Origin of the sequence: Paenibacillus lycopersici, assembly GCF_010119935.1 — a bacterium.
Taxonomy (GTDB): domain Bacteria; phylum Bacillota; class Bacilli; order Paenibacillales; family Paenibacillaceae; genus Paenibacillus_Z; species Paenibacillus_Z lycopersici.
The window spans coordinates 1,643,529-1,701,199 of the sequence record NZ_CP048209.1 but is presented as its reverse complement, the minus strand read 5'-3'; the positions used below and the strand labels follow the sequence as shown (position 1 = coordinate 1,701,199).

53 protein-coding genes and 1 pseudogene (2 of these 54 cut by a window edge) are annotated in these 57,671 nt (G+C 58.6%); 20 read left to right on the top strand and 34 right to left on the bottom strand.

Translation table 11 applies throughout. From position 1 onward, the window contains the following. On the bottom strand, positions 1 to 288 hold the 5' portion of the coding sequence (locus GXP70_RS30255) for an ABC transporter permease subunit (RefSeq protein ID WP_404822351.1). It extends 45 nt beyond the left edge of the window; only the first 288 of its 333 coding nucleotides appear in the window; the start codon lies at positions 286 to 288; its stop codon lies off the left edge, out of view. A gap of 763 nt (positions 289 to 1,051) precedes the next feature. Between GXP70_RS30255 and GXP70_RS07290 the strand changes: the two genes are divergently transcribed. After that, complete coding sequence (locus GXP70_RS07290; protein ID WP_162355841.1) at positions 1,052 to 1,975, top strand: AraC family transcriptional regulator; 924 nt, start codon at positions 1,052 to 1,054, stop codon at positions 1,973 to 1,975. 339 nt (positions 1,976 to 2,314) lie between these two features. On the opposite strand, the gene GXP70_RS07285 is transcribed toward GXP70_RS07290, so the two are convergent. The 11 genes from GXP70_RS07285 to GXP70_RS07240 all read right to left on the bottom strand — a co-directional run bounded on the left by GXP70_RS07285 (position 2,315) and on the right by GXP70_RS07240 (position 11,693). Continuing rightward, on the bottom strand, positions 2,315 to 2,938 hold the full coding sequence (locus GXP70_RS07285) for a bifunctional 4-hydroxy-2-oxoglutarate aldolase/2-dehydro-3-deoxy-phosphogluconate aldolase (RefSeq protein ID WP_404822350.1): 624 nt from the start codon (positions 2,936 to 2,938) through the stop codon (positions 2,315 to 2,317). Between the two features lie 117 nt (positions 2,939 to 3,055). Further along, entirely contained in the window at positions 3,056 to 4,489 is a 1,434-nt protein-coding gene (mutY, locus tag GXP70_RS07280; RefSeq protein WP_162355839.1) for an A/G-specific adenine glycosylase, read from the bottom strand. After that, positions 4,486 to 5,346, bottom strand: coding sequence for a helix-turn-helix transcriptional regulator (locus tag GXP70_RS07275; protein ID WP_162355838.1), 861 nt, complete (start codon positions 5,344 to 5,346; stop codon positions 4,486 to 4,488). The genes mutY and GXP70_RS07275 overlap by 4 nt, the downstream gene beginning before the upstream one ends. 432 nt (positions 5,347 to 5,778) lie before the next feature. Further along, entirely contained in the window at positions 5,779 to 6,012 is a 234-nt protein-coding gene (locus GXP70_RS07270; protein WP_162355837.1) for a hypothetical protein, read from the bottom strand. An 80-nt stretch (positions 6,013 to 6,092) separates the two neighbouring features. Continuing rightward, positions 6,093 to 6,488, bottom strand: coding sequence for a holo-ACP synthase (gene acpS / locus GXP70_RS07265; protein ID WP_162355836.1), 396 nt, complete (start codon positions 6,486 to 6,488; stop codon positions 6,093 to 6,095). A 17-nt stretch (positions 6,489 to 6,505) separates the two neighbouring features. Next, a complete protein-coding gene (locus GXP70_RS07260) occupies positions 6,506 to 7,630 on the bottom strand; it encodes an SGNH/GDSL hydrolase family protein (RefSeq protein WP_162355835.1) in 1,125 nt (374 codons plus the stop codon). Between the two features lie 473 nt (positions 7,631 to 8,103). Next, positions 8,104 to 8,913 (bottom strand): ammonia-dependent NAD(+) synthetase, encoded by an 810-nt coding sequence (gene nadE / locus GXP70_RS07255; RefSeq protein ID WP_162355834.1) that lies wholly within the window; start codon positions 8,911 to 8,913, stop codon positions 8,104 to 8,106. A 16-nt stretch (positions 8,914 to 8,929) separates the two neighbouring features. After that, on the bottom strand, positions 8,930 to 9,361 hold the full coding sequence (locus tag GXP70_RS07250) for a BrxA/BrxB family bacilliredoxin (RefSeq protein WP_162355833.1): 432 nt from the start codon (positions 9,359 to 9,361) through the stop codon (positions 8,930 to 8,932). Positions 9,362 to 9,494: 133 nt separating this feature from the next. Continuing rightward, positions 9,495 to 9,887, bottom strand: a complete 393-nt coding sequence (locus GXP70_RS07245; RefSeq protein WP_162355832.1) for a DUF3905 domain-containing protein — start codon at positions 9,885 to 9,887, stop codon at positions 9,495 to 9,497. 15 nt (positions 9,888 to 9,902) lie between these two features. Then, a complete protein-coding gene (locus tag GXP70_RS30040) occupies positions 9,903 to 10,037 on the bottom strand; it encodes a hypothetical protein (RefSeq protein WP_263864104.1) in 135 nt (44 codons plus the stop codon). A gap of 93 nt (positions 10,038 to 10,130) precedes the next feature. Then, the gene (locus tag GXP70_RS07240; RefSeq protein WP_162355831.1) at positions 10,131 to 11,693 is read right to left on the bottom strand and encodes an ATP-binding protein; all 1,563 of its coding nucleotides are present in this window, start codon (positions 11,691 to 11,693) and stop codon (positions 10,131 to 10,133) included. A gap of 398 nt (positions 11,694 to 12,091) precedes the next feature. On the opposite strand from GXP70_RS07240, the gene GXP70_RS07235 reads away from it, so the two are divergent. Beyond that, positions 12,092 to 13,351, top strand: a complete 1,260-nt coding sequence (locus tag GXP70_RS07235; RefSeq protein ID WP_162355830.1) for a BaiN/RdsA family NAD(P)/FAD-dependent oxidoreductase — start codon at positions 12,092 to 12,094, stop codon at positions 13,349 to 13,351. A gap of 195 nt (positions 13,352 to 13,546) precedes the next feature. On the opposite strand, the gene GXP70_RS07230 is transcribed toward GXP70_RS07235, so the two are convergent. The 3 genes from GXP70_RS07230 to GXP70_RS07220 are packed head-to-tail and all read right to left on the bottom strand — an operon-like array spanning position 13,547 to position 14,685. Beyond that, positions 13,547 to 13,729 carry a hypothetical protein gene (locus tag GXP70_RS07230; protein ID WP_162355829.1) on the bottom strand — a complete coding sequence of 61 codons (183 nt, stop codon included), beginning with the start codon at positions 13,727 to 13,729 and terminating at the stop codon, positions 13,547 to 13,549. Positions 13,730 to 13,748: 19 nt separating this feature from the next. Next, the gene (locus GXP70_RS07225; RefSeq protein ID WP_162355828.1) at positions 13,749 to 14,273 is read right to left on the bottom strand and encodes a hypothetical protein; all 525 of its coding nucleotides are present in this window, start codon (positions 14,271 to 14,273) and stop codon (positions 13,749 to 13,751) included. Beyond that, on the bottom strand, positions 14,263 to 14,685 hold the full coding sequence (locus GXP70_RS07220) for a MerR family transcriptional regulator (RefSeq protein WP_162355827.1): 423 nt from the start codon (positions 14,683 to 14,685) through the stop codon (positions 14,263 to 14,265). Before GXP70_RS07220 ends, GXP70_RS07225 begins: the two co-directional genes overlap by 11 nt. 181 nt (positions 14,686 to 14,866) lie before the next feature. Between GXP70_RS07220 and GXP70_RS29750 the strand changes: the two are divergent. Next, positions 14,867 to 15,025, top strand: a pseudogene (locus GXP70_RS29750) (NUDIX hydrolase); the annotation flags it as partial. Between the two features lie 82 nt (positions 15,026 to 15,107). Here the strand turns inward: GXP70_RS29750 and GXP70_RS07215 are convergent. Then, a complete protein-coding gene (locus GXP70_RS07215; protein WP_162355826.1) occupies positions 15,108 to 15,509 on the bottom strand; it encodes a hypothetical protein in 402 nt (133 codons plus the stop codon). A gap of 171 nt (positions 15,510 to 15,680) precedes the next feature. Here GXP70_RS07215 and GXP70_RS07210 point away from each other — a divergent pair, with 171 nt between their 5' ends. Next, positions 15,681 to 16,643, top strand: a complete 963-nt coding sequence (locus GXP70_RS07210) for a helix-turn-helix domain-containing protein (protein WP_162355825.1) — start codon at positions 15,681 to 15,683, stop codon at positions 16,641 to 16,643. A 393-nt stretch (positions 16,644 to 17,036) separates the two neighbouring features. Here GXP70_RS07210 and xylB read toward each other — a convergent pair whose 3' ends face one another. Then, positions 17,037 to 18,539: a xylulokinase gene (xylB, locus tag GXP70_RS07205; RefSeq protein WP_162355824.1), complete on the bottom strand. Its 1,503-nt coding sequence runs from the start codon at positions 18,537 to 18,539 to the stop codon at positions 17,037 to 17,039. A gap of 13 nt (positions 18,540 to 18,552) precedes the next feature. After that, positions 18,553 to 19,866 carry a xylose isomerase gene (gene xylA, locus GXP70_RS07200; RefSeq protein ID WP_162355823.1) on the bottom strand — a complete coding sequence of 438 codons (1,314 nt, stop codon included), beginning with the start codon at positions 19,864 to 19,866 and terminating at the stop codon, positions 18,553 to 18,555. A gap of 253 nt (positions 19,867 to 20,119) precedes the next feature. Here xylA and GXP70_RS07195 point away from each other — a divergent pair, with 253 nt between their 5' ends. After that, entirely contained in the window at positions 20,120 to 21,283 is a 1,164-nt protein-coding gene (locus GXP70_RS07195; protein ID WP_225442702.1) for an ROK family transcriptional regulator, read from the top strand. A gap of 866 nt (positions 21,284 to 22,149) precedes the next feature. On the opposite strand, the gene GXP70_RS07190 is transcribed toward GXP70_RS07195, so the two are convergent. Together GXP70_RS07190 and GXP70_RS07185 are read right to left on the bottom strand one after the other, a co-directional pair. Continuing rightward, positions 22,150 to 22,893: an SDR family NAD(P)-dependent oxidoreductase gene (locus GXP70_RS07190; protein ID WP_162360343.1), complete on the bottom strand. Its 744-nt coding sequence runs from the start codon at positions 22,891 to 22,893 to the stop codon at positions 22,150 to 22,152. 857 nt (positions 22,894 to 23,750) lie between these two features. Further along, positions 23,751 to 24,788 (bottom strand): alcohol dehydrogenase catalytic domain-containing protein, encoded by a 1,038-nt coding sequence (locus tag GXP70_RS07185; RefSeq protein ID WP_162355822.1) that lies wholly within the window; start codon positions 24,786 to 24,788, stop codon positions 23,751 to 23,753. Between the two features lie 274 nt (positions 24,789 to 25,062). Between GXP70_RS07185 and GXP70_RS07180 the strand changes: the two genes are divergently transcribed. The 8 genes from GXP70_RS07180 to GXP70_RS07145 all read left to right on the top strand — a co-directional run bounded on the left by GXP70_RS07180 (position 25,063) and on the right by GXP70_RS07145 (position 35,352). Next, entirely contained in the window at positions 25,063 to 26,892 is a 1,830-nt protein-coding gene (locus GXP70_RS07180; RefSeq protein ID WP_162355821.1) for a sensor histidine kinase, read from the top strand. Beyond that, complete coding sequence (locus tag GXP70_RS07175) at positions 26,867 to 28,471, top strand: response regulator (protein ID WP_162355820.1); 1,605 nt, start codon at positions 26,867 to 26,869, stop codon at positions 28,469 to 28,471. Before GXP70_RS07180 ends, GXP70_RS07175 begins: the two co-directional genes overlap by 26 nt. Before the next feature lie 137 nt (positions 28,472 to 28,608). Beyond that, a complete protein-coding gene (locus tag GXP70_RS07170; RefSeq protein ID WP_162355819.1) occupies positions 28,609 to 30,162 on the top strand; it encodes an ABC transporter substrate-binding protein in 1,554 nt (517 codons plus the stop codon). A gap of 78 nt (positions 30,163 to 30,240) precedes the next feature. Then, a complete protein-coding gene (locus tag GXP70_RS07165; RefSeq protein ID WP_225442701.1) occupies positions 30,241 to 31,122 on the top strand; it encodes a carbohydrate ABC transporter permease in 882 nt (293 codons plus the stop codon). 19 nt (positions 31,123 to 31,141) lie between these two features. Further along, the gene (locus GXP70_RS07160) at positions 31,142 to 31,969 is read left to right on the top strand and encodes a carbohydrate ABC transporter permease (protein ID WP_162355818.1); all 828 of its coding nucleotides are present in this window, start codon (positions 31,142 to 31,144) and stop codon (positions 31,967 to 31,969) included. 165 nt (positions 31,970 to 32,134) lie between these two features. Beyond that, positions 32,135 to 33,955, top strand: coding sequence for a PAS domain S-box protein (locus GXP70_RS07155; RefSeq protein WP_162355817.1), 1,821 nt, complete (start codon positions 32,135 to 32,137; stop codon positions 33,953 to 33,955). Positions 33,956 to 34,212: 257 nt separating this feature from the next. After that, on the top strand, positions 34,213 to 34,782 hold the full coding sequence (locus GXP70_RS07150) for a VanZ family protein (protein ID WP_162355816.1): 570 nt from the start codon (positions 34,213 to 34,215) through the stop codon (positions 34,780 to 34,782). 6 nt (positions 34,783 to 34,788) lie between these two features. Continuing rightward, complete coding sequence (locus tag GXP70_RS07145) at positions 34,789 to 35,352, top strand: RNA polymerase sigma factor (protein WP_162355815.1); 564 nt, start codon at positions 34,789 to 34,791, stop codon at positions 35,350 to 35,352. 96 nt (positions 35,353 to 35,448) lie between these two features. On the opposite strand, the gene hxlB is transcribed toward GXP70_RS07145, so the two are convergent. Further along, positions 35,449 to 36,006, bottom strand: coding sequence for a 6-phospho-3-hexuloisomerase (hxlB, locus tag GXP70_RS07140; RefSeq protein ID WP_162355814.1), 558 nt, complete (start codon positions 36,004 to 36,006; stop codon positions 35,449 to 35,451). Positions 36,007 to 36,011: 5 nt separating this feature from the next. Continuing rightward, entirely contained in the window at positions 36,012 to 36,644 is a 633-nt protein-coding gene (gene hxlA, locus GXP70_RS07135; protein WP_162355813.1) for a 3-hexulose-6-phosphate synthase, read from the bottom strand. A 153-nt stretch (positions 36,645 to 36,797) separates the two neighbouring features. On the opposite strand from hxlA, the gene GXP70_RS07130 reads away from it, so the two are divergent. After that, positions 36,798 to 37,166, top strand: coding sequence for a transcriptional activator HxlR (locus GXP70_RS07130; protein ID WP_162355812.1), 369 nt, complete (start codon positions 36,798 to 36,800; stop codon positions 37,164 to 37,166). A 185-nt stretch (positions 37,167 to 37,351) separates the two neighbouring features. Continuing rightward, positions 37,352 to 38,995 (top strand): exosporium glycoprotein BclB-related protein, encoded by a 1,644-nt coding sequence (locus tag GXP70_RS30035; protein ID WP_162355811.1) that lies wholly within the window; start codon positions 37,352 to 37,354, stop codon positions 38,993 to 38,995. Positions 38,996 to 39,089: 94 nt separating this feature from the next. Here GXP70_RS30035 and GXP70_RS07120 read toward each other — a convergent pair whose 3' ends face one another. Then, positions 39,090 to 40,955 (bottom strand): RICIN domain-containing protein, encoded by a 1,866-nt coding sequence (locus GXP70_RS07120; RefSeq protein WP_162355810.1) that lies wholly within the window; start codon positions 40,953 to 40,955, stop codon positions 39,090 to 39,092. Positions 40,956 to 41,393: 438 nt separating this feature from the next. On the opposite strand from GXP70_RS07120, the gene GXP70_RS07115 reads away from it, so the two are divergent. From GXP70_RS07115 to GXP70_RS07105, 3 genes are all read left to right on the top strand, one after another. Beyond that, complete coding sequence (locus GXP70_RS07115; protein WP_404822319.1) at positions 41,394 to 41,651, top strand: hypothetical protein; 258 nt, start codon at positions 41,394 to 41,396, stop codon at positions 41,649 to 41,651. A 275-nt stretch (positions 41,652 to 41,926) separates the two neighbouring features. Further along, positions 41,927 to 43,513, top strand: coding sequence for a MutS-related protein (locus GXP70_RS07110; RefSeq protein ID WP_162355809.1), 1,587 nt, complete (start codon positions 41,927 to 41,929; stop codon positions 43,511 to 43,513). After that, positions 43,506 to 45,008, top strand: a complete 1,503-nt coding sequence (locus GXP70_RS07105; protein WP_162355808.1) for a MutS-related protein — start codon at positions 43,506 to 43,508, stop codon at positions 45,006 to 45,008. Before GXP70_RS07110 ends, GXP70_RS07105 begins: the two co-directional genes overlap by 8 nt. A 157-nt stretch (positions 45,009 to 45,165) precedes the next feature. Here the strand turns inward: GXP70_RS07105 and GXP70_RS07100 are convergent, their stop codons facing one another. From GXP70_RS07100 to GXP70_RS07065, 8 genes are all read right to left on the bottom strand, one after another. After that, a complete protein-coding gene (locus tag GXP70_RS07100) occupies positions 45,166 to 45,750 on the bottom strand; it encodes a YdeI/OmpD-associated family protein (RefSeq protein ID WP_162355807.1) in 585 nt (194 codons plus the stop codon). A 108-nt stretch (positions 45,751 to 45,858) separates the two neighbouring features. Then, complete coding sequence (locus tag GXP70_RS07095) at positions 45,859 to 47,181, bottom strand: ABC transporter substrate-binding protein (RefSeq protein ID WP_162355806.1); 1,323 nt, start codon at positions 47,179 to 47,181, stop codon at positions 45,859 to 45,861. A gap of 35 nt (positions 47,182 to 47,216) precedes the next feature. Then, the gene (locus tag GXP70_RS07090; protein ID WP_162355805.1) at positions 47,217 to 48,773 is read right to left on the bottom strand and encodes an ABC transporter substrate-binding protein; all 1,557 of its coding nucleotides are present in this window, start codon (positions 48,771 to 48,773) and stop codon (positions 47,217 to 47,219) included. Then, on the bottom strand, positions 48,770 to 49,345 hold the full coding sequence (locus GXP70_RS07085; RefSeq protein ID WP_318652415.1) for an RNA polymerase sigma factor: 576 nt from the start codon (positions 49,343 to 49,345) through the stop codon (positions 48,770 to 48,772). The genes GXP70_RS07090 and GXP70_RS07085 overlap by 4 nt, the downstream gene beginning before the upstream one ends. A gap of 244 nt (positions 49,346 to 49,589) precedes the next feature. Further along, complete coding sequence (locus GXP70_RS07080; protein ID WP_162355803.1) at positions 49,590 to 50,561, bottom strand: TauD/TfdA dioxygenase family protein; 972 nt, start codon at positions 50,559 to 50,561, stop codon at positions 49,590 to 49,592. An 86-nt stretch (positions 50,562 to 50,647) separates the two neighbouring features. Next, positions 50,648 to 51,448, bottom strand: coding sequence for an SDR family oxidoreductase (locus tag GXP70_RS07075; RefSeq protein WP_162355802.1), 801 nt, complete (start codon positions 51,446 to 51,448; stop codon positions 50,648 to 50,650). A 340-nt stretch (positions 51,449 to 51,788) separates the two neighbouring features. Next, entirely contained in the window at positions 51,789 to 52,322 is a 534-nt protein-coding gene (locus tag GXP70_RS07070; protein WP_162355801.1) for a GIY-YIG nuclease family protein, read from the bottom strand. A 36-nt stretch (positions 52,323 to 52,358) separates the two neighbouring features. Next, on the bottom strand, positions 52,359 to 53,120 hold the full coding sequence (locus GXP70_RS07065) for a DUF2087 domain-containing protein (RefSeq protein WP_162355800.1): 762 nt from the start codon (positions 53,118 to 53,120) through the stop codon (positions 52,359 to 52,361). Positions 53,121 to 53,265: 145 nt separating this feature from the next. Here GXP70_RS07065 and GXP70_RS07060 point away from each other — a divergent pair, with 145 nt between their 5' ends. Further along, positions 53,266 to 53,757 (top strand): hypothetical protein, encoded by a 492-nt coding sequence (locus GXP70_RS07060; protein ID WP_162355799.1) that lies wholly within the window; start codon positions 53,266 to 53,268, stop codon positions 53,755 to 53,757. 82 nt (positions 53,758 to 53,839) lie between these two features. Here GXP70_RS07060 and GXP70_RS07055 read toward each other — a convergent pair whose 3' ends face one another. From GXP70_RS07055 to GXP70_RS07045, 3 genes are all read right to left on the bottom strand, one after another. Continuing rightward, positions 53,840 to 54,025, bottom strand: coding sequence for a hypothetical protein (locus GXP70_RS07055; RefSeq protein ID WP_162355798.1), 186 nt, complete (start codon positions 54,023 to 54,025; stop codon positions 53,840 to 53,842). 249 nt (positions 54,026 to 54,274) lie between these two features. Beyond that, a complete protein-coding gene (locus GXP70_RS07050; RefSeq protein WP_162355797.1) occupies positions 54,275 to 55,759 on the bottom strand; it encodes an effector binding domain-containing protein in 1,485 nt (494 codons plus the stop codon). A gap of 33 nt (positions 55,760 to 55,792) precedes the next feature. Beyond that, entirely contained in the window at positions 55,793 to 56,572 is a 780-nt protein-coding gene (locus GXP70_RS07045; protein WP_162355796.1) for a VOC family protein, read from the bottom strand. 392 nt (positions 56,573 to 56,964) lie between these two features. Here GXP70_RS07045 and GXP70_RS07040 point away from each other — a divergent pair, with 392 nt between their 5' ends. Continuing rightward, positions 56,965 to 57,671 carry the 5' portion of an efflux RND transporter periplasmic adaptor subunit gene (locus GXP70_RS07040; protein WP_162355795.1) on the top strand. It continues 340 nt past the right edge of the window, so the window shows 707 of its 1,047 coding nt (coding positions 1-707); the start codon lies at positions 56,965 to 56,967; its stop codon lies off the right edge, out of view.

The following is a 57,671-nucleotide window of genomic DNA, read 5'->3' as shown; positions in this document are numbered from 1 at the left end:
CGCCAACACCAATATCAGCGAAACGATGTTCATAAAGAGGCCAACCGCCGTTGCAAAGCTGTAATCCATGCTTTCGATCCCGTTCCGGTACGCATAGGTCCCCAGGACGTCGCCTACTTTATAAACAGCCGGAGAATAGAGATTGAATATTTGGTCGAAGTCGTCAGCGACTATACCTCCCACGGCAAATATGAACATGATCGTCACTATGGGCATGATCGCCGGAAAAGTGATGTACCTCGCGAGCTGAAAACGATTACAACCATCGAGATTCCCCGCCTCGTACAGCTCGGAGTTAACGCCTGCAATCGCAGCGAGATAGATGATGGAGCTCCAGCCAACGCTCCTACTCGGAGCTCATTCAGAAGCAAGGCGAAAATAATGGGAACGGGGAAGCCGAAGATCAGCTTATAGGTACTGATTTGGATCGTATTCGTAAACACCTCAAGGAAGCTCGGTCGACTAAACAGATCGTGGAAGTGTTCTAGGCCAACCCATTCGCTTCCAGTGATCCCTTTGTTGAATTTAAATCCCGGAACGCAATCTGAATCCCATACATTGGCGCATATCTGAATATGAGAAAGAAAATAATGCCTGGCAAAACCATCAACAATAGATTTCTGTGTTTGATGCATTCTGCAAGCACTCCTCTTTTATTGCGAGGCGCTTCTCTAGTTACAGCATTCAATCTGATCATCCATCCTTTCGAATTACTTAAACGTTTCGGAAAAAAACCATCATCAAATAACGCATTTGCAAGAAGTGCAAAATACATCTGTTTACTTGTTTCTTTTATTTTGGCGACTCTATATTTTTCGATCTACCAGCCGCCCGTCAACCGTTAACCCGGCGCTTCCAATTCCTCTGCTGCCCCCCAAATAGAATGCTGATCCCCCTTGTATTTACGCCTTCTATCGATGTTTTATCGTTCGGCTCCTTCATAAGATGATATAATGCAGATACGATTAGTATAGAATGTTAGCGCTTTAAAAACTGTATATAAAAGCACTGGATTTTATGTAAAAAACGATTATCTATAAGGATGGTTGAGATGAAGTTAGAGGATCACGCGATTGCGCCTTATATTCGGAACTCGGACTATGCGATTCGCCGTCCTTTTTTTCTGGGCGAACGAAGCTTGTTGGATTACATCATTTTTTACGCCCAGGAAGGTCAATTCGAAATTCAAATCGATGGCGTGCTTCATGTCGTGAAAGAAGGCGATCTCTGTCTGCTTCAGCCTGGGGACATCCATACGATTAAAGGAATCGGCAATACCATTAATCCTTACGTTCACCTTGATTTCTTCTACAATCCACATAGAGAGCGCAGCTTCGTCACCAGACCGGGACAACTGGACATGTCGCCATTCGTGGATTTCATGCAGCCGCGGCTTCATGATTGCGAGACGATAAACATTCCCTTCAAGCTCAATACCGCCAATCCGAGCAAGCTAAGAGATCTCACGTTTAAAATCATCGAGAACTGGCAATTACAAACCTACATCGGAATGATGGAAGCGAATCAGCTTGCCCATGAATGGTTAACGCTCGTGTTCAAGACGTATATGACGCCTGGTCCGCGAACGCTCACCAACCAGCCCTTCTTGAATTGGATTACGTCCTACTTCGCCTTCCACATATCGGAGCCCATCCATATCGAGGACATGGCGAAGAGAGCCGGACTCTCTCCATCCCGCTTCACCGTGCTCTTCAAGCAGCATTTTCACATGACTCCGTATCAGTACCTACTGAAGCTGAGAGTGGAGTATGCACAAGAGCTGTTAAGAGATGGTCTTTCCCTGCAAACGGCAAGCGAATACTGCGGATTCACGGATGTCCACCACTTCTCCAAAACCTTCAAATCTGCAACAGGCGTGAATCCGGGCTACTATCGAAGAAATCGCGATAAAGACCATTCGATTCATAACCGGTCAGCGCCACCTGCGCCGCAATCAAGCCGTCTTCGCCGGTAATCGGTAACGGCTTCTATTGCTGCAATGCGTTCACGAAATCTTGAATCATATAGAAGTCCATGTCGTCGCCCTATCAAGCTCCATGAAGCCGATTGCGAATCTGTAATGTAATTGTAATATTCCCTTCATGTTCCTTTCATAAAAGTATTCTATAATAGACACATGACCCCCCTTTATTATATATTTTCTCTCTTGCGCCTGCGGATATGCCGCAGGCCTCTTTGTTTTATAAGGCTTAGGGACGTCAAACTCCCTTGCTGCAACACAAAAAGCGCGGCCGGGGCCGCGCTTTCACGTTTCATGGCTATGAAACTAGCAAAATAATATCTTACGAACTCATTACAGACCCTTTACCGCTTCCGCGAACTTCCTTGCCCGATCTTCCAGCAGGTCGAAGCGTCCGCTGCGCACCCAGTCGAGGTTGACGAGCTTGCTGCCCATGCCGACGCTGCAAGCGCCGGCTTTGAAGTAGTCGGCGATGTTGTCGAGATCGACGCCGCCCGATGCCAGCATCGGAATCTTGTCCAGCGGCGCGCGAATTTCGGTCAAGTACTTCAAACCGAGCGTGCCCATCGGGAAGATCTTCACCAGCTCCGCGCCGGCTTTCCATGCGCGGACGATTTCCGTCGGCGTCATGACGCCCGGCCAGACCGGGACGCCGGTCTTCAAGCCGTAATCGACGACGGATTCGTCGAGATTCGGGGAGATCATGAACTGCGAACCGGCCGCGACCGCTTCCTTGGCCGTGTCCAGATCAAGCACCGTGCCGGCGCCGATGCCCGCACGGTCGCCGAACTTCTCGCGCCAGCGGCTGATCATGCTCGCCGCGCCTTCCGTGTTCATCGTGATCTCCATCATCGAGATCCCGCCGTTCAGCATCGCCTCTGCCGCTTGGTCCGCATATTGGTCCTCGATAAAACGGAAAATCGCGACAATCTTCTCCTGCAGCAATCGTTCAAGCATTACACTCACGATATAGCCTCCATTCGATTATGACTCCATGAACATCAGGTATAGACCATGTTCCGCGCTTCCGCATGCGCAGCCTCGTTACCATTGTAGAACGAGCCTGCGGGTAAATCAATCCAGATCGCTCCAATAATCATGCAATATTCGGACAAACACGTTCGGAAAAGCAAGCGTGCCCATCTCCTCGGGCCCGATCCACCGGTAATGGGACGGCGCGGCGCCTTCTCCGTAACCGGCGCCGGATTCGGCCGCGTCCGGCGAGCCCGCCGCATCGGCAGCCTTCGCCTGCCAGAAACCGAACTCCGCCCGGTACACCTGCATGTCCCATACGATATGGCTGAACACATGATCCGTCTCGCCCCACCAGGCGTCCGGGCGAACGAGCAGTCCGTCCTCCGCCGACAGCGCGCGGCTGAGATAATCCGCCATTGCCGCGCGGCGATCCGTCGCCGTCCCGGCTTCCCGTTCGTCCGGGAAGCCGCCTCCGGCGTCCGCGGCAGTCCCGACATCCGTGACGCCCGCAGCGGGCACGGCCAGCGCCGCCGGTTCATGCGGGAAGGCCGCCGCCGATCCGGCGGCCGTCTCCGCTGCGCCGGCATCGGCGGCGAACGCGGCGGCCGCGGCCGCGGCAATGACATCCGCCGCAGCCATCTGCACCGCAGCCTCGGCGGCCGAGGCCTTGCCGCGGCCGCGGCGCTTGGCCGGCGCGCTCGCGCCCAGCGCACCTTGCGCCAGCACATGCGGCAGCTCCCACATCTGCGCGAGCAGGCCGCTCTCCGGCCGCTGCCGCACGAGCAGCTTGCCGGCATGCTCGCCGCTGCCGGTAACGAGCGCGGCGATCCGCGTCTCCCGCCGCGGCGGCTTCGCCTTCGTCTTGATCGGCAGGATGTGCTCCTTGCCCGCCATGCGTCCTTCGCAGTGCATCATGACCGGACAGGTCAGGCAGCCCGGCGACTTCGGCGTGCAGACGAGGGCGCCCAATTCCATCAGCGCTTGGTTGAAGTCGCCCGCCGAGCCGTCCGGGATGAGCGATGCCGCGAGTTTCTCGATGTTCACCCGCGTCGCCGGCTTCGCGATGTCCTCCTCGAGGCAGAAATACCGCGACAGCACGCGCATGACATTGCCGTCCACCGCCGGTTCCGGCCGGTTGAACGCGATGCTCATGATCGCGCCGGCCGTATACGGCCCCACGCCCCGCAGCGCGGAGACGGCCTCCTTGTCGTCCGGCACGACGCCTCCGTGGCGGGCGAGCACTTCGCGCGCGCCGGCCTGCAAATTGCGGGCGCGCGAATAATAGCCGAGTCCTTCCCAGCATTTCAGCACTTCCGCTTCCGGCGCCATCGCAAGCGCGGCAGCCGTCGGAAACTTCGCCATGAAACGCTCATAGTAAGGAATCACGGTATCCACGCGCGTCTGCTGCAGCATGATCTCCGACACCCATACGCGGTACGGGTCGCGGTTCAGGCGCCAGGGCAGGTCCCTTTTATGGCCCAGATACCACGTCAGAAGCTCCCTGCTGAAGTAGCTTGCCGCTTCCGTAGTCATTCCGTTCCCTCCGTCCCTTCCTCGCGCTTCGGCGCTTCATTGTAAATTTGTCTGTAGCGGCTCGGCGTAATGCCGATATATTGCTTGAAGATGCGCGAGAAGTAATGGTTCTGCATCCCGACACGCTGCGCGATATCGGTGATGCTGAGCTCGTTGTTCTCCAGCAGCGATCGCGCGAGCTCCAGCCTGCGGCGATTGACGTATTGCGCGGGCGCATAGCCGACAATGCTTTTGAAATAGCCGATAAAATAGTTCGGATGCAAATACGCAAGCCGCGCCAGGTCATCGATCGACATCGTCTCGGCCAGATGCGCTTCGATGTAGGCCAGCACGCGTTCCATTTTCTCCAGCGGTTCGATCGCGCGCAGCGTCGATTCTTGAATGCCGCCGCATTCCAGGAAGCAGGCGAGCAGCTCGAACATCGCCGCGCGGATCCTCAGTTCCCGCGTCAATAACGGAGAACGGCATGCCGCGATCAGCTTCTCGAACAGCTGCACGATATGCTCCCGGTCGTCCGGATAAACGCTTATCGGCAGCTGAAGCAGATCGAACATGTCCATGTCCCCGATGGATGCCTGAAAATGGCACCAGTACAAGCCGATCCGCGTGTCCGCCTTCGCCTCGAACGCCTGGAACGCGCCCGGCGGAAGAAGCATCAGCTGACCGGGCTTGATCTCCACCGACCGGCCGCCTACCTGCAAGGTGCCCGCTCCTTCATGAAAGAGCCAGATGCGGTAGAACTCAGGCGGCAGATGATGCTGGCGTCCCGGATAGGAGACGGAGTAAGCGGCCATCGATACTTCCGCTTGAAAACGGTGAAAATAATTTTGAATGATGGTTTGGTAGGTAAGTTTCATTGCAGCTCCAAATGCAGACAACATGCATGTTTCTGTAATCTAGTAAACAGTAGTAAACATTACGCTCTATTATAGCGCAACCGTTTGAAAAGAAACACCTTGAATCCGCATGCCAGATCATCCTTATCCATACATAAATAGGTTATTTATCCACATGCAAAGATTCTCCCGGCCAATGAGACGACCCGCTGTACCCCCGTTTCTCCCACCGGGTTCAGGCATGTTTCCGCTCTTGGCTCCTGTCCGCTGCCGCCAGGATGCGGCATGCCCGCCGTCTCCGGCTGGCTGACGGATGCCATAATCGCGGAAGCTCGCTTCCTGCTGCGTGCCAAGCACTGACACTAGCCGGCATTCCCGTGAATCGCACGCGAAAAGACCCTGACGCTGCCGCTTGACGAAGCGGCCGCTATCAGGGCCTTGCTGCATTGCTGCCTACCGATCCGACGCCCACCGCTTGCCGTCCGCCCGTTTCCATTGCGGCAGGCCTGCGGTAAGCGTTCCTTGGTACGTCCACTTCGTGTCGTCCATCCCGGGATGCTGCGGAAACCGATCGCCCTGCAGCAGAGGCAGCCAGCCGCCCCATAGATTGCCGTACACCCCGTCTTGCGGAACCGTCTGCCCGCTCATGAATATCCGCTGTGCCAGAAGCTCCCGTCTCCGTGCCATCCCGGTCTCCCCCTCTTGCCCCGTTGTTCTACGTTGTATTCCAATTATGGGCAAAGGGTGCAGCGCTTATGCAACCGTTCTTAGCGGATCCGCTCCGCGATGACATACGCTGAGGCCAGCGCGTAGTCATGCGAGATGGAGACGTGAATGGCAGTATCCGAGCTTAGCAGGCCAAGCCTGTCCCACGCGTCCGCCGACAGGCGGCAGAGCGGTTTGCCGCTCTCCTCGCGGCCAACCTCGATGTCCAGGAAGCCAAGCGTGCCGCCGATGCCGCAGCCGAACGCTTTGGCGACGGCTTCCTTGACGGCGAACCGCCCGCCGACGAATTCCACGAAGCGCCGGCCGTTGTATTCCGAAGCCATGGCCCGCTCGCGCTCCGTCAGGATTCGCTCTTGGAACCGTGCGCCGGCCGATCCGCGCAGCGTCTTCTCGATCCGCTCCAGCGAAGCGAGATCATGTCCGATACCGATGATCAATCTCTCAACCGCCTGCCTTATACGACGACGCCGATCAGCGCCAGTCTAAAATTCGTTCCTCTGCAATCCGGCCGATTGCCGTGAATGACTTCAAGCTCCAGCCGATGCGCGCCGCTTGCCAGCTCGTCCTCGAGGAACCAGATCCGGAACCAGCCTTCGTCGCCGCACCAGTCCGGCCGCTCCCGGTTTACCGTTACCCATTCCCCGCCGTCGATCCGGTAACGGAATTCGGCCGACATTTTGCCGAAATCGAACCCGAGGGACAGGCCCCGCCCGTTGAACGAGAACGCCAGCTTCGCGCCGACCGCCGCCGTCTCCAGCACCTGGTCGATCCATTCGTAATACGGCCAGCGGCGAATCGTCCACGGCCCTTCCGTCTCCGCCTCCGCAAGCGGCAGCACCTCCGCCGCTCCCCAATGCTTCGGGTTCAGCGGTTCAGGCAGCGCGCGGATGGCGGCGGAGCTGCCCGTCTCGTGCTCCACGGCCAAGGCGCGGGCGCCGTCTGCGCCCAGCAGCTCCCGCTCCAGGAAGGCGATGATGCTCTGCCCGTAGCTGTAGCTGCCGCGGCTCGTCGGATGCAAGCCGTCCGGCAGCCATTCCTCCCAGCGCATGCGGCCCTTGCGCACCTCTTCCAGCGCGTACAGCCCCATCCAGACGGAGCCGACGCCGTAGTGGTCGGCAATGCGTTCCAGTCCGGCGATCGAATCCGGCACGCCTCCTTCCGCCATTGCCCCGTACATGTCCTGCATATACGTGTGCGCCAGGACGACATCCCGGCTGCCGTCCGCGAGCAGCTTGCGGACGAGGCCTTCGCGCGTCCGGCTGCGTTTCTCGTCAGGCTCGCCCTGATCGTTGACGGCATAGTCGACGAACACAAGCTGACAGCCGCGGTCGATCAAATCCCGCTTCGCCCGAAACACGGCGAGCTCGCTGCCCGTCGCGCCGATAGCGGCGTTCTCGACGACGATCCTCGCTTGCGGGAACCGCTCGACAAGCCAGCCGATAACCGGCTCCGGCCAATTATGCCGCGGACGGGCGTCCGTAATGGAACCGCCGATGAATCCGACGGTCAACCGGCCCTCCGACAGCGCCTTCAAGGTATGTACAAGCGGATTGCGATGATGCCATACAGCAGGATTCATAAGTGCAGCGACCTCCCCAATGTGATCGTTCTGTCCTTCTGTCCTATCATACCATTAAAAGCCAGCGGAAACGCAGCGCTTCGCGATTGCCAGCAGAGCTGTAAAAAGCCTAACCGCTGCGGATCAAACCCAAGCCTGACGGCCCGCGAAGCAATCTCGAAGCTAACTGCCTGCTTAGCAAGCCTAAAACCAAGCCGCCTGCACAGCAATCCCTATGCCTAACCGCTAGCGCCCCCCTAAGGCGCCAAATCCACGCCGGATTGCTTAAATAACGAATCTCCTGTCCGCGGGGTACCGAATAATCACCAAAATAGCCAAATAGAGGATCTACAGTCCGGAAAGCGCTCGAGTTGCTCTCGTTCGTAACAGCCATACTCCGTTCCTCCACGGCCGGCCGGTACGCCGGTACGCCGGCCGCAACAAGTAAACGCCCTTCGGTCTGAACCGAAGGGCGTCTTGTCGTGCTGCCTGCATTAAATGCCCGGAATCGCGTTCCGCTTATGCGCGGTTTTGAGATAATGCTTCTCCAGCTTCTCGCGGGATTCGTCGCCGATCGTCTTGCCTTCGAGGTAATCGCTGTTCTCCTCGTACGTGAGGCCCAGCTCGTCCTCGTCGGTTTGGCCGTCCCACAGTCCAGCGGTCGGCGCTTTCGTCACGACGGCGCCCGGCACGCCGAGCGCAGCCGCCACGAGGCGGACTTGACGCTTGTTCAGCGTGCTGAGCGGCGTAATGTCGACCGCGCCGTCGCCCCACTTCGTGTAGAAACCGGTGATGGCTTCGGAAGCATGGTCCGTGCCGACGACGAGCAGGTTCAGCTCGAACGCAAGCGCATATTGCGCGACCATGCGGGTCCGCGCCTTGATGTTGCCTTTGCCGCCGCGGCTCAGATGCTTGGAGATGCCGATCGACTTCAGGCTGTGCTCCGTTTCGAGGGAGATTTCGTCAACCGCTTCCTGAATGTTCGTTTCGACGCGGTACTTGAGGTTGAACGCCTCCGCCACGGCGTAGCTGTCGGAAATATCGGTTTGCTCGCCGTAAGGCTGGAATACGCCCAGCGTCATGTGCTCCTTGCCCGTCTCTTCGGTCAGCTCGTCGGTCGCGATCTTGCACAAGCCCGCCGCGACCGCGCTGTCGATGCCGCCGCTGATCGCGATCAGCAAGCCGGCCGTTCCGGATTTGCGCACGTAATCCTTCAAGAAATCGACCCGCTTGCGGATCTCCTGCTGCGGATCGATCTCCGGCTTCACGCCAAGCTCTCTTATGATCTGTTCCTGCAAGCTCATGCCATCACCTCTTCTATTAGCAGTACCGTTCGAAAGCAGACGACAGATCTGCTGCGATATCGGCGGCCGAACGGTTCTCGATTTGGTGACGTTCAATGAAATGAACGAGCTCTCCGTCTTTCAACAGGGCGATGGACGGCGAGGACGGCGGATACGGCGCGAAATATTCGCGCGCTTTCGCAGTCGCTTCCTTATCCTGGCCGGCGAATACGGTGAACAGGTGATCGGGCAGCTTCTCGGATTGCAGCGCTTGGGCAACGCCCGGACGGCATTGGCCGGCGGCGCAGCCGCAAACGGAGTTGATGACGACGAGCGCCGTGCCCTTCGCGTTCGGCAGCTTCTCTTCTACCGCTTCCGGCGTGCGCAGCTCCTCGATGCCAAGACGTGTCAGATCGTCGCGCATCGGCTGGATCATATCAAGCATGTATCGTTCGAAAGACATCGACATATGTGATCGCTCCTTAAAATTGCAGTTTTTTTCTATTATACGCCGCGACCCTAATGAAAGCAAAGAAAAAGCAACCGGGCCTGCGCCCGATTGCTCTGCTGCCCGACTGCGGATTGCCGCGGCCGCAAGCGGCTTACTGCGGCTCATCCTCGAGTTCGGCATCGTTCATCGCTTCATAGGCCGCATCTTCTTCGGGATGCGTGAAGACGCCGCCTGCCGGCGGAATGCCCTGCTCGAAATAAGCCCGGTTCTCGCCGGTCTGAAAACCGACGTCCTTGAACGGATGCACCCATTCGCCGCCCGCCATGACCGCGGGATCCGTGTCCGTCGTCCAATCGCTGAGCGGCGAGTTCGGCGACTCGTACATATGATCGCCGATGACGACGCCGCTGCTGTTCACGAACGGCGCTCTCGGACCCCGGCCGCTGCGGAACCGAGGCAGGAAATTGATTTCGTACGGATCTAGCTCCGGATCGTCGCCGCCTGCGGCGGATCCTTTCATCTGCTGTGCGTCATCCTCGTTCATGCCCGTTCTCCTTCCTTAGATGGAAGGGCGATTGGGGCCATCTAACTTCTTGTCGTAGCCTTCCGATTCCGGCGCCTTGGCGCTCTGCTTCTTCTTGTTTGCCGACGCGTCCTGTTCGGAAGCGCTGCGCGACTGCGGATTGTTTTCCACTGCTGGCACCCCCTTCCAACGGGTAGTATGCGCGCAGGGCATACCGCTTATCCGTTCGCTATGTATTCGTCATCCGTCATGGATCCGGCCGCATCAAGACCGGCTGAGCGCCGCGGCCGCTTCGTAGGCGTTGCGGTTGCGGTCGAAGCGGACCACGAAGGTCGTGCCGACGCCCTCTTCGGAATCGACGTAGATGTCGCCGCCGTGACGTTCCATGATGCTGAGGCAGAGCGGAAGGCCGAGCCCGGTGCCATGGGACTTGGTCGTATAGAACGGCTCGAACAGATGCTCCAGCTTCTCCTTCGGAATGCCGCTGCCGGTATCCTTGACGCGCAGATCGACATGGTTGTCATAGGCGGCCGTCTCCAGCGACAGAACGCCGTTGTGATCCATCGCTTCCATCCCGTTGCGCGACAGGTTCAGGATGAGCTGCTTCATCTCTTTCTCGTTCAGCATGAGCATCGGAATATCATCGCCCAGCTTCAGCTCCAGCGATTGCCCGCGCATATTGGCATCGGCGAGCAGCAGCGGCGTAATCTCGTTGATGATGTCATGCAGCGAGCGCTTGTTCTTCTCGATGATCCGGTTCTGGGCCAGCGACAGGAAGTCGCTGATAATGCTGTTCGCCCGGTCGAGCTCTTCCATGACGATCCGGTAATATTCCCGCTGATTGTCGGGACTCCGTTCGCCCAGCAGCTGGACGAAGCCCCGAATGACCGCCATCGGATTGCGGATCTCGTGCGTAATGCTCGCCGCCATCTGCCCGACGAGGCTGAGGCGCTCCATCCGTCCGAGCTCGTCCCGCAGCCGGTTCAGCTCCGTCATGTCATGGGCGATCAGCGCCGCGCCGGTGATTTCGTTGTTGTCCATATCGCGGACGCAAATGCCGGAATTCAGGTAGATTTTACCCTGCTCCTGCACGTATTCCGTTGTGACCTTATGCCCGTTCAGCGCTTGATGGAGCAGGCGTCCCATGACGTCCTTCTCGATGTGGTCGTACATGATGGTGAACGGCTGGCCGAGCAGCTCGCTCCGCGTCTTGCCGCCTACTTTGTCCCTCAGCAGATGGATCGCCATTTCATTAATATGCGTGATCGTGCCTGCCTGATCGACGAAGATGACGCCGAGCGGCGTTTCTTCGATAAATTGCTGCAGCTTCTGCACCTCGATGCGGTAGTTGTCCGACATCTTCGCAAGCCGGTAATGAATTTGCTGATACCGGACGGAGTGCTCCGAACAGGCGATTCCGATGGCCACGATAATGAAATAAGACGCCTGATGGAGGATTACCGTATAGTAATCCGCCTCGCTCAACAGGGGATGCTCTACACGGTAGTAGTATATAAAAGCGCCTGCCCGAATCAACAGGACGAGCGCGGTCAAGCTTAAGGCAATCGTAAACTTCGAACGCATGCTTCGGAAGTAGAACCGGTGGTTGAAGAACGACATCGCGGGAACGACGAGCAGCAGCGTACCGGCCATCTCGATCCATCCCCAGCTGCCGTCCATCATAATGAGCTGGGCGACGAGATAGATCAAGGTTAATCCGACGGTGACGAGCGTTCCGCCGTACAGGGAACCGATGATGAGCTGCGCATAGAGATAGCCGAGATCGAATCCTTGCACGTCGATGCACGTCGCAATGCCCAGCAGCACGCAAACGCCGCATGTCAGAATAAGGAAGTTCGGCACTCGCTTGAGAGGTTTGGAGTAGTCATACCAGAATTGAAAAATAAAAATCGGAAATAGAGCTAGAAGAAATTGCAGAAGAAGAAGCTTCCACACAAAATTGAGTCCCACCTTCCAGAGAGGACCAGCTATTGTTTATCCGCGATACGCTCTTAATCCGATTAAATCATAGCTTTATTGAATTTACAATGAAAATCCTGTTAATTCCAACCAGCGTTTTATGGTAGATTATACCAAAATTTTGTAAATACGCGAAGGCTCCGCGAGTAGACGGTCCTCCGTCTGGATAGTATGATAGTAACGGCATTCAGCCATGGAAATAGATTGACGCGCATTAATATAGATACATGATCGAGGAGAATATCGTGACATACGACGTGATTATTATCGGAGGCGGCTCCGCCGGCTTGATGGCCGCCATCGCCGCCAGCAAGAACGGGGCGCGGACGCTGCTGCTGGACAAAGGAGATAAACTGGGGCGCAAGCTCGGCATTTCGGGCGGCGGGCGCTGCAACGTGACGAACATCAAGGAGCTGGACGAGCTCATCAAGCATATTCCCGGCAACGGCCGGTTTCTGCACAGCGCGCTGAACAGCTTCGGCAACAAGGAGATTATCGCCTTCTTCGAAGGGCTTGGCATCGCCTTGAAGGAAGAGGACAACGGCCGGATGTTCCCGGTCACCGACAGCGCGAAGACCGTCGTGAACGCGCTCGTTCAGCAGGTTCGGAAGCAAGGCGTCGACATCCGGGTGAACGCTCCCGTCGCCCATATCGCCTACGACAACGGGCGCGTGCGCGCGGTTGCGCTGAAATCGGGCGAAACGATCGGCTGCGGGAGCGTCGTCGTCGCCACCGGCGGCAAATCCGTCCCGCATACCGGCTCGACCGGGGACGGCTATCCGTGGGCGGAGCAGGCCGGCCATACGATAACCGAGCTGTTCCCGACGGAAGTGCCGATTACGTCGAACGAGCCGTTCATTCAAAGCAAAGAGCTGCAGGGATTGTCGCTTCGCGATGTCAGCTTGTCCGTCTGGAACGCCAAGGGCAAGCGCGTGACCGAGCATCGCGGCGATATGATTTTCACCCACTTCGGCCTATCGGGTCCCATCGCGCTGCGCTGCAGCCAATTCGTCGTCAAGGAATTGAAGAAAGGCGACGCCCGCAACGCCCTGCTGACGATCGACCTGCTGCCGGATCAGTCGGCCGACGAGGTATACGCCGAGACGATGCGGCTTGCCCGGGACGAGTCCAGGAAGGCGGTCAAGAACGTGCTCAAGAGCTACTTGCCTGAGCGGATGATCCCGCTGCTTATGAAGGAAGCCGGCCTGAACGAGCAGTTGACCTACGACCATATTCCGAAGCAGGCCTGGCTGGCGTTCGCGAAGCTGGTCAAGGCATTCCCGCTGCGCGCTTACGGGACGCTGAAGCTGGAGGATGCGTTCGTGACCGGGGGCGGCGTGAACTTGAAGGAGATCGATCCGAAGACGATGCAGTCGAAGCTGATGCGGGGCTTGTATTTCTGCGGCGAGGTGCTCGATATTCACGGCTACACGGGCGGCTATAACATTACGGCCGCGTTCTCGACGGGCTATTCGGCGGGGAGCCATGCGGCGATAAGAGACTGACTCGCAATGCTTTCGTCAGCCGTTATGTTCCACAGGCCCGCCCGGCCATACTCAGCCGCGCGATGATACGCCAGTCGCGTACCGTGCGGCAGAAGTCAAGAAGGCCGAGCCCTGCTAGCAGTGAGGGCAACGGGCCGGGCACTATTGCACTATTATTAATGAAGCAGCGCGTTACGACGGATAGCGCGGAATACGTCAGGCATTCCTATCCAAGCCGGCATGCGGATTCATCGTGACGGCTCTGATCGTGACATCGGGGTATCTGCGGCGCACCTGCGTTTCGGCTTCGGACAGACCGTCCGCTGTGACCGTTTCATAATATAGCACGCCGTAGCCGTCCTGGTACTCGACGGTATATTCGCGTTGCTCCTGCTCCATGCGATTCAGCTCCTTCTCATTAGTAATCGATACGATACTTCTTCTCCAGATCCGTAAATGCATGCTGCCGCTTCTCGATTCGCCGTGGTTGGATCGTCACCGTCCGGAACCCTTCATCGGCGGGCGGAGCGGCATTGCGCAGCGCCTTGACGCATTCGACGACTTCATCGTCGAGCTCGGCCGCGTCCATTTCCTCTTCTCCGACGACCAGCATCTCCAGCTCCCGGCTTATCATGCTCATCGCCGTCCATACGTTTACCGCGATCGTCCATTCGCCGCATCGGATCGCGTTTTCGGTATACAGCTCTACCATTACCTCTTGGTCCGGTACCTCTTGGTCCGGCGCACCGACAACGATATGCTGACGTTCATTCTCGGCATAACCATTCAAGTTGCGCGAACGATAAATGCCGTCCGGCAGCAGAAGCTGGATTTCGGCCTGCTGCGCGAGCTCTTCTTCGTCCCGGAGCAGCCTGATCCGCAAATGATTCATCCCTGCTTCGTTCTCCATCCTGGACTTGGCCGTCTTCAGATCAAGTCTCATGAGGATCACCGTTCAGCGCTTGAGCTACCGATTCGATCACGCGCTGCTTGACCTCCGCGGAAATGCGGGGGCTGATCGTAATCAGGACATCGTCCGTGATTTTCAGCGTTTCGTTCCCGAGCATCCGGCTGGGCTCATACAGCGATAATTGCCGGCTTAAGTTCTCGATCTCCGCCGCAGAGAGGCTCTTCAACATGTCCTGGATGGCAGCCAGCGTCTCTCCGGTTCGGGATAACGTAATGATGGCGCGGAAACGGCGGATATGGTCGTCGGTGTACACCCTGCGGTTCCCTGCCGCTTCTAGCGGCGGCACCATGCCGATCTGCGTGTAGTACCTGACCGTCCGCAAATTCATACGCGGATCGGCCTCCTGCAGAATTTCGGCAACCTGTTTCGCGGTATAACCATTCATGACCGCAACGCCTCCCATACATTCAACTGTATATGAAACACTTCGGTGTATTAGTTACAGTTTACTGTAATGTCTTTCGGTTGTCAAAATAAACCGGCCGCGAGGCGAAAGTCGGGCTGCGGCACTAGCATCAACGGATAAGATAATAGCGAGAGGAGCGAGAGACGATGAGCAATCTGCTGCGAACGAGTTCGATCGCAATCCAATAAGCGAGATGACAATGGTACCGATCAACGAACTTGCGGCCTATGGATTCACGGAGAAGTTCATGTCGCTCGTTCAGGACGGTTTTCCTAATTCCGGAAGCTACCAAGGCTTAAAAACCAATATCGGCTTATAGCTCGATAGGTGCTGAGCATGCCGGAATAACGTACACCTTATAGGCTGACCTGACGGACGCCGCCGGTCAGCCCGCCGGCGCTTCAACTATGGACGTCGCCCGAGAAGTAGCCGTACGAGCCGTCGTCCGGGAAAAACTCGTCTGCCGCCGGCGCATCGTCGTCGCGATTCTGCAGGCCAGGCTCCGTCTCTTCCTGCGAGATCCAGTCCTCGTTCACGACATGGGCCGGAATCGCGATATTTTCCATCCGATACGCCTCGTTCGTCAGCTGAATATCGGGAATGGACGATTCCACGGCCAGCTGGCCGCCGTGCGATTGCGCGATCTCCAATGCCGACGTCAGGTCGTCGCTGCGCAAATGAATATGGACCTCGTTCCCCTGCTGGATCACGGGATCGTAGCCGAGCTCTTCGAACGTTCCGCTTGCCATCGATGCCGTGCGGGGATCGGCGAATTGAAACAATAACGCTGTATCGTTTTGCATTGCGGGCACACCCTTTGCGGTAAAATTATTCCATGCCCGGTTAGCGTACCCGTTTCCTCCGCACGTCATACCGGCGCCGGACGAGACGGCCGCGTGGCGAATCAAACTTCATTTACGGCGCTGCGCGCTGTGCTATAATGGGGGGACAACTCATCCAGAGGAGCTGTAGAAATGATGAACTTCTTCGCTCATTCTTCTGATGCCGTAATCATCGTTCGCTGCAATTCCGATAGCCGGATTATTCATGCATGCAGCTCCGCTTTCCATATCATGACGGGCTTCGGCGCCGACGAGCTGATCGGGCGGGAGCTTGCCTCGCTTCCGGCACATGGCGCAAGCCCGCTGTGGCCGATCATCGATCGCTTGTGCAGCTCTATCACCCCCGAATCCCGGGAGGCGTATGCGGAGTCGTATTTTACTTGGCCGCATTCGGAACCGCAATTCTGCGAGCTTCACGCCAAGTGCGTGTCGGATCCGAACAACGCCGTCCTGATGGTGACGATCCGCGACCGGTCGGAGCATAAATGGATCGAGGATCAAGTCTGCGAACGCCGCATCGTCGCCTCCATGCTGCTGACGACGGCCGATACCATCGTGGGCATGCGCCATTACCATACCCCGATTCAATACGACCGTCTGGAGCTTTCCCGCTTGAAATGCGATCAGTTCGTCGTCGAGCAGGACCGGGCCCGCGTGCGCGAGCAGCTGCTTGCCTTGCGCGCCAGCAGGGAGACCGGCGAATTCCGTTTCCTGCTGCAGCTGTTCCAGGACCGATTTCATACTCACTCCATCGTAAAGCCATTCTATAACGGCGACGGCTCGTACCGGTGCTGCGCCATCGTCGTGTTGGAGATGGAGCCCGCCGACGGCACCGACATGGCACAAGCAGATATGCCAACCGCCAATTCGTCCGTCAGCGCCGGCGATCCGGCGGACGCCTCCTTCAAGCTGCGGCTGCTCATGCTGGAGAAGCGAATGTCCGTCACCCAATTGGCCGAGAATACGAAAATCTCGCTCACGACCATCTCCAACATCCGCAACGGCAAAATCAAAAGGCCGCATCGGCTCACCGCGAAATTGATCGCCGACGAGCTGGGCGTTTCGATGAACGATCTGTGGGGGCCTTATCACTAATCTTCCTATCCCGTTTCCATTATAAAACCTTCCATTAAAACCTACCCGAACCTCCATTTCCGCTTCTGCGGAGATGGAGGTTTCGTGCTTCATGACCGCGGCAGCGCCGCGGCATAGCCGCGCAAGTTCAGCGAAGCCCCCGCAAGGGTTCGGCGCCGGTGCGGCAGGGTTTCGCGGCAGCTCGGCGCGGTTTCGCGGCAGCTCCACGGGGCTCGGCGCCGGTGCGGCGGACTTCCGCGGCAGCTCGGCGGGGTTCCGCGACAGTTCCGCGGGGTCCGCGCCGGTTCTTTGTGCTGCGACGGTTCTGCGAGGTCGTCGCAGCACAAAGAACCGTTTCCCCGCCAAGCAGGGAAACGGTCATGAGCCAGTGCGGCGGAATACGCCGAATGATGATTACGAATTGCGGTATGCTTGAAGCCCTTCGTTCAATGTCCGCGTCGCCGCGTACACCTCTTGATAAATCCGGAACAGGCCGCTGTACGCGTCCACCGCCGCCGGATTCGGCTTGTACACGGAAGCGCGCTTGACGAACAGCTCCGCGCACGCTTCCAGGCTGTCGAACCAGCCGCAGCCGTAAGCCGCCAGCATGGCCGCGCCGAGGCCCGGCCCCTGCTCGTTCTCCAGGGAAACGACGTCCGCATCGAAAATATCCGCCTGCATCTGCAGCCACACCGGATTGGACGCGCCTCCGCCGATCGAGATGATCGTGTCGACCGTCTTGCCGGCTTCGCGGAACATCGCGACCGATTCGTTCAGCGAGAACGTAATGCCTTCCATGACCGCGCGCGCGAAATGCTTCCGCTCATGCGCGCCGTCGATGCCGATGAAGCTGCCGCGAATGACGGAATCCGCATGCGGCGTCCGCTCGCCGACGATGTACGGCGTGAACAGCAGCCCTTTCGCGCCCGGCGCCACGTCGCCGACGCCCTGCAGCAGCTCGTCGAACGATTCGCCCTTGGCGAACGTCTGCTTGAACCAGCTGAGACTGTAGCCCGCGGCCAGCGTAACGCCCATCGCGTAGAACGCGTTCTCCTTGCCGTGGTTGAAGAAATGCACTTTGCCGCGGAAATCGTTCGCGCTCGTCTCTTCGTACGAGAGAATAACGCCGGACGTGCCGATGCTGCACATCGTCAGTCCTTCCTTCAGGATGCCCGCGCCGATTGCGCCGCAAGCGTTGTCCGCGCCGCCCGCGAACACTTTCGTGCCTGCGTTCAGTCCTGCGGCCGCAGCCTGCTCCGGCAGAAGCGTGCCCGTCAGCGCGTGGGATTCCACGAGCGGCGGCGCGAACGATGCCGGAAGCGATACCGCCTCGAGCACCTCGCTGCTCCACCGTTTGTTCGCCACGTCCAGCAGCAGCGTGCCCGCCGCATCGGAATAATCCATATGCAGCGCGCCCGTCAGCCGGTAGCGCACGTAATCTTTCGGCAGCAGGAAGGAAACCGCCTTCGCGAAGACGTCGGGCTCATGCTTGCGCACCCACATAATCTTCGGCAGCGTGAAGCCTTCCAGCGCCGGATTGCGCGTGATCGTGAGCAGCCGCTCACGGCCGAGCTGCGCTTCGATCTCGCGGCATTCCGCGGTCGTGCGGGTATCGTTCCAGAGAATCGCGTTGCGCACGGGATTGCCTTCCGCGTCCAGCAGCACGAGGCCGTGCATCTGGCCGGAGAAGCTCAGTCCTTCGATCGCGTCCGCGGAAATCCCGGCCTTCGCCGTCAGTTCGCGGATCGCTTCGATCGTCCCGTTCACCCAGTCGTCCGGACGCTGCTCGCTCCAGCCGGAATGCTCGTGAAACAGCGGATAGTCCCGCGATGCTTCGGCGGCGACCGTGCCGCTTCTGTCCAGAAGCAGCACCTTCACCGCGCTTGTGCCTAAGTCGACGCCGATGACGTATGACATGAAATAGGGCCTCCTATACGCTGAAAATAACTTCGTTCAGCTGCAGACGAATGCGTTCCACGCGGCCGGATTCGTTCTTGATCGCGTTGTTGTTCAGCGCGTACTGCTCCAGCGACGCCAGCGTCGCTTTGCCGGATACGATCTCTGCGCCGATGCCTTCTTTGAAGCTGCGGTAGCGGTTTTCGACGATGTTGTCGAGGACGCGCTCTTCGATCAGCTTCGCAGCTGCTTTCAAGCCCCAAGCGTACGTGTCCATGCCCGCGATATGCGCCAGGAACAGGTCCACGTCTTCGAAGGAGCCGCGGCGTACTTTGGCGTCGAAGTTGACGCCGCCCTTGCCGATGCCGCCGGCTTTAAGCACTTCGAACATCGTAAGCGTCGTGGAGACGATATCGGTCGGGAATTCGTCCGTATCCCAGCCGAGCAGCAGGTCGCCCTGGTTCGCGTCGAGGGAGCCGAGCATGCCGTTGATTGCGGCTACGCGGATTTCGTGCTCGAACGTGTGGCCGGCCAGCGTCGCATGGTTGGCTTCCAGGTTGAGTTTGAAGCGGTCTTTCAGGCCGTACTTCTGCAGGAACGAGATCGTCGTTGCCGCGTCGAAGTCGTACTGGTGCTTCGTCGGCTCTTTCGGCTTCGGCTCGATCAGGAATTGAGCGCCGAAATTGATTTCTTTCGCGTAAGCGACAGCCATGTGCAGCAGGCGCGCCAGGTTGTCCAGCTCAAGCGCCATGTCCGTGTTGAGCAGCGATTCGTAGCCTTCGCGGCCGCCCCAGAACACGTAGTTCTCGGCGCCGAGACGTTTGCCGACTTCAAGGCTCTTCTTCAGCTGTGCGCCCGCATAGGCGAATACGTCGGCGTTGGAAGTCGTGCCGGCGCCGTGTACGAAGCGCGGGTTTGTGAACATGTTCGCCGTGTTCCACAGCAGCTTCGCGCCCGTGTCCTTCATGCCTTGCTCGAGCAGGTCGACGATCACGTCGAGATTCTTATTCGTTTCGGCAAGCGTGCTGCCTTCAGGCGCGATGTCCCGGTCGTGGAAACAGTAATAAGGAACGCCGATTTTGCTCAGGAACTCGAAGTTCGCTTCGACGCGCATTTTCGCTTGATCCATTCCGCTTGCGCTGTCCCAAGCGCGAACGGCCGTGCCGACGCCGAACGGATCGGAGCCCGCGCCCGTGAACGTATGCCAGTAAGCAATTGCGAAACGCAGATGCTCTTCCATCGTCTTGCCGAGGACAACCTCTTGCGGGTTGTAGTGTTTGAATGCAAGCGGGTTGTCGGAGCCTTTGCCTTCGAATGCGATTTTGTCGATGTTTTTGAAGTAAGTCATGAAATAAGATCCCTCCAGAAAAGGTTTTGGCCGCGTGCTCGAGACGCGTTCCCGGCGAGGCGGGCTTGTCTCCGGCACGTACGGCGATTCATTGTGAAAACGTTCTTACGGCTATTCTAGCATCGCGAGACTTTGTTTGTCTAGTAAACAAAGAAAGTTTTTTTCTGGTGCCGTTCTTCTATGGAATCCTGCTTCGGCACGTGGTACAATCGTACCCATACTATTGAGGCAAACCGGAGGAAACGACAGAATCATGAAGCAAACCGGAGATTTGGCGCTCGTCAAAAAAATGAATACCGCCATCGTGCTGGACGCCGTGCTCCGCTACGCGCCGTTGTCGCGGGCCCAAATATCCGAACGGACGGGGCTGAACAAGGCGACGGTGTCGAGCCTCGTGCAGGATTTGATCGACAATCATCTCGTGGCCGATCTCGGTCCGGGCGAGTCCAGCGGCGGCCGCAAGCCGAACCTGCTGCAGTTCCGGGCAAGCTCGGGCTATGCCGTCGGGATCGATCTCGGCGTCAATTATATCCGCGGCATCCTGACGGATCTGGAAGGCGCCGTCGTCGCCGAACGCCGGCTGACGCTGCGGACGCATGCCGTCGATCAGGTCGTCTCGCAGCTGTTCGACTGCATTGAATCCCTGCGCCGCCAAATCCCGGCCTGCCCGTACGGTCTGGTCGGCATCGGCATCGGCGTACCCGGACTCGTGAACGAAGACGGCGCGATCCTGTTCGCCCCCAACCTCTCCTGGTCGGAAGTCCCGCTGCGCGCGATCGTCGAAGAGCGTTTCGGCGTGCCCGTCACCATCGACAACGAGGCGAACGCCGGCGCGCAGGGCGAACAGCGTTTCGGCGCGGGCCGCGGCATCGCCAATCAGATCTATGTCAGCGTCGGCATCGGCATCGGCACGGGGATGATTCTGAACAAGGAGCTGTACAAGGGAGCCGGCGGCTTCTCCGGCGAGCTCGGCCATCTCTCCATCTATGCGGACGGCAAGCCGTGCCGCTGCGGCAATCAAGGCTGCTGGGAGCTGTACGCGTCGGAGAACGCGCTGCTGGAACAGGCAGCGCCGCTCGGCTATAACGATCTTGACGGCCTGCTGGAAGCGGCCGGCCAAGGCAACGCCGCGGTCTTGGCCCTGTTCGGCGACATCGGGGAGGCGCTCGGCGTCGGCATCGCGAACATCGTCAACGTGTTCAATCCCGACGTCGTCATCGTCGGCAACGAGATGCGCCGCGCCGAAGCGTGGATCGGAGCGGCCCTGCAGCGCACCGTCGACCGCCGGGCGCTGGCGCATCACCGCGGCAAGCTGAGCATTCTGTTCGCCGAGCAGGGCGAGAAATCCGCCGTGCGCGGAGCGGCATATTATGCGATTTCGGCTTTCTTGTCCAAAATGAAAGGAAGCGGCGTCTGACAGGCGCCGCTCGGATTGTCGAGAAACATATAAGCTGCTTCGAGCAGACTCGTGACGGCCTGCGTCCTGGAACACGAACATATCCTGTCGGCGCTGCTCAGGCGTGGCATGGACGGCTGGTACCGTTTCGAACGAACCAGCCCGCTTCATGACGGCTGGTTTACGATAGGTCCATCGATGTAAGGAAGCGGACAGGAAATCCGTTATTCGCTGCTTGATGACGTTTTTTCTTGTACTCGCGGACAGGAGATCCGTTATACCGGCTGATTAGCCTGTTTTCGATGTCATTCGGAGACCTTAACGGATCCTGTGTCCGTTCGCAGCCCCAAAAGCCGATATCGCCAAAAATAACGGAACCTCTGTCCGTCGGTCTTAGAGGGGATCCTATCCTTTACTAAATGCGACATATGCGGCGTCGAACTTTCTCGCCAGCCTGAGCGGTGTCTAACAAGCACCGCTTTTTGTGTGCGTTTATGGATCGGCTTTGCACGGTTACTGGTCGATTTTCGATCGGTTTGCGTGGCCTTTGATCGGCTTCGCATGGTCTCTGGTCGGCTTTCACGGTCATTGGTTTGCTTTCGATCAGTCTTGCATGGCCTTCTACGGTCACTGGTCGGTCTTGCATGGCCTTCTACGGTCACTGATCGATCTTGGATCGGCTTTCGATCGGTCTTGCTCGGCCTTCGATCGGCCTCTGATCGACTTTGCACGGTCACTGATCGATTTTCGATCGGTTCTTACTCGGTCCTCGATCAGTCTTGGATCGGCCCTGCATGGTCCCTGATCGGTCTCGGATCGGCAATCGTTCAGTGTCGCAAGTTGGATGCACGGACGCATCTGCTCGAGGCGCGAACGCACCGCTACGGTCAAACGGCCGTATACCCGCCGTCGACGATCAGCGTCGTTCCCGTCACGAACGATGCATCGTCGCTGGCAAGGAACAAGACGGCTTTGGCTACCTCTTCCGGGCGGCCGAGCCTGCCCATCGGATGAAGGCCGACCAGATGCTGCTTGACGGTATCCGGCACTTGCCCGATCAGCGGGGTATCGATGTAGCCCGGGCAGATCGCATTGACGCGAATGCCCTTCGCGGCGTAATCCGCGCCGATCGACTGGGTCAGCAGCTTCACGCCGCCTTTCGCCGCCGCGTACGCCGTGACGCCGGCTTTGCCGACATGGCTGTGAATCGAACCGCAGTTGACGATCGTCCCCCCGTTCTCCTGCGTCAGCATCTGCTTGATCGCGTATTTGTCGCAGAGGAAGACGCCGGTCAAATTAATGTCGATCGTGCGCTGCCATGCATCCGACTCCAGTCTGTCGGCAGGCGCGTCTTTCGCGATTCCGGCGTTCGCGAACAGAATATCGAGCTGGCCATAGCGGCTGACCGTCTGCTCGACCATGCGCCGAACCTGTTCTTCGTTCGTGACGTCGGTCTTGACGAACAGCGCATCGAAGCCTTCCGCGTTCAGCGTCTCCGCTACCTCCTGTCCGCGATCGGAGAAATCGGCGATGACGACCTTCGCGCCTTCCTGCGCGAACAATCGGACCGTCGCTTCGCCGATCCCGCTCGCTCCGCCCGTGACGATCGCGACTTTGGCTTGCAATCTCATCAAGTTTCGCTTCCTTTCTTATCAGTACGGCCAGCCCGCTGATAACGCGCCGGACCGGCCGGCCTTTCAATGACGGACTTGGTTATATTTCGCCCAGTACGGTAAATTATGCGCCGTAACGCCGCTGGATCGGGCAGCGCAATAAGGCGTCACTTCGGGCGCCTGGACTTCGAACCCTATTAGTATACTCATTGCACCATTTGCGGGAATTCTCGGCTTCTCGCTAATGTAGTGTACCTCGTAAACTCTTTGCTCACATTTCCCGAATTCCCCGCCAATGTAGTGCACCCCGTACACCTCTTGGCTCGAATTCCCCGAACTCCCGCCAACGTAGTGCACCCAGTACCTACCCTTGCAAAGAACCTTACACACCTGCAGAAGAATGGCGAAAAGTCGAAAAGTTGCTATACGAGCAACTTTCCCTGCCTCTGACCGGCAAAAATGCCGGTAAAGTTGCTGTTCGAGCAGCTTTTCCCACCATGGACCGGCAAAAATGCCGGTAAAGTTGCTATACGAGCAACTTTCCCTGCCTTTGACCGGCAAAAATGCCGGTAAAGTTGCTGTTCGAGCAGCTTTTCTCGCCATGGACCGGCAAAAATGCCGGTAAAGTTGCTGTTCGGGCAACTTTTCTCGCGTGGTACCAGTTACTTTGCAAAGAGCCCGCTACAAATAACGGAAATTTTACAACTAATGAGAGTTCCCCCAATGTTTGGTTGCACGAAAGCGACGAAACGACAGCTCCCCCACTTGGAAATGCTGCATGTAAGGAGCTTTGCAAGTCTGCTGACCCCGTACACCTCTTTGGCCGAATTCTCCGAGATTCCCCGAACCTCCCGGATTCCCGCCTACGCCTATCCTCAAGCCGATCCATGCTCGATAATGACTTTCCCCGTCTGCCCCGATTCGAAGAACAGCCGATACGCCTCTTGAAGGCGATCCGGCGGGAAGCGATGGGTGATGAGCTGCGACAGGTAGCTTCGATGCGCGTGGAACAGCTTCATGTTCTGCTCCAGGTCGCCGTAATCGAAATAATCGCTGCCGATGACGGCCTTCTCGACGTTGATCAGCTCCTCGGCCGCGCGGAACGACAGGCCTTCCCCGTGGCCGACGCAGACGAGCACTCCCCCCGGATTCAACGCGGCGAGTCCGGCGCGGCGGGCGCTTTCTTTGCCGCTGGCGTCCATGACGACGTCGACGCCGCGCATGCCGCTTGCCGCGAGCCCTTCCTCCAGCGACGTCTCGCTCAGCAGGATCGGAATGCCGTTCAGCCGCTTGACCAGCTCCAGGCGATAGGGCACGAAATCCGTCACCGCGACCGGCACCTCTTCCCCCAGCAGCAGCTTGGCCATCGCCAGCAAGCCCAGCCCGATCGGCCCGGCGCCGGACACGAGCACCGTCCGGATGTCGGGATGCAGCATGCCCGCCCGCTTGACGGCACGGCTTCCCGTGCCCATGATATCGAGCAGCAGCGTCGCTTCCGCGGCCGGAATGGCATCGTCGATCGGGAACAGCATCCGTTCGGCGATAAGGATGTACGGATCGTAGCCGCCATGCTCGCTAAACCCGATGACGCTGCTCCGTTCCGTGCACTGGCTCGTCATGTTCATGCGGCAGTACCTGCACGTACCGCAATAATCCTTGGCGTAGATCACGCCGCGGGTTCCGACGGCCGATGCGGTATCCGGTCCGGCCGCGGCCACGACGCCGACCGCCTCGTGGCCCGGCGTAACGCCCGAGCCGCCATAGAACTGGCCGCGGTCCGAGCCGCACAGCGCGTTCGCCTCGATTCGCATCAACAGCTGTCCCGGTCCCGGCTCCGGCACCTCTCTCGTCAGCCATTCGATCCGGCCTTCCCCGGCAAAGCGCGGCACCTTCATACTTGCTTGCACAATCATCGCTCCCCTCTCCTTTCAAGCGGACGGTTCATCAGAAGAAGCCCATGGATGCATGCCGCCATGATTGATCGTAGTGCTTGATCATTTCGCCGCGCGATAGACGATTCCTACTTTCCGGTTGGACTTTCTCCGCTATTTTCTTCGCCGCTGTCCGGCTACGTTCGCAGTCTTCAACGCGTCTCATCGTCTCCCAAATAAATCCAACTACCATTCGACACCTTCTTTTGGTACCCTTCTTCAAAGGGAGAATGAACCGACAGACAGGTGGGGACCTATGCGAACATTCATCAGCTTCAAACAGAAATTGATCATCACGTACGTCGTATTCATCGTGCTGCCGCTATCCGTTCTCGGCTTCGGCGCGTACAGCCTGTACAGGCAGGCGATGGAGAACAAGCTCAGCGATTTCGCCAGACAAGTCGCCGTCAGCACGTCATCGAACATCGACAACTACATGCGGGAGCTCGAGACGTTTACGCTGCAGCCCTATTACAACCGGGACTTGCAGGATCTGCTCACGCTCCGGAAGCCGCTCGATCCGTCCGACCAGCTCGTGAAACGGGAAACGATCGAGAAGAACTTCAGCCTGTGGCAATCGCAGCGCGACAGCGTGCAGGCGATCAACTATTTCGATCTGCCGGCGCCTGGAACGGTGCTGCCGCAAATCTACAGCACCGGCAACCTGACGCCGGGCGTAACCTTGGAGACGATGCCTTGGTACAAGGATTTCAGCGCCTCGGAAGAGAACCTGACCTTCCTCAGCCTGCATAAGCCGTACTTCGACAGCGGGCAGGAAGCGAAGAACCAGCCGCCCGTCTTCTCGCTGGTACGCAAAATATACAAGTCGACGACAATGCTGGAATACGCCGGCTACTTCGAAGTCGATTTCAAGCTGGACGGCATTAAGCAGATCATGGATCTGGTCAACTTGGGCGAGAGCGGCTCGTTCTTCGTCATGGACGACAACGGCCAGATCGTCTATGCCAACTCCGCCGTCGGCAGCGAGCTGCTGGCCGCCCTGCCGAAGCTGCCGAACGGTCAACACGGCAAGGAGCGCGTGACCATCGACAACAAGGAGAACATCGTGGTATACAGCAAGGTCGGCTCGTACGGCTGGACCGTCGTTGGCGACGTGCCGGTCGTGCAGATCGTCTCCGGCAGCAGCAGCGTGCGCAATTCGATGATTCTGCTCGGTCTCGCCTGCATCGTCATCGCCATTCTGCTCTCCACCTGGAGCTCGTTCCAGATCACGAAGCCGATCTACAGCCTGATCGCGCTGATCAAGCGGGTGGAGATGGAAGACTTCCAAATCTCGTACGCCAATCCGCCGCGCAACGAGATCGGGCATCTGATCCGCAGCATTATCCGGATGAGCCGGAAGCTCGACGAGACGATCCGCAACCTGTATCAGGCGGAAATTTTCCGCAAAGAAAGCGAATTGCAGGCGCTCAAGTCGCAGATCAATCCGCATTTCCTGTTCAACACGCTCGAGACGATCAAGATGAAGGCCGAGCTCGACGAGGCCGATTCGACCGTCGAGATGATCACGTCGCTCGGCAAGCTCGTGAAAGCGTCGATTTACCGCGGCAATGACTTCATTGCTTTCCGGGAAGAGCAGGAATACTTGACCAACTACTTCCGCATTCAGGAGAGCCGCTACCATACGCGCTTCGACATGACCGTCGACGTCGAGGATGCGGTGTTGGACTGCTACCTGCCCCGCATCACGATTCAGCCGCTCATCGAGAATGCCTTCTATCACGGGCTCGAGCTGAAGCAGGGCAAAGGCAAGCTGGCCGTCGCCATTCGCAGCGAAGGCGATTCCGTCGTCGTGACGGTGACGGACGACGGCCTCGGTATCGCCCCCGAGCGGCTGCAGCAGCTGCACCGCCAGCTTCGGAACGGCATGGCCGGCGTGGCCAGATCGAGCGGCAGCGTCGGAATCGCCAACGTGCATGCCCGCATGCAGCTGTACTTCGGCGACAGCGCCGCCATGTCCATTGCAAGCGAGCCCGGCGTCGGCACGGAAATCCGGCTGACGCTCCCCATAATCCGCAGCGAAAGCGAGGTCAATGTCTATGTATCGCGTCATACTCGTGGATGATGAAGCCATCATCAGACAAGGAATCAAGAAAATCATTCAGCGTTTCGCGCCCGAATGGGAAGTCGTCGGGGAAGCGGAGGACGGCGTCTCCGGCCTGCAGCAGATTTTCCGGCTGCAGCCGGATCTGGTCATCCTCGATTTCCGCATGCCCGGTCTGAACGGACTGGAGTGCTGCGAACGGATCGCGGCGGAGTCGCCGCGCATTCACCGGATCATTCTGACGGCGTATCAGGAATTCCAGCTGGCCAAGGAAGCGATCGGACATGGGGTCATGGGCTACATCACCAAGCCGCTCGACCGGGGCGAGCTGCTCGAGACGCTGGCCAGAGCGCGGACGCTCGTGGACCGCGAACGCGAGGAACAAGAGCAGATGAGCCTGCTCCGGCACACGGTGCGCAAAGCCGCCCCGCTCGCGCAGCAATTGTACGTCCAGCACTATCTGCTGGGACAGGACATCAACGAGCTGGCGCAATTCATCGTCGAATCCGGCTACGGCCTGCCGTTCGATCCGGACAGCGATCACGTCGTCGTGCTCGTCGTCAGCCCGGACTGGATCGAGAAGGATTCCTTCTCCGCCTTCGACGTCGAGCTGTTCATGTACGCGCTGACCAAATTCGTGCAGGAGTGGTATGCCGGCAAGCCGGGCGTCTACATCCTGCAGGACCATGCCGGCCAGATCGTCGTCATTCACGGCTGCCCCGGCCCGGATACGCGGCTCGCGGCCAGGCAGGCTGCCGAGCTTGCGGACCTGCTGCGGGCGGACATCGCCGCCAGCTTCAAGCGGACCATCTCGATCGGCATGAGCCGCATCCGCCCGTTCGCGCATACGCCGGACGCTTATCAGGAGGCGTCGCTCGCCGTCACGTACCGTTTCGTGCACGGGGGCGATCAAGTGCTTTCGCCCGACAAGCTCGAAGCGGACAATCAGCTGCCCGTCCGGATGGTCGAACAGATGGAAGCGTCGCTGGAGCTGCTCATGCAGGGCAGCGAAGAAGCGGCTTATCACGCCCTCGAACGCGTCGTCTTCTCGGAGCCGGTCTCGCCCGCGCAGCTGAAGCGGTTCATCGTGCATTACATGCTGCGGCTCGCGGTGCAGATGAAGCAGATGGATCTGGACGTAAGCGAGACAAGCGGCAAGCCGCTGTCCGTCTGGCTGTCCGAGCTGGAAGCCACGACGACGCGCGATTCCCTCTTGGGCAGAATCAAGGCGATGATCCATCAGCTCTGCCAATCCGTCCTCCGGGAGCGCAGCCTGCTCGATCTGAAGTCGGCCGAGCGCGCCAAGCAATACGTGCGCGATTATCTGGCCGACGGCGTCAGCCTGCAGGCGGTCGCCGACTATATGGGCATGAACGCCAGCTACTTCAGCCGCTGGTTCAAATACGCGACCAACCGCAACTTCGTCGACTACTTGAAGGAGTGCCGGATCGAGAAAGCCAAGGAGCTGCTGCAGCAAGGAACGTACAGCCTGCCGGAGATCAGCGCCCTGATCGGATACGCCGACGTCAAATATTTCTACCGCGTGTTCAAGGAGTTGACCGGGCTGACGCCGTCCGAGTACAGGAAGCGATATCAATAATTCGATCCGGCAGGTAAAAAAATAGCTACCCGATGTAAAATCTCCCCCTCTATGATATCGCTTTCAGGATCGGTAAGATTAGGACGAGGTAAGAGATATACGCCATCGAATAAACGTCAACAAGGGGGATCATTCGAATGAAACACAAGCTTAAGTCGAAATCGCTGCCCATCTTGCTCGCCGCCATCGCGATCGTAGCTACGGGCTGCGGCAGCAGCGGCTCGAACGGCAACAACGCTTCGAACGGCAGCAACGCTTCGAGCAGCAATGCTTCTTCCGGCAACGATGCTTCGAGCAGCAACGCTTCCGGCAATGACGCAAGCGCGAGCGCGTGGAAGGGCACCATCAATATGTACGCCCAAGCCTATACGCCGAACGCCAAGAACATTACCGGCATCAAATCCGATCAGCATCAGCTCCGGACGCTCGCCGACGAGTACGAGAAGGCGCATCCGGGCATCAAGATCAACTTCGTCGACGAAGAGTTCAAGGATTACACGCAGACGGTGCGCGTCAAGGCCGCGGCCGGCGAGCTGTTCGACGTCTATTGGGCGCAATGGGCCGAATTGAACGGCACGTTCCCGAAAGGCATCGCCGAAGACTTGACCGAATACTTCAACAAGCCGAACCCGTACATTCCGGATAAAGCGACCTGGCAGGAAGCGATGAACGACACCGTCGTGAACGAAACCGCGTCGCCGGAGGGCAAGCATTACAACATTAACGGCGACTACGTGGCAACCGCCTTCTTCTATAATAAAGATCTCTTCCAGCAAGCCGGCATCGCCGAAGCGCCGAAGACATGGGCCGAGCTGATCGACGCGAGCAAGAAGCTGCAAGCGGCCGGCATCGTCGCCATGTCGCAAGCGCCGGATTACGGCTGGTTCCAGCGCCACTTCCTGACCGACTTCTTCTCGAAGGATTTCGATACGATCGCCGGTTATGACAAAGCGCCGGGCGTCTCGAGCCTCGATGAAGTCGTCGCGATCTCCAAAGGCCTGCTGAACACGAAAGATCCGCGCTTCATGGGCTGGTGGCCGGTATTCAAGCAGCTGACCGACACATGGAAGCCCGACTATCTGACCGGCGATCCGGGCGTTGTCGGCACGAACGCGCGCAACGACTTCCTGGCCGGCAAGACGGCGATCTTCTACGACGGCAGCTGGCTGCCGAACAATGCCGCGGATGCCGGCGTCAAGTTCGAGCTCGGTTCCTTCAACTTCCCGACGCTGTCCGCGTCCGATACGCCGCTGACGACCGGCGAAGACGCTTCCGGCGCCGTTGGCGGACCGAACGCGGCCTTCCAGTTCGCGGTTGCGACCAAAGAAGCCGACAAGAGCATGAAGGAGCCCGGCAAGAAGGAAGCGGTCATCGACTGGCTGCAATTCCTCGGCACGCCGCAGCATGTCGAGCAGGTCGTCAACGAGAACGGCACGTTCGTGCCGCACTGGCCGGACACGAAGCCGAACGACAGCATGAAAGACCTTGCCAGCCAATCCACCAAGGAGCTGAAGGCGATCATGGTCGGCAACTCCTCGGCGAACCTCGGCAAGGACCTGCAGCGCACGTTCGGACTGTACTTGAGCGGCAACATGAGCATCGAGAAAGCGACGGCCGCCGTGCAGAAGGCGCTTGACGCCGCCGTGAAGGAATACCAGACGAAGAACGATACCGATCTGAGCCAATATTAAGCCGCTAGTATTGAAGAGGGAACTCGCCGAGCGCGGCTCCCTCTTTCTTATTTTCACAAGGAAGGACGGTCGGCCTGAATGAAATGGAATGCACGCTCGAAGACGGCCTTAACGGGATACGCCTTCATCCTGCCCACCTTCGTATTTCTGATCTGGTTCATGTACTACCCGGTCTATCAAGCCTTAAGCGGCGCGTTCACCGATTGGGACGGCTTCAACGCCCCGCGCTTCATCGGCTTCGATAATTTCGTCCGCATGTTCTCCGACGAGGTGCTCGGCCAATCGACGATCCACGCCCTCATCTGGGTGGCGTTCTCCATCGCGCTGGCGGTCATTCCGCCGTTCCTGGTATCGGAATTGATCTTCCATGTGCAGAGCACGCGGAAGCAGTACGTGTACCGGACATTGTTCGTCATCCCGATCGTCATCCCAGGCATCGTCACGATCCTGCTCTGGCGTTTCCTCTATCAAGGCGATGGAGCGATCAACCAGGTGCTCGACATGATCGGCCTGGCGTCATGGAAGCATCTCTGGCTGAACGACCCGAAGATTGCGCTGTATTCGATTATGCTCATGGGCTTCCCGTGGATCAGCGCCTTCAACCTGCTCATCTTCTACTCGGGCCTGCAGAGCATCTCCAAAGAAGTCATCGAGGCCGCGAAGCTGGACGGCTGCGTCGGATGGAAGAGGGTCTTCCACCTGGATATTCCGCTTTCCCTGCCGCAATTCCGGTTGATCATCATCCTGACGTTGGTCGGCAGCCTGCAGAACATCATTCCGCCGCTCGTCATGACCAACGGCGGTCCGGGCTACTCCACGTACGTGCCGATTCTTCATATGTACAACGTGTCGACCGTGAACGGCGAGTTCGGCTACGGCATGTCCATCGCGCTCGTGATGTTCGTCGTCATCCTGGCGTTTACCATTCTGAACATGCGGCTCGTCAAGACCGATTCTTAAGCCAAAGGAGGGCGCAACCATGAAATCGATACGCATGCCGTCCCTAGGACAAACGATTCTCGTCGTGCTGATTATCATCACTCTGCTGCCGATCTACTTCCTGCTGGAAAACTCGGTCAAGACGCCGATCGACTTCGCGGCCAGCACGATCAATATTCCGAAGCACTTCGAATGGGGCAATTATTCGACCGCCTGGGGCAAGATCGATACGCCGATCTTGAACTCCATCATCATCGTCATCGTCAGCGTCGTGTTCATTCTGCTGTTCTCGGCGATGAGCGCGTACGCATTCGCCAAGCTCAAGTTCCCGTTCAAGAACTCGCTGTTCATGCTCGTCTTCTGCCTGCTGCTCATTCCGGGCTTCCTGACGCTGATCCCGCTCTATCTGCAAATCAAGAAGCTCGGATTGTCCGACAGCTACTGGGCGCTTATTCTGCCGTATATCGCAGGCGGCCAGGCCTTCACCGTGTTCGTGCTCAAGACATTCTTCGAGCAGCTGTCGAACGAATTGTTCGAAGCCGCCCGGATCGACGGCGCGGGCAACCGCATCATCTTCCTCTCGATCGTGCTTCCGCTGTCGGTTCCGATCTGCACGACGGTCGGCATCATGAACATCAACAGCTTGTGGAACGATTACTTGCTGCCGTCCTTGCTGCTCGATCGGGTGCATCAGACGCTGACCGTCGCCCTCGTCTCCTTCGAGGCGTCCGCGGGCAACCACGGGCTCAGCGATTACGGCGGCATGATGGCCGCTTACACGCTCGCCTCCCTGCCGCTCTTGATCCTGTTCTCCTTGCTGATGCGCAATTTCGTCGAAGGCATCTCGAGCGGTTCGATCAAGATGTAACGCGAACGGTTCGTTAGGCTGTATTCATAACGGCTTCGCAGTCCATGCCCCCGATCCGCCGCGATCGGGGGCATTTATTTTTGCCAAAACCTAGCCAGGCACAAGGAATTAATGCCTTTAATGTCTAATGTCATGGGAAAGTCTCATCCTGCTCAAGGAGGAATTATGACCGTTCACTTACACGATGCGAAGTCTGAGCTGTTCTCGATTGCATTCCAATACGCCCCGATCGGCATGGCCTTGCTGGATGCCGACTGCGCACTGCTGCACGTTAACGCGTCGCTCGGCCGAATGCTCGGCTACGAGGAATCGGAACTCCCGGGCATGACGCTGCAGGATCTCGCGCATCCGCTCGACGGTCCTGTGGCCCGCGACATGGTCGATCGGCTCCGGGACGGCGAATGCGAATCCTATCCCGCGGAAATGCGATATTTACATAAGAACGGGGTTACGGTATGGGGGCATCTCGTGCTCTCGCTGCTGCGGGACGAGTCCGCGCAGCCCTTCCGCTACATCGCGCAGATCAAAGACATTACCGAGCGGAAATTCGCCGAACAGAAGCTGAGCGCGAAGACCATGCAGCTGGAGTCGTTCATCAGGCATAACGCGGACGCCATCTGGATGATCGATGCGGAGGAGAACGTCGTGGACGTGAATCCCGCTTTCGAGCGGCTGTTCGGCTGGTCCGCGGACGAGATCAAAGGGAAACCGCTGCTTCTCATCCCCGACTTCCTCAAGGACGCGATGACTGCCGTTCATCGGCGCATCAAGGCCGGCGAAACGGTCGTCGGCCTCGAGACGGTCCGCCGGTGCAAGGACGGGCAGCTGCTGGACGTGGAAGCGACGCTTTCGCCGCTGCGGGACCACAACGGCATGATCGTCGGCATCACGGGGATCTGCCGCGACGTCAGCCCCCGCAAGCTCGCAGAGAAGGAGCTCATCGCCAAAGCCTCGCAATTGGAGTCCTTCATCGAGGACAATGCGGATCCCATCGCCATCTTCGATCACGATTCCCGGATCTATCGCGTGAACGAAGCCTTCGAACGGACATTCGGGTGGTCGAATGATGAAATCATCGGCCTGCATCTCACGCAAGTCCCGATCATTCCGAGCAAATCGTACCCTGAAGTCGATCATAACTACGTCACCATTATGAGCGGACAGTCGATTCACGGCTTCGAAACCGTCCGCCAGCGCAAGAACGGCGAATTGCTCAACGTGATTCTTACCGCTTCGCCGATCCTGGACGGCAAAGACGGCCAGTCCGGGTTCTCGGTCATCTTCCGGGACATTACGGGATGGAAAATGGCGCAGGAACATATGAAGAATGCCGAGAAGCTATCGGTCGCCGGGCAATTGGCCGCCGGCATCGCCCACGAAATCCGAAACCCCATTACCTCGATCAAGGGCTTCGTGCAATTAATGAAAGCCGGCATCGGCGAGAAACAGAAGTACTTCGATATCATGACCTCCGAAATCGAGCGGATCGAATTGATTCTGAGCGAGCTGCTCATTCTGGCCAAGCCGCAGACGATCAAATACGAGCGCAAGGACATTCGCGTCCTCTTGAGCCAGGTGATGACGCTGCTGGATTCGCAGGCGAACCTGAACAACGTGCAGTTTACGACGGAGATCAAGCCCGGCGTCACGCCTATCTATTGCGACGAGAATCAGATCAAGCAGGTGTTCATCAACTTTATCAAGAATGCGATCGAATCCATGCCGAAGGGCGGTATCGTCCGCATTCAAGTCATGAACGAACAGGATCAGTCGCTGCGGATTCGTCTCACCGACGAAGGCTGCGGCATTCCGGAGGACGTGCTCGCGAAGCTGGGGCAGCCCTTCTACACGACCAAGGAGACAGGAACCGGGCTGGGCTTCATGGTCAGTCAGAAGATCATCGAGAATCACGCCGGCAGCATCCGCGTCGAAAGCAAAGTCGGACAAGGAACCAGCATCGACATCTCGCTGCCGATATCGATATAGAAGGTCGGATCGGGCAACCCGCTATGGAGCAATCGGCGGGGTCTTTTCTATAGAATGGCATGATCGTCCCGAATGGCATAATCGTCCCGGCCTCCTGCGAATACGCCGTATTCGCCCGGCGCAGGCAGTTAGTTCAATGGCCGCTGGCGGCACTCCGGACGCCGGTTTAAGGAAAGTTTAAGAATTCCCCTAAGATCTTCTTAAACTCTTCCGGCTATGCTTAACAGCAACGCCAGCTTGGAAAGGACAAGATCACGATGTGCCGCACACGACCCTTCACCCGCTTCACGATAGGCATCCTGCTTGTTCTGTACATAGCCGCCACCATCGAAATCATCGTATTCAAATTCGGCCGTATCGACGCTGCCTATCTCATTCACCAGTTGAAATATGCCTTGCAGCATGCCGGTTACGTCAACGAGCGCATTCATGCGGGCAACCAGGAGCCGTTCAGGGAAATCAAGCGGTCGCTGCGCGGGCGAACGCTGTACGACTTGCTCTGCCTGTTCGGCAATATGGCGATCTTCATGCCGCTCGGTTCGTTCGCCGGCTTGCTGTCGGGGAGCGGCGGACGCCCGATGCTCCGCGCCCTGACCGTTTCGTTCGGCTTCAGCCTGATGCTGGAAACCTCGCAGGCCGTCTTGAACGTCGGCGTGTTCGACGTCGACGATCTGCTGCTGAATACCGCCGGCGGCTTGCTTGGCTGCTTCGTGTTCCGATTGTATGCCGCGTATTGGGACGCGAGACGCGACGCGCAAGCCAAGCCGGGCAAGACGGCGATCCAGGCCGACCGCGCGAACACCGCGATTCTAGGCGGGAAAGGATGATTGACGATGACCCTCACGGCTACTGTTGCCGCTACCGTTACTGCCGCTGTTACAGCGTCTGCTAACGAGCGGTTCACGGCTTACTATAAAGAACATAGCAAGCGCGTGTATGCGTACGTCTACAAAATATTGCGGGATCCTTTTCTCGCGCAAGACGCGGTACAGGAGACGTTCATGAAGATCTTCCGCAAATTCGGCATGCTGACGGCCGGGGACGTGCAGGACGGGCGGTTGTACATCATCGCGAGGAACACGGCGATCGATCTCTATCGGAAGCGGAAGTGCAGCCGCGAAACGGTCTTCGAGCGGATGGACTTGATTTCGGGCGCCGGCGACGGCGGGATCGGCAGCGAATTCGAATCGTCGGAGGCGTACGAGATGCTGCAGCACTTGGACCCCGAGCAGCGCCGGTCGATGCTGCTGCTGTACGGGTACGGAATGACCTACGAGCAGCTTGCCTCGCTCCAGCAGAAATCGATCGGCACCTTGAAGACGCAGATCCACCGCTGCAAGAAGAAGCTCCAGAAGCTGCAGAAGCTGGAAAAGCCGCAAACCATGCAGCTGACATGAGCAAACAAACTCAGCATCCGTACGCCGGCGGCGTTCCGTCGGCATGGATGCTGAGTTTTCGTTTGCGGCTATTCGTCTAGGTTTATTCGTTTGGGTCTATTCCAAATTGGCGTGGTTCGTGAACATGGCCGCGCCTTGAAGCGCCTCGCTCTCCATAAGCTGCAGCACCAGCGCATCGAGCAGCAGCAGCAACGCTTGCTCGAACAGGCTGCCCATCGGCTGAACGGACGAGGCCGCGCCCGTCGCGCTGTCTTTCGTCGCGGCGGGAATGATCACGCTGACGGCGGCAAGCTTGCCGATCGTCGACTCCGGCACGATGGTCACGGCCGCGACCGCCGCGCCGATGCTCTTGGCTTTGGCCGCCATGGCGGCCAGCGTCTTGGTCTCGCCCGAGCCGGAGCCGATCACGAGCAGATCGCCTTCGGCAATGCCGGGCGTCACGGTCTCGCCGACGACGTAAGCGCTGAAGCCCATATGCATCAGCCGCATCGCGAATGCCCGCATCATCAGTCCGGATCTGCCGGCCCCGGCGACGAAGATGCGCCGCGCGTTCGTCACTTGCCGTGCAAGCATCGCGATTTCGTCGGACCGAACGGCCTGAAGCGTTCGCTCCAGCTCCTGCATGATGGTCATGACCGGTGTTCGTGAAGACATCTGCCTTACCCTTGCTTGATCAGCCGCTGCATCTCCGCCGCTACCGCCTGCTTGTCGTCGGAGCCGGTAATGCCGCCGCCGACGATGACCAGGTCCGGCTGCGCGCCGATGACTTCGGGCAGCGTCTGCAGCTTGATGCCGCCGGCGATCGCCGTCTTCGCCCGTTTCACGACGCGCTTGATCGTCGCCAGGTCCTCGAACGAGTTCTTGCCTGCGGCTTGATGATCGTAGCCGGAGTGGACGCAAATATAGTCGACGCCGAGGTTGTCGATTTCTTGGGCGCGTCCCGCGATATCCTTCACGTTGATCATGTCGACCATGATCTTCTTGTTCTGCTTGCGCGCTTCGTCGACCGCGCCTTTGATGGTCGCATCGTCGGAGACGCCGAGCACCGTAATGATGTCCGCGCCGGCTTCGGACGCTTTCATCACTTCGTAGCCTCCGGCATCCATGATTTTCAGGTCGGCGAGCACCTTGAGCGACGGGAATTCGTCCTTGATCGCCTTAACGGCATGAAGCCCTTCGTTAATGACGACCGGCGTTCCGATCTCGACGATATCGATATACGGCGCGACCTCTTTCACCACTTGCTTCGCTCCGTGGATGTCTACCAAATCCAATGCCAATTGAAGTTCCATGCTATTATCCGCTCCTTCTCCATGTTTGCATGTCTTTCTCGTTCGATGCTAGTATAGCCCCATGCCTGCAAGAAAGGTAGTACGCACTTTTTTCTTAGCTAGTGCTTAAAAGTATACCGTGGGCTATAATGAGGGTCGGAGGAGGTTGCAATCATGGGACATCTGGACGAGAAAACGTTCAATTGCGAGAAGGAACTGACGCTGTCCGTCATCGGCGGCAAATGGAAAATGCTGATTCTCTGGCATCTCGGCAAAGAGGGCACCAAACGCTTCGGCGAGCTGAAGAGTCTGATTCCCGACATTACGCAGCGCATGCTCGTCAGCCAGCTGCGCGAGCTGGAGGACGATCTCATCGTCCACCGGAACGTTTATCCCGTCGTGCCGCCCAAAGTGGAGTATTCCTTGACCGAGCTCGGGACGAGCCTCATGCCGATTCTCGAGGCGATGTACAGCTGGGGCAAGAATTATATGGAGACGGTCGTCAAGGATAAAGTGGCGATCAAAGGGGATTTCTCGCTGTAAACTTGCTCTTTCGCTTCCTGCCGGAAGTGGAAGGGCTTTCTTTTTTGTGACGAAATGTCACAATATTGTGAAGAATAGCGAAATTAATTGGTAAAAAATGGCCATTCTCTGTGCTATATTAATCTCGAAACTATTAATGCCGCGAAGCGATGCAGCTTCAACAGGCAGGAGAGAGGCCCAACGTTATGTTCAAGAAAAGATGGCAGAAGACTTCGGTCGTATTCACGCTTGCCATGGCGCTCATGTCCGTCCCGGCGGTCCAGGCCGCCGGCATCTCCGTCGTCGTCGACGGCAAGATCGTTTCGGGCGACGCCGAACCGATGATCGCAGGCAGCAGCGTGCTCGTCCCGATCAAGCTGGTCGGCGATACGATGGGCGTTACGTTGAGCTGGGACGCCGCCGCCAAGACGGTTACGGCGTCGAAAGGCACGACGTCCGGCAAGCTGCCGATCGGCAGCTCGGCCGCAATCGTGAACAAGAACGGCAAGGAAACGAAGGTTACGCTCGACCAGCCAGGCATTATTGACCAGGGCCGAGTCATGGTACCGCTCCGTTTCCTGGCCGAATTGTTCGACGCGCAGGTGGAATGGGATGCCAAGAAGCAATTGGTCGCGATCAAGAACCCGGTCGAACCCGTCGTAGGGCCGAAAGGCGATAAGGGCGACAAAGGCGATACGGGTGCGAAAGGCGACAAGGGCGACAAAGGCGATACCGGACCGGCGGGATCTTCCGGGTCGGGCTCGACCGGGGCTAAGGGCGATACCGGCGCAGCCGGAGCTAAGGGTGACAAAGGCGACACTGGTGCCGCTGGAGCCAAAGGCGATAAGGGCGACACCGGTGCCGCTGGAGCCAAAGGCGATAAGGGCGACACTGGTGCTGCTGGCGCTAAGGGCGACAAGGGCGATGCCGGTGCTGCCGGAGCTGATGGCGCCAAAGGCGACAAGGGCGACACTGGCGCGGCCGGAGCCAAAGGTGACAAGGGCGATACCGGCGCGGCCGGCGCTGATGGCGCCAAGGGCGACACTGGCGATACCGGACCGGCTGGAGTCAAAGGCGACAAAGGCGACACTGGCGCGGCCGGCGCTGATGGCGCCAAGGGCGACACTGGCGATACCGGCGCTGTTGGACCGGCTGGACCCGCAGGACCCGCAGGACCCGCAGGAGCGACAGGACCAGCAGGACCCGCAGGACCCGCTGGACCCGCAGGACCGGCTGGACCCGCAGGACCGGCTGGGCCGGCAGGAGTGAATGGACTCCAAGGAATCCAGGGAATCCAAGGACCTCCGGGAGCCGGGGGAATGGCAATCGTTCCGTTCGCTTCCGGTAAACCGGTTTCGCTAACAACAATTGCAGGCGGCCTCCAAGGAACCGGTGCCGCCCTGGGTTTTGGAAATTCGGTAAGCGGCGTTAACGTTTCCTCAGGCCTAATTGATCTGACGGGTCCAGGTTCTGCCCCTGATGGGGATCTCAACTATGCGTTTTCCGTTCCGGCGAACGGTACCTTGACCTCATTATCCGCTTACTTCAGCACAACGGTTGCACAAACGCTAGTCGGTTCGACAGTCACGATAACAGCGCAGCTCTACAGTTCCACTGGGCCAAGCAATATGTTTACCCCTGTTCCAGGCGCGACCGTAACGTTGGCTCCGGCATTGACGGGAGTACTTGCAATCGGTACGTTTAGCTCTGGCCAGACTACGGGCCTGAGTATCCCGGTTTCGGCGAATACGCGTTATTTGCTCGTATTCAGCGCGACGGCAGCAGGGATTAGCTTAATTAACAACGTTACTGGTTATGCCAGCGGCGGGGCGGCGTTCGCGCTTCAATAAACCGACTAATCCCCTGGTCCAAGCGCCTCAAGGCACTTGGACCAGGGGACTTTTCATACGCTTGCATGCAACTGCGGCTTACGGCTTCCTCCCTCTACTGCTTCACCAGCTGCCACTGCTGATTGTTCCCGCCATGATCCGTGTACTGGATGATCGCGGCCCCGTCCGCGGTGGACTCCCCGTTCACGTCCATCAGTTTATTGCTGTTCTTGTTGAACAGCTTCACGTAGCCGCCTCCCGCATCCGTGACCGCCCATTGCTGATTCGCGCCGCCGTTATCGCTATACTGAATAATCTGCATCCCGTCGTTCTGCGAGGCGTTATTGACGTCGGCGAGCTGCCCGCTGCCGCGGTTCTTCAGCTTGTAATAACCGCTGCCCGCATCGACGAACTGCCACTGCTGGCTGTAGTTGCTGCCGCCCGTGTTCTGCACGAGCGCTGCCCCAAGCGTCGTCGAGCTGCCCGTCACGTCGAGAACCTTGCCGCTGTTGCGGTTGATGAGCTTGTAGTACGCCGACGTGTCGACCGGCTGCTGCGGCGTGTAGTTCGCGCCGGAGATGACGAACGTAGCCGTGGATTGCGCCGGAATCGTGCGTTGGAACGTTTTGTTCGTCAGCGTCAGCCCCGTGATCGGCGCCAAATTATCGCCCGTGGACGTCACCGTCTGATACCCCGTCACCGATCCCGTGATCGACGAGAAAGCCGACAGGTCATAGGTCACCGTATTGGAACTGCTGGAGTCGTTCAGCGTGACGATGACGAGATTCTTCGATACCGTGTCGTACGCCGCGATGGAGTTGCCGTCCCCGATGTCGATGATTTTGTAGCCGGGGCGGATGAATTTGCTCCACTGCGCCAGCGCGTAATATTTCTTGTTGGTCACGGCCGTGAAATTGGAATTCGGATCGTTCAGGTCGTTCACATCCATCAGTCCCCAGCCGCCGCCGTCGACCGCCTGCCAGTACACCCAGCCCGTGTTCTTCATGTAGCGGAGGTCGTACACGATGGAACGCGCCATCTGCATGCCGGAGGCGTCGCCGTCGCCGTGCTCGGACATCCAGATGTTTTTGCCGGCCGCCGCCGTGTTGAAGCCGACCCGGTCGCTGCCGCCGTAAGTATGCACGTTGTACTGCCAGATCGCGTTCTTGGTCGTCGCGGAGAAGCTGTTGATCGTATCGCGTCCGTCGTCGATACTCGTCTCGTCCGAAGCGCTTACTTGGGTCGGCGAGCCTTGCGTCGTGAGCAGATCGGCGACCTTCTGGATCATGATCTCCTGCTTGTTCCGGTCAAAATGCGCCCCCTCCTGCCGGTTGCCGTACGTCCACCAGCTCGCGTTCGGCTCGTTCAGCGGCTCCAGCGTCCGGAACGTCACGCCCCAGTAATCCTTGAAATGCTTGTTGACCGTCACGAGATAGTCCGCGAACGCGTCGTACATATCGTCCCTTAAATTGTTGGCTGCCCCGTAATTCCCCGTCACGCTGCCGCTCTGCGTCATCCACCACGGCGGGGAATTCGAGAATGCCTCCGCGATGAACTCGCTTGAAGGGATCCGCGACTTCGCCGCCTGCAGGAACCAGCGCTGATTGGCATCCGCCGTCCAATCGTAGGTGCCCTGCGTCGGCTGAAAGCCGGGAACGCGCGCCCGCAGCTCCATGTTGTTCGGATAAGCGGGATTCTCGCCGCCCCCGATATTGTAGCGCACGATGTTCATGTTCAGCCCGCTGCTGCCGAACAGTTTGTCCGCGTAGCCGTTCCGTACCGCGTCCGGCGCGCCGCCGATCCGATTGGCGAACCACGCGAGCGAGGTGCCCCAGCCTTCGAACGTTTGGTATTGCGCGCCGGGATTCACGACCGCCGTGTAGTTGCTGGCGTGCGCGGACGGCGCGAACAGCGAATTGCCCCCGACGAAGGCGATCAATGCGGCCGTAATCCCCGTTTTCTTCCCGATTCGAATCTTCATCAATGCTCACCGTTCCTCTCTTAGATTTGAATACGCTGCCAATAGCGCGCGGCATCCCTCCTATCCGGATGAATGAAGTACGAACGGATGTCGAGGCATTCGTTCGACAAGCGGTCGACAGCGGCAGCGCGGCTTTCGCTCGGGCGAATCTCTGCTCCGGAGTGAAACCCGTTACATAATTTCGCATGCAGCGCCTCTCGTCCGGCCCGCTTCCTCCGCTCCGTGATACCAATAAATGCGGGCGGCATGCCATTCATTCATGGATACCCAAAAAATTCCTCTCTAGCCCCCTAGCTTACGTCCATATGCACAGGACCCGGTCTCCCTCGCCGCCCCGCGCATTATTGCTCCGCCATAGGTATTCGCTGTGCCGGAGCAGCGGTCCGGGGCATACGTTTACAACAGCCCGGCATTCCATCACCGAAGGAGCGATTCGCCATGTTCATGCCCAATCAGATACCGCAGCAAGGCGGTATGCAGCAGCAAGGCAGCATGCAGCTGCAGCAAAAAGCGTTGTACCTCGTCGGCCGCAACGTCGGCATTTCCCTGCGCAACGGTCAAGGCGTATCCGGCAAGCTGTGCAGCGTGCAAGGCGGCGAGGTTTACGTGCTGCAGTACATGTATGCCTCCCAATTCGCCACGTTCCACTATCCGCTCAATCAGATCAACGATATTTATCCGTATCCCGATTGCTGAATCGGCGAGCTTGCGCTTCATGCCTGGCCTAATATCGCAGCTAATTCGCGATCGCTATGATCAGGAACCTCGGGCGTCTGCGCGCGGCGCGGCTTTGAGGTTCTTTAGCATTTCGCGGCAGGATTCAAGTCCCCTCTGCCGCACATTCGGCTCTCCCGGCAAGATGCGGGATGAGAGATCTTTATTGATGTACATGGCGACATAAAATATAATGATGGCGTACGTCCCAATATTTCCCTCCATTACGGACGAAACCATTATGGGAGGCATGCGGTATGCCAGTGCAGCTGTGCAATACGAACCAGCCCGTACGTATCTCTCGGGAAGCGCTGATCGATCTGGACGTTCTTCGTCTATGCCGAAGCCTCTTTCCGGAGAAATCAACGACGCATGAAGACAAAGACCGGGCAATCGAAGCCTTCCTGAACGCCTACCTTACCAGCGATGCCATTGAAATCGGGCGCAGGAGCGAGATCATCGGCTGTCTGCGCGACAACGCCGAGAGTCGAATGCTGATCGCTCAGTTAATCAAGGAAAATCAGCGCCTTTCATACAACTTGTCGGAACTTGACCGCTCCAAGCAGCCTCTGAAGATTTATACCTGCATGCGACACGCTCTAGAAGCCTATACCGCCTCGGTACTAGCTGCCGAAAGCTTGTTCGCCCCCCGCGCTCCCGCGATGGAGGAGATCGCCGCCGTTATCCGATTGCAGAGCGAATCTTCCTTCTATCTCGATGTTCAGACGTGTTTGCGGCAGCTCGGAACGATCATACAGCCGCTTGACAACATCAAGCTTGCGGTCAATATGTCCGATCTCGGACAAGCGGTACAAATCGGCGTGACGGACATCAACAAGGGCGCCGGCAGGCTGACCGGACTGTTCGGCAGCGCGACGGACAATGCCAACAGCTTATGCGATGCCGCTCCCGTCAAGAATAGAGGTCACCTGGCGCAGTTAGAGGGGTATATCATCGCGCAAGTGGAGAAGCAATGGGCCGCGCCTCTTAAATCCGCATTGCGGGAACTAAAAAAGATCGACCGCGATCGGTTGCGGGCGTGGAATGAATGGCTCAAGCCCATGGAGTTGTACCAGAAAGGACTGGCGCTGGCAGACAAGCTCGCCCAAGCCCGCGTGGACGTCTGCCGTCCCGAGCCGTGCGCCGACATCATGGCGGCGGAGGGACTGCTGTACCCGCATATGGTGTTGACAGAACGCACGCCCGTGCAGCAGGCATTCCGCGTTTCGCTCGGGGACACCGTCATGATTACAGGCGCGAACAGCTCGGGAAAATCCTCCATATTGAAAGCGCTTGCGCAAAACTGCATTCTCGCGCAGCTTGGCTTCTGGATACCCGCCAAGTCGATGCGGATAATTCCGTTCCAACAATACTGCACGGTTTTCGCCGCCGGGGAAGATCGTCACTTGAACGCATCCCGGTACCAGCAGGAAGCGGAGAACATGCACCAAGCCATCCACATGGCCGGGCCGGGCACCCTGCTGCTGTTCAATGAACCTTTTACCTCAACCAATCCCGTGGAAGCCTCGGAGCTGCTGAGCGACATTACCGCGCAATTGCACGAGGCCGGAACGACATTGATGATGGTGACGCATCTGTATAACGTGTACGATTTGCTCCGCCAGCGAGGCCTGAACGTGCGCAGCTATACGATGGGATCCAGGTTGGGCGCGGAGACGATCGAACACACGTACGCAGTGGAGGAGAAAGCGCCGGACGGTCTGAGCTATGCCCGGCTTCTGGCGATCGAATACGGCTTTCGTATTGCCAACCTGGTCGACGACCCCGACAAAGCGGCTGTATTAGAGGACTTCATGATGCGGGGAGGCGGCGATATTGCTTAGGCTGTTCCACAATGCGTTGAAGAGCGATTTGCCTTTTCCGATGTCCAAGGCTTTGTTAGACGATTTAGAGCTTACGGCGTACTTGGGGCGGTATTTCGACAACCCGGTTCCATTCATTACTTGCGATGCCGCGACCATACGGGAACGAAATGCGGTTTGCGAAGCCTTGATGAACAACGAATCGTTAACCGCAGCCTTGCAGCGCTTGCATAACGCCTCGATTCCGTTGCTTGAAACGGCCTCGTCCGTAGAGAGCGAGCCCATACATATTATGAATAATATGATCGGGGTACGCCTGTTCTGGGATGCGGCACAAGCGGTCATGCAATCGATAGCGGCATGCGGACCGCTGCCCCCCGCGCTCGCGAAATTGCCGGAACAGTTACGTGAGCTGCTCGGCGAAAGATACCCCGGCAACTTTATCGAAGCATGGGATACGTACGCCAGCGGCGTTGGCAAGACCGGCAGCATTGCCTACCGCGTCCATTTCTCGGACGAGCTCACGATCGACGCCATTGCTCTGCTCGATGTGAACAGGAAGCGATATGTCTCGAGCACGCTGCTGAATCGTCTCGTCAACACCTCGAATCCGATGCGCGTGGATGAGCTCCTGCCACTCGCCTACCAAATCGGGAAACGCTTCTCTCACATGGAAGCATCGACATTGGAACGATTCGGTCATTCCGTATGGCAAATGCTCATTACGCAAACGGCTGCGGCAAGAAGCCAGTTGAGCGTTATCGAGCGGAGCATTGCCGACGATATTCGGCTCTTCATGGAGGAGCTTCGGTTTGCGCTGGGCATGGTGCGTTATGCGCAGGCAATCGCGAAGCACTCGCCGAACACGTGTTATGCGGAGATCAGAGGAACGGAGGAGCATGCGCTGATCGTCAGCGGCATGGTTCACCCGCTGCTGGCCGAGCAGGCGGAGGTCACCGCGAACGATCTATCCGTTCATCACGGTCAGGAGTTAATACTGCTGGGCGGCGTCAACCGGGGCGGGAAGACGACCTATCTGCGGACGGCAGGCGCGATGCAGCTCCTATTCCAGCTCGGGCTGCCGATTCCCGCCGCCAGCGCGCGGATCAGCCCGGCCTCGGGGATGTTCAGCGTATTCTCCCGCGAAGAGAACACCGCATTATCGCAGGGCACGCTGGGACGGGAACTGAGCGAAATGCGCGATGTCATTGCCGCCCTGGACGAGAATGGCTTGTTCATGGGCAACGAGCCTCTATCCGGCACTTCGCCGATGGAGAGCTATTCGTTAAGCCGGGAATCCCTGTGCATGTTGAAAGCCAAGCACGCGCGCGGCATATGGGTCACGCATCTGTACGAGCTGTTCGAAGACGTAGACCGGCTTAACGGCATTCCCTTCGGAAGCCGGTTCGCATGCATGCATACGGAAGCTGCCGACGGCGAACGCCGTTTCAACATTCTGCCCGGCATCCCCTCCAAGTACAGCGGCGCCAGGGAGCTTTTTGCCTCCTACTCCTAGTCTTCATGCGAACGATAGAACCAGCTCTTGAACGCGTCTTGCGTCGATTCAAGAGCTTTCGTCTTATCATAAGAGATATATTCGCCATCGAAATAACAGCGATCCCCGTCCGTAATCAACAATACGGATATAACCGAGCCCCATCCAACCATTACGATCAAGGATAAATCTTTTCGCCTTTTTCCAGCATGTCTACGAACTGTTGGATGCGTTTCGCTCGGGTCTCTTGCCGCTTGGCGTTATGAATTCTGAAGAGCATGGCATATTTATTTTGCCGATCCATCGTCTCGTAGAATGCCTTCGCCTTGACGTTGCGCTCCAGTTCTAAGGCGAAATCCTCAGGCATCGATGCGTTGCTTTGCGATTCATAGGCCTTGTCCCATTGTCCGTTACTTTTGGCGGCTTCAATCGCTGCGAATCCGGACGGCTTCATTCTTCCATTGGAGATGAGCAGCTCTGCCTTGTCTTTATTCACCTTCGACCAGATGCTCCTGGCCCTGCGCGGCGTAAATCGTTGCACCCATGTTTTGTCGTCGAATTTCTCTTTCTGGCTGTCGACCCAGCCGTAGCATAACGCGACTTCAAGCGCTTCGTCATAGGATACGGAAACCACGCCGGTATTTTTCTTCGCGATGTGCAGCCGGATTCCCGGCGAAGTGTCATGATGCTGCTCCAGCCAATTCTCGAATACTTGTCGTTCGGCAAAAAGCATCAGCGGCAGTTCGTTGGATTTGTCGTTCACTGAAGATACGCCTCCTGCATATAGTTGTTCCCCGCTAGAATGCCCGTAAACCGAATCCTATGGATCAAGACCGCCCTCTCGCAAAAGATAGGCGGTCTACGATACGTATCACTTCTTCGGCTTCGCGGCATCCATCAGCGCCTGGCCTTCCTTCCGGATCGCCGCGATGCACGCATCGAGGCTCTTCTCTCCTTTGACGGCGGCCATCATTTCTCGATCCTCCAGCTCATTGAACAGCGTCATGAATCTGGCGTCATAGCCGTTGTTGCTATAGACCTGACCGATGCTCGGGAGAATCGCGTAGAGCTGCGGCAGCACCGGGTTGGGATCGTAGTTCATATAGCTTTTGCGGGTCGGTAGCGTGGATTGATCCTGCAAGCCCGATCTCACTTTCGCCATATAATCGCTCAGCATGAACGCCGTCACTTCCCATGCCGTATCCGCATGCTCCGCGCCTGCCGGAATCGCCATGTAGCTGTAAATGCCCATATCCTCGGACCGGTTGTCGGCGCTCACGGGCGGCGTAACGGAACCGACCTCGAACGGCAGCCCGATCATGTCGTTATAGCCCCCGATCGTCATCGCCGACTTCCCTTTCTTGAATAGATCCGCCTGGCTGACGTCGTCCGGGCCGTACCAGATCTCTCCGTCTTTGCTCTCGCCTTGAATGTTCTGCATCTGGAATGTGCCGTTCTTGTAGAGATCGACGACCGTCTTGATCAGGCCGCGCCATGCCGGCGTATCCACGGTCACTTTGCCCGTCTGGAAGTTATACGGCCATGGCGAGCCGCCCTCCCGGGAAGACAGCGAGAACAGCAATTGATTCGGCAAGCTGCTGAACGGCTGGTGATAGCCGACGATGCCGTCCTTGTTGCTGCCGGCTCGCGCAAATTGGCTGGCGAGCTGCACGACATCCGTCATCGTCATGCCGTTCCGCGGCAGAGGAACGTAGTACTTACGGAACAGATCCGCGTTGTAATAGAGCACGGAAGCTTGCAGCACCGGCGAAACCGCATAGAGGCTGCCGCCTCCGTCGCGCTTCATTTTCTCGAACATGCCGGGGTAGAACTCGTCTTCCCTCATCTTGCTGCCTTGCATGCGCGCCGTCAAATCCGTCAGCAGCCCGTCGTCGGCCAGCCGCTTGTAACGGATATCGTACCCGACGAGAAGATCGGGCTTCGCGTCCTTCAGCTTCTGTTCGTACTGCTCATCCGTCACCGGGTTGGCGTAGTCCGGGTCCATCTCCACGATCTCTACGTTCAGATCGGGAAAGGCCGCCGCGATATAGTCGCCAAATTGGGCGTAATACGCATCTTTATTTTTGATTCCGATAACGAGCTTCTCCGGTTCTACCTGAGCCGGATCGGCGTTATTCATGCATCCCCCGAGCAGCAGCGAAATGAGCATGATCGCCATTACAGCAACTACCATCGTCCGGGCACTTCTGCGATTGCGAGTGATGCGGGTCACGGCTGCTCCCCCTTGCCGATCGCCGCAAGCTGCGAATCGAGCTTGCTTTGAAGTTCGTCCAGCGCCTTATCGACGGATTGCGATTGATTCAGAATCCCGTCAATCGCTTCCCCGCCGAGCTTGTAGAGCATGGCTCCCGCCTGGGCGGCCCCTTTGCCCGACATGAGCTTGGCGCTCGCGGCCGCTTTCTCCGGATCGACCTCCGTTTGATAGAAGGCATTCCAATGCTTGCTTCGCGCTTTGTCCATCTCCGACTTATTCGTAAAGACTTGATTCGATAGCACCGATGCAACGGCCGGACTCAGATTATTCCGCCATTCCCCATTGATCGTGAAGCGAAGCACCTCCCAGGCCGCATCCGTCTGAGCAGAGGAAGCATTGATCGCATAGACCGTGTTCACGCTCATGTACGTATCCTGATTCGTCGCAGACGGATCCAATTGAATCGGAATAACGGACCAATTGGCCTTCATGACGCCGCTCTCCTCATAGGATTCCAGGTTGCTGCCATAATAACTAGGTTGTATCGTCATCGCTGTCTTGTTCAGACCGAACGGATCCTGCTTGGCGATATCTTTCATTGTCGCTCCGTTCTTCCCGTAAGCGACCGGTTTGGCTTGGCTGATCCAACCCTCCCGATATCCAGCGGAAACGGTATTCCACACCTGCTTCCACGCGTCCGAATCGACCGTTGCCTTGAGATTCCCTTCCGTGCCCTGGATCGTCTGCAATCCTTCCGTTTGTCCGATCAGCTGGATCAGACCGTATTTGTTCTTGCGATCGGTCGTTTCCAGACCGCTGACCCCCGTTCCTTGGAAGCGCGCGGCAAGCCGCAGGATTTGATCCATCGTCTGAGGTCCTCCCGGCAGCGGAACGCCGTGCGCGGCGAACAGGTCTTCGTTCACGTAGAGCGCCATGGTCTTGAAATCGGCGGGCAGCCCATACAACCCGCCGTCTCCGGCCGACAGACGCAAGTAATCCAATACCGGCTTATGCAAAGCCGTCAGATCGAACTTGCTCTGTTTGATCAGCGAATCGAGCGGCATCAGCTTGCCCTCGGCAGCAAGCCGATTGAATAACGATAGCGGCAGCTGCAGTATATCCGGCTGCTCTTGTTCCAGCCACGCTTCGAATTTATCGGGATCCTGCATCAGATCCACGGCCGCATAATCCATATTCAGCTTGACGGACGGATGCCGGATAATGAACGGCTTCTTGACGTAGTATTCGAAGCTGTTCTCGTAATTGTTGAATTGAAGCACCTTCAGCGCGTACTCCTTGTCCGCCAGCGGATCGTTGCTGAGCGCGGCGGGCACGTCGGAGAGCGGCTTCGGTTCCAGCAGCTTCCGGATGTCGTCCCTGAACCACCAGCCGCCGCCCAGCAGGATAAACAGGCTCATGATGGCCGTTGCCGCCCGAAACGGCGCGCGTCGCTTGGTTGTTTGCATATGAATGCGCTCCCTCACTTTGCGTTCAAGATCCGAGGTGAACCCATTCTTGACGGGAGGCTTGCCGGCAAGGCGGCGCTCCCATTCGTGTGCCGGTCCCTTCATGTCCATTCTTCCTCCCCGGTCCATGACGCTTCCTGGGCCAGTCTGCGGTTGACCGCCGCTCGCGCGCGGTGCAGCCGCGACTTCACGGTGCCGACCGATACTTGAAGCACGTCCGCCATTTCTTTCATCGATAGTCCGTAATGGCTGTTCATGAGGAGCACTTCCCGCAGCTTGCGGGGCAGCTTCAAGACGACCGCCCAAATTTCCTCGGCCATCAGCTTGTCCATGCTCTCCCGTTCCGCCGACGGCGAAGTTCCCGCATGTGGATAGAGACGGTCGAACAGCACGACCCGCCTCACCCAGGCCGACCGCAGCACGTCGCGCGCCGTGTTGCGGGTTATGGCCAGCAGCCAGGTTTTGATCGTCGATTGTCCCCGGAATTCGTACAGCTGCTGATACACCTTGACGAATACATCCTGGGCGACATCGTCCGCCATCTCTCTCGAACGGGTCATGAAGAAGGCAAAATTCCAGACATCCCTGCCGAATGCGGCCATCAGCTCGTTCAGCACCGCATCGCGGTCCAAGCCGTCCGTGACGTGTTTCAAATAATCGAACTGCAACGTGTTCACCTCGGAAAGTAGACGATCATGCCGGAAGAAGGTTCCGTTCTATTGCGAGAAAATTAATAATCTTCTTAAGAACTGCCTCCCTGCTTCCTTGCCGGTCACTTGCATTCCATTATTATACATTACAATGGCATCTCCGGGAGCCTCGATTAGAGCCGATGATACGGAGCTTGACATGCCGGACAGCAGAAAACCACCGGTCGGATACGGTGGTTTTCATGGGTATGCTATACGGTTCGCCGCGCAATCAGGCGGTCGCCTGGTCCTGCTCCGATGCGGCTGCGGACTCGCTCTGCGGCTGCGGCGCGTGCGCGATCTTCGTGCGCGTTACGCTCCGCCGGCCGTCGATGCCGACCGGTACATCGCCGGCGATCGTCACGCGGCGGACGACGCGGTGCTGGTCGCCGTAATCGTTGACGGCGTAATGCTGCGTCGCCCGATTATCCCAGATGACGACGTCGCCGGCTTCCCAACGCCAGCGAACCGTATTTTCCAGGCTCGTGACATGGCGCTGCAGCTGCGCGAATAACTGGGCGGAATCCGCCGACGAGAGGCCGAGAATTCGTTTGACGAAATGGCCCAGCACGAGCGTGCGCTCCCCGGTTTCCGGATGGACGCGCACGAGCGGATGCTCCGTCTCGTACAGCGTGGAGACGAAGACCTCGCGGTATCGGCGTTCCGCTTCCGGGGACACGGACGGGCTGTTGCGGTACGCGGCATAATCGTACTCGTTCGAGTGCACCGCCCACAGGCCGTCGACCAGGTTGCGCAGCGGCTCGGGCAGATTCGTGTAAGCCGTCGCCGTGTTCGCCCATACCGTATCGCCGCCGGCCTCCGGCACGACGACCGCGCGCAGGATGGAGGCTTCCGGATAGGCGTCGACGAACGTCACGTCCGTATGCCAGGAATCGGCGCGGCCGCCGTGCTGCGAATTCAGCTCCAGCACGTAATCCGTGCCCTGCTTGATCGGAACGGTCGGATGGGCGACGGGGCTGCCGAGCAGCTTCGCGAACGCTTCCTGTCCAGCGTCGTCCAGCTGCGACTGGCCGCGGAAGAAGATGACCTTATGCTCGAGCAGCGCCTTGCGGATGAAGCCGATCGTCTCCGCGTCAAGCTGCGGCGACAGCGCGACGCCCCGGATTTCGGCACCGATTCGGCCTGACACGCGACGAACCTCGAACGACTTGCCCGCTGCAGCTTCATTATGAACGTGACTCATGATAAAACCTCCTAATTGTACGTTTTTGGCGAAACTCCCTTGCTTGATCTTCCACGCGAGTCAGCAACCCGCTTCGAAAGCCAACCCTACACGCCCGGCTGCTGGCCGCCGTCGACGACGATTTCCGCGCCCGTAATGGACGCGGCCTTCGCCGAAGCCAGGAACAATACGATGTCCGCTATTTCCTGCGGCTCCACGATACGTCCGAGCGGTATCGACGCGGCGCTCTCGGCCTTGTACTGCTCCGCCGAAATGCCCTTGGCGGCGGCTTGCTGCTGCGCCAGCGTCTCCGCGCGCTCCGTCGCCGTCAAGCCCGGCGAGACGGAATTGATGCGGATGCCGTCCTTCGCCAGCTCCTTCGAGATCCCCTTGGCAAAGTTAAGCAGCGCGGCATTGGTCGTGCCGCCGGGCAGGAACAGCGGCGACGGCGTCCGGCCCGCTCCGCCGACGATGTTGACGATGCTGCCCGCTCTCTGACTGATGAAATGAGGGAGCACCGCCCTGACCGCGCGGATGTATCCGAGCAGCTTCAAGTTCCATGTATCGGTGAACGCGCCGTCGGTCAAATCCAGGAATGAACCAGCCTGCGCCGAGCCTGCGTTGTTGACGAGAATATTGATGCGCCCGAACTTGTCGAGGGCGGTGTCAATGACGTGCTGCACCGCGTTCGCTTCCCGCAGATCGCCCTGAACGGCGACGACCCGGGGCTCGCCCCGCACGCCAGCCTGCGAGCGTATCGCTTCGCGCGCCGCTTCCAGCCGTTCCTTGTCCCGCGCGGCAATTACCACATGGCTTCCTTCGCGGTACAACGTCTTGGCGATCGCAAGTCCGATGCCGGCGCTGCCGCCGGTCACGATCGCCGTTTGCCCTTCCAACTGCAACCCCATGTCCGATTCCTCCTCCGATTCTTTCGATCTTTTCGAACGCGAATAACATGCACGAACATAGACTCCGCCCAGGAAACGATAAGGAATCACAGAAAACGGCGATAAAAAAAGAGACGCTCTCGTCTTCCGACGTTAGGTCTCTCCGGTAATCCGGTGGATTAAAATATTATTTTCCTATCGCTTTACTATGATTTAAATCTGATATTACCTTCTGATCTCTATCGTGTCAACAGGTACCCGGCAGAATTGTCAGAATTTTTTTGACTTGATCCGGCATACGGCGGATTACCGCCGGCCGGAACCCGCATCGCGTTCATCGCCCGGCCTCGCCCAGGCGGCACTACCCGTCCGACGGCGGACGATTGTAGCCTTCCGGCCCGTACGGCCGCAGCTCGTCCAGCCATTTGCGTTCCAGCTGCTTCAGCGCGCTCCGGTAAGACAGCACGGCGCTCCGGTTCAACGCGCCGGCCGCCGGCCGCGCACCGGCCTCGCAATGGGGTCCCTTGTCCGACGCTTCACCGGACGCTTCACCGGACGCTTCACCGGACGCTTCGCCGGCCGCATTACCCGCCGTTTCGCCAGCCGTGCTCCCAGCCGCCTTGCCCCCTGCTTCTCCTGCCGTGCCGGCCGGCTCCAGCTTCTCCAATACCTCGAACTCGAAATCCGCGCCCGCCTGATCCCGATACTCGCCCTGCAGCGCGGAATTGAAATGGCTGCCCGCGTCGAGCATGAATTTCTCCCGCTGCCAGGCGGAATCGAGCGTGGGAGAAGACGCCACGTAGCGCTTCCCGCTGCGCTTGTTGACGATTTGAAATACGCCCATCGTCCGCCCTTTCACGCCGAATTCGTTCTGCAGCTCCTTGCGCCTGTTCATTGCCAATCTCCTTTCAATCCCGATCCTGCCGTTCCGTTATGTCTGCAGCCGGTACGCGCCGTCTTCCAGCACGAGGAAGCCGTAATCGACCATCTGGTGGCGCAGCAGCTCATGCTCGTCCGCCATAAACCGTTTCAACAGCTCGTCCACTTCGGCTTCCTTGTATTTGCGGCCCTTCTTGAATTCCGTCGCAAGATGGCGAAGCAGCGCGATTTTGCGTTTCTCCTTGCGCGGCAGACCGGTAAGCGGCCCCTCCAGCCCTTGCGGCAAATATTTGTCCAGCAGCGCTTTGTACTCGCCCGGCGCAAGCGTATACCGCTCGTCCGCCAGCACGGTATTCCGCCGCACCGGCACGGGATTCGCCGTCTGCTCCTGCCCGCCGTCCATCAGCTCGATGATGGCCAGGAACAGCTTGGCCTGCTTCGCCCGCTCCTTCAGCGCGAACCGGTGATTGCGAATCGTCGAGGCGCTGCCGCCTCCCGTCAGCTCCAGCGTCTCGGCATCGGATTTGCCGGACGCGAACAAGCCGATCAGCTGCTTCTGCAGCTCGGTCAAGCCCGTCGCCTTCTTGTCGAGCTCCAGCAGCACGTCCAGCATGGAGCCGTGCGCCGCGCCGATATGCCGCTGCGCCGCTTTACGCGCTTCCATCAGCCGGCCGTCTACGTTATAGATGACGCCTTCCTCGAACGGTTCGCCGCAGACGAGGCAATAATAGGTGTCCGTGTCGTTCCTGTACGTAACCCCCTGCTTCAGCTCCGCCACCGATGCGCCGTACCAAGCTTCCGAAATCTCCATCATGATCACGTCTCCCCGCGTAGATGAATGAATGACTCGATCATAGCCCAATTCTCCGCCGCGAGGCAATAGTTTCCGGCAGCCCCCGCGCAACCTTTCCGCGGCGGGCGCCGTCAGGAAGATACCACTCGGTGAAGGAGGCTGTGCCATGATCATCGTTCGTTCGGTCGCCGCCGCGGCATTGGTCGCCGCGATCGCTTTTCTGTCCTTGACCGGCTGCACGGCCGAGATGAGATCGTTCGTCTCCAGTCAGGTTCACGCAGCCTTCGATCCGCCTTTGGACGCCATTCCGCAGCCCCGCATCGTATCGGGCGGAACGACCGTCGCGGCCAAGCAAAGCACCTACTGCTGGGGCAACCGGGGCTGCGCCGATTACGCGGGCGGTTATGCGATGGCTGCGAGCGCTCCCGCCGCGGTCGTTCATGCCGGCGCGATCATCGCGATCTCCTTCGATGCCCAGCCGGCTCCGGCCCATATGGATGCCGCGCAATATTTCGAGAGCGGCGCCGCGGCCGTGCTTCCGCTGAACGGCGGCCGCTTCCAAGCGCCGTCCAAGCCGGGCCTGTATTATTACGGCATCTCGGCGTACTGGTCGTCGGGCGGCGATACGTCGGCCGTATTCGCGATCCGCGTCGTCTGATTGCGATACCGCCGCTGACCGCCGCTGCGCGCAAGTCCCCTCATTCGCGCGCCTAACGAGAAGAATGACGATGATCCAGCCTTTAAACCGCAGCAGCCGGTTTAAAACCTCGATCATCGTCATTCTTGGAATACGCGTATTTCCGTTTGTCCGGCTTGATCATCGTGACCGGCTTCACGCCGTTCCAGCTTCCCCGCTGCTTCCTCGGATCCAGTCCGCCCTGCTGCATTCGCTTCTCCATGCGCTTGCGCGCCATACTTCTCGCCATGCTATGCACGCTCCTTCATCAATGCCGCTTCGGCGCGGCTTCTCTATAGTGTACGCGATGAATGCCGGTCGGTTCAAGTGCTGCAGGCCGCAATGTCCGGCCGATAGCGAGAAAGCCGGCAGCGAACGTTCCGCTCCCGGCTTCTTTGTACCGTCCCCAGCTTCCTTGTACAATTCCCAGCTCCTTGTTCGCCGCCGTCCCGGACATGCCGGCCGCACGCCGCGCCGCCTAGCCGTCTCGCCGCAAGTCTCAAACGCCGCGTTTCGCCGCCGCATACCCCGCCAGCAGCTCGGTCACCGGTATGCCGTCGATCGTCATCCCTTCCAGCCGGCAGCCGCGGATATCGACGCCGTTCAGCTCGCAGTTCTCGAAGACCGCGCGGCTTAAGTCGCTGTCGCGGAAGACGACCGGCTCCACGTTCACCCAGCCGTCCGTCCCCGGCTCCTCCTCGAACCGGCTGGCAGCCGCCTGCGGGCGCTGAACATGCTCGAATACCGTTCCGCCAAGCTGCGCATGCCGGATATGCACGTTCGAGAAATAAATATGCTCCCACCGCGAATTGACGAAATTCACGTGGACGAGCGAAGCGTCCCGCATATCGACGCCGTGGAATTCGGCGCCTCGGAAGCAGGCCATATGCACCTTCGCGTTCCGCAAATCCTGCAGCTCGAAGCCGCCCTTCGCGTCGTAGACGCGCTTGTCGGTCAGCGGCGCGGGCTGTTCTGCCCGTACGACCGGAAAATGCAGCTCAATGACGGATTCCGCATTGTCCGCCCCCGCGAATCTCCCGTCGTACCGCTCGTATTCGAACTCGTCGACCGCCGCATATTCGCTCTGCCGCGACCGCCAGCTGCCGTGGAAGAAGCTCCACGCCTCCAGAATGCCGGACAGCGCGCCGCGGTAGGTTACGACGGCACATTCGCCTGCCGGAATGAAGCGCTCCGTCATGCCTGCCGGAATCGGCACGCGATCGTCCTCCTTGACTTCTACGCAGGCGAGGTACGAGAAATTCTGCCCCGCTTCGAAGGGCGGCGCATACGAGAACAGCCCGAATGACTCGCCGCAGGCGCGGATATCCTGCCATCCGGCGCTCAGGCGGCGGAACTCCTCCCAGATCGCCGGGATGGCCGTCAGCGGATGCTCTCCCTCCTGCTGCCGCACGAACCGTTCGACGCCGACGACGCGCCTTGCCGGCTGCGCTTCGATGGCGAAGTCCTCGATATGCGGGAACCGGTCCGTCTCGATCGCTTGTCCCGGGGCAATCGGCGCATAGATATCGTAGTCGACGAACGATAGTTCCGAACGGGGAATGTCGAACGGATTAACCGGCTTCAGGCGGTTCGCTTCGAAGCCGAACGAGCCCTCCGACACGTCCCGCTCGATGCCTTCCCGTTCAAACCATCGGGACAGATGACCGTACGCTTCATCCAGCCCCCCGATATCGCCGCGAACGGTCAATTTCGCATAGGTCCGCGCCGGAATCGTTATCGTCTCCACGCCGTCCGGCAGCTCCTCGAAGCCGCTCACCTCGACGCCGGTCCACAGCTCCCGCACGCCCGTCGCCCACTGCCACTCCGGAACGAACACCAAGCCGTAATCCTCGCCGCCGACGGCCGCGCAGCCGTCCAGCAGCTCGCGAATGCGGCGCCAAGCGACGCGCGTGTATTCCCCGCCCATCTCCGAGCGGATAACCGCCGCTTTCATTTCAGGCATGTCCACAATACGGACTCTCATCGATTCACCAGCCTCCATCTATAGATCGAATGATCAAGATTGAACGGAATCTTGCGTGATCATCAGGACGTTGCCGTCCTCGTCGCGAACGTTGAAATAGCTGACCGTCGGCAGCCGCTGAATGTCATGCACGACTTCGAAGCCGTGCCGAACCGCTTCCTGCTTCGCGCGCTCGATATCGTAAGTAGCCAGCTTAAGCAGCGGCGCCTCGTCATCCCGTGCCGGCGCTTCCTCCATGCCGTGCGAATCCAGCATCAGATGCGTGCCGTTGTCGAGACGGAACAGATGCAGCTTCCCGTAACGGTCCGCTTCCCTGATGTCGAGCCCCATCAGGCTGCCGTATCGTTGGGCGGCCCGGTCCAGGTCGCGTACCCACAGGATAGCGGCGTCGATCTGCGGTTGAATGCTGCAATGCGCCCGTCCGCCGTCGACTCCGCCGAAAGCCAAATGGTAGCCGTCCGGATCTTCGACGACGAACTCCTTCCAAGGGCCGAAGTCCTCGTAGACGACGGGTTCCCGGGCGAACCTGGCGCCCTTGCTCCGGAACTCCTCGTACAGGGCGTCGAGGCCGGCCCATGTGTTCGTGTAGCCCTGCACGTCAATCCCCGTATCCGCGCCGGCATCCGGCGGATTCGGAACCGGCTTGAAGCCTTCCGGCGCCTGATGCAGCTTGAGCGCCATGCCGTTCAAGCCGTCCCGCTCGGCCCACCAGTCGGTGACGTCGAAGCCGAGCACTTCCCTGTAATATTGCCGCGAGCGCGCGATGTCCGAAACCACGAGCACGCTCAGCGAACTGCCGATCTGTTTGCCCATCGATGACCGCCTCCTGCTTTATAGAAGAATATGCGAATATACATTCGCCTTTTTGATTGGAAAATCCTTCTAGAGGAGCAAAATTTTTTTGCGCCTCGCGAGCGAGCAGCGCACGAACCGTCCTCCACCGCCTGCAGGACGCAAAGAACGGTTCGGATCCTCTGCGGGCAGCTTGACCGGCAAAGGTTTCCTCCAAGATGAATATAAGGCGTCCGAGGGCGGCACCCGCGTATTCCGCCGTGCAAGACGCCCTCGCTTTTTCCCAAATCTGGTACGCCGACCGTAAATGAAAACGTTGACATGACTATTCGTCAAAGTTATGCTTTGTATATACTGACATATCTGGAACAAGCTCTACTCCACCCCACTACGAAGGGAGACGCTCTCCTGTTATGATTCCCGCAACGAAACCTGCCCTGCGCCGCTTCCTGCCGCGCCGCGCCGCCGCCTTGTGCGTCGCGCTGTCGCTGCTGACCGGCTGCTCGCTCTTACCGACCGAAGAAGAACCGCTGGATCCGCCCGCGCTTGCCGAGAAAACCGATCCGCATGCCACCGCTCCCGTCACCCGCGGCAACATGGAGCTGTACCTCGCTACCACGGCGACTGCCGTGTCCGCCGTCAACGATACCGTTTCTTTTCCGGAATCCGGCGGCATTCTGAAGAAGACTTACGTTGCCGAAGGCGATCGGGTCAAGGCCGGGACGACGATCGCGGAGCTGGATACCGGCGATTTGCCGATCAGGCTGAAGCTGCAGAAGCTGACCGTCGAGCAGCGTACGCTCTCGTATCAGGACGCCATTCGGAGCGGGGCCGACGAAGACAGCCTGCGCTTGATCAAAATCAATATGCAAGCGGAGCAATTGCAGCTGAACGCGCTGCAGGACGAATACAACAAAGCGCTGCTGCTCTCCCCTGCCGACGGCATCGTCACGTACGTGAACGATTTGAAGCCGGGCGAGGCCGTGCAGGCCGGCGATTCCATGGCAATCATCGCCGATCCCGATAAGGTCAATTTCGTCTACGAAGCGACCGACGTGACGAAGATCAGAACCGTGAAGGACGGCACCGAGGTTGCGATTACCTTCGACAATAAAGCGTA

Coding starts and splice junctions, on each gene's coding strand:
- GXP70_RS07290 (WP_162355841.1), top strand. CDS start 1,052: ATGAAGTTAGAGGATCACGCGATTGCGCCTTATATTCGGAACTCGGAC.
- GXP70_RS07285 (WP_404822350.1), bottom strand. CDS start 2,938: ATGCTTGAACGATTGCTGCAGGAGAAGATTGTCGCGATTTTCCGTTTT.
- mutY (WP_162355839.1), bottom strand. CDS start 4,489: ATGACTACGGAAGCGGCAAGCTACTTCAGCAGGGAGCTTCTGACGTGG.
- GXP70_RS07275 (WP_162355838.1), bottom strand. CDS start 5,346: ATGAAACTTACCTACCAAACCATCATTCAAAATTATTTTCACCGTTTT.
- GXP70_RS07270 (WP_162355837.1), bottom strand. CDS start 6,012: ATGGCACGGAGACGGGAGCTTCTGGCACAGCGGATATTCATGAGCGGG.
- GXP70_RS07260 (WP_162355835.1), bottom strand. CDS start 7,630: ATGAATCCTGCTGTATGGCATCATCGCAATCCGCTTGTACATACCTTG.
- nadE (WP_162355834.1), bottom strand. CDS start 8,913: ATGAGCTTGCAGGAACAGATCATAAGAGAGCTTGGCGTGAAGCCGGAG.
- GXP70_RS07250 (WP_162355833.1), bottom strand. CDS start 9,361: ATGTCGATGTCTTTCGAACGATACATGCTTGATATGATCCAGCCGATG.
- GXP70_RS07245 (WP_162355832.1), bottom strand. CDS start 9,887: ATGAACGAGGATGACGCACAGCAGATGAAAGGATCCGCCGCAGGCGGC.
- GXP70_RS07230 (WP_162355829.1), bottom strand. CDS start 13,729: ATGGAGCAGGAGCAACGCGAATATACCGTCGAGTACCAGGACGGCTAC.
- GXP70_RS07225 (WP_162355828.1), bottom strand. CDS start 14,273: ATGAGACTTGATCTGAAGACGGCCAAGTCCAGGATGGAGAACGAAGCA.
- GXP70_RS07220 (WP_162355827.1), bottom strand. CDS start 14,685: ATGAATGGTTATACCGCGAAACAGGTTGCCGAAATTCTGCAGGAGGCC.
- GXP70_RS07215 (WP_162355826.1), bottom strand. CDS start 15,509: ATGCAAAACGATACAGCGTTATTGTTTCAATTCGCCGATCCCCGCACG.
- GXP70_RS07210 (WP_162355825.1), top strand. CDS start 15,681: ATGATGAACTTCTTCGCTCATTCTTCTGATGCCGTAATCATCGTTCGC.
- xylB (WP_162355824.1), bottom strand. CDS start 18,539: ATGTCATACGTCATCGGCGTCGACTTAGGCACAAGCGCGGTGAAGGTG.
- xylA (WP_162355823.1), bottom strand. CDS start 19,866: ATGACTTACTTCAAAAACATCGACAAAATCGCATTCGAAGGCAAAGGC.
- GXP70_RS07195 (WP_225442702.1), top strand. CDS start 20,120: ATGAAGCAAACCGGAGATTTGGCGCTCGTCAAAAAAATGAATACCGCC.
- GXP70_RS07190 (WP_162360343.1), bottom strand. CDS start 22,893: ATGAGATTGCAAGCCAAAGTCGCGATCGTCACGGGCGGAGCGAGCGGG.
- GXP70_RS07185 (WP_162355822.1), bottom strand. CDS start 24,788: ATGATTGTGCAAGCAAGTATGAAGGTGCCGCGCTTTGCCGGGGAAGGC.
- GXP70_RS07180 (WP_162355821.1), top strand. CDS start 25,063: ATGCGAACATTCATCAGCTTCAAACAGAAATTGATCATCACGTACGTC.
- GXP70_RS07175 (WP_162355820.1), top strand. CDS start 26,867: ATGTATCGCGTCATACTCGTGGATGATGAAGCCATCATCAGACAAGGA.
- GXP70_RS07170 (WP_162355819.1), top strand. CDS start 28,609: ATGAAACACAAGCTTAAGTCGAAATCGCTGCCCATCTTGCTCGCCGCC.
- GXP70_RS07165 (WP_225442701.1), top strand. CDS start 30,241: ATGAAATGGAATGCACGCTCGAAGACGGCCTTAACGGGATACGCCTTC.
- GXP70_RS07160 (WP_162355818.1), top strand. CDS start 31,142: ATGAAATCGATACGCATGCCGTCCCTAGGACAAACGATTCTCGTCGTG.
- GXP70_RS07155 (WP_162355817.1), top strand. CDS start 32,135: ATGACCGTTCACTTACACGATGCGAAGTCTGAGCTGTTCTCGATTGCA.
- GXP70_RS07150 (WP_162355816.1), top strand. CDS start 34,213: ATGTGCCGCACACGACCCTTCACCCGCTTCACGATAGGCATCCTGCTT.
- GXP70_RS07145 (WP_162355815.1), top strand. CDS start 34,789: ATGACCCTCACGGCTACTGTTGCCGCTACCGTTACTGCCGCTGTTACA.
- hxlB (WP_162355814.1), bottom strand. CDS start 36,006: ATGTCTTCACGAACACCGGTCATGACCATCATGCAGGAGCTGGAGCGA.
- hxlA (WP_162355813.1), bottom strand. CDS start 36,644: ATGGAACTTCAATTGGCATTGGATTTGGTAGACATCCACGGAGCGAAG.
- GXP70_RS07130 (WP_162355812.1), top strand. CDS start 36,798: ATGGGACATCTGGACGAGAAAACGTTCAATTGCGAGAAGGAACTGACG.
- GXP70_RS30035 (WP_162355811.1), top strand. CDS start 37,352: ATGTTCAAGAAAAGATGGCAGAAGACTTCGGTCGTATTCACGCTTGCC.
- GXP70_RS07120 (WP_162355810.1), bottom strand. CDS start 40,955: ATGAAGATTCGAATCGGGAAGAAAACGGGGATTACGGCCGCATTGATC.
- GXP70_RS07115 (WP_404822319.1), top strand. CDS start 41,394: ATGTTCATGCCCAATCAGATACCGCAGCAAGGCGGTATGCAGCAGCAA.
- GXP70_RS07110 (WP_162355809.1), top strand. CDS start 41,927: ATGCCAGTGCAGCTGTGCAATACGAACCAGCCCGTACGTATCTCTCGG.
- GXP70_RS07095 (WP_162355806.1), bottom strand. CDS start 47,181: ATGGTAGTTGCTGTAATGGCGATCATGCTCATTTCGCTGCTGCTCGGG.
- GXP70_RS07090 (WP_162355805.1), bottom strand. CDS start 48,773: ATGAAGGGACCGGCACACGAATGGGAGCGCCGCCTTGCCGGCAAGCCT.
- GXP70_RS07080 (WP_162355803.1), bottom strand. CDS start 50,561: ATGAGTCACGTTCATAATGAAGCTGCAGCGGGCAAGTCGTTCGAGGTT.
- GXP70_RS07075 (WP_162355802.1), bottom strand. CDS start 51,448: ATGGGGTTGCAGTTGGAAGGGCAAACGGCGATCGTGACCGGCGGCAGC.
- GXP70_RS07070 (WP_162355801.1), bottom strand. CDS start 52,322: ATGAACAGGCGCAAGGAGCTGCAGAACGAATTCGGCGTGAAAGGGCGG.
- GXP70_RS07065 (WP_162355800.1), bottom strand. CDS start 53,120: ATGATGGAGATTTCGGAAGCTTGGTACGGCGCATCGGTGGCGGAGCTG.
- GXP70_RS07060 (WP_162355799.1), top strand. CDS start 53,266: ATGATCATCGTTCGTTCGGTCGCCGCCGCGGCATTGGTCGCCGCGATC.
- GXP70_RS07055 (WP_162355798.1), bottom strand. CDS start 54,025: ATGGCGAGAAGTATGGCGCGCAAGCGCATGGAGAAGCGAATGCAGCAG.
- GXP70_RS07050 (WP_162355797.1), bottom strand. CDS start 55,759: ATGAGAGTCCGTATTGTGGACATGCCTGAAATGAAAGCGGCGGTTATC.
- GXP70_RS07045 (WP_162355796.1), bottom strand. CDS start 56,572: ATGGGCAAACAGATCGGCAGTTCGCTGAGCGTGCTCGTGGTTTCGGAC.